Here is a 57,671-nt window from a genome sequence, read left to right as displayed (position 1 = left end):
GCTCCATTGCTTCTGGTTGTTGGCTAGCTAAAATTTCGCCAAAAGCTGTTAACCAACTTTGATCGGCAATTAATTTTTCCGTGTCACCCACCACAAAGACAATATCAAAATCTTGAAAATCATCTGCCGGCACATTTTTATTCGTCCGCGAACCATTAAGCCCCACCGCCAAAACTTCCGGCAAAGAATCAGCAACTTTTAAAATAAGATCGTACATTTCCCGTTCACTGCGGCGCGTAATCGTTTCATTTCCCAAAAAACCACATCCCTTTTACACTTGAATTAGAGGTTGGTCAACCGTTTTTTTAAGTTGCCTAACACAAAATATTTTTAAAATCGAGAGGAGATTTACTATGACTGAAAAAATTTCTGTTGCTACAGTGGTGAACACCGGCGGGCGCGAGGGCCATTCCCAATCTTTAACCGGTGAATTAGATGTTTTAACTTCGGCCACAAAAAAAGCAGGTTACACTAATCCCGAAGAACTTTTCGCCGCCGGATTTTCTGCCTGCTTTAACTCGGCAATGATTTACCCGCTACAAAAACGCGATCTCGAAGATTTACCCCGCGCCATCCGTTGCGAAGTAAGCTTGATGGGCGAACCGAAGTCGGGAAATTATGAGTTGGCCGTAAAATTAATTGGCAAAATCGACACCTTGAGCCAAGAAGACACGAAACAAATCATGGAAGAAACCATGGAAGTCTGCCCCTACTCCAAAGCCGTCCACGGTAATATAAAAGTAGAAATAGAAGCCGAGGAAAAATAAGGTTGTGTTTTGCCTGTTTTGGGTTGTAGAAAATTAGGAAAAGCCACAGTGAATGGAACATTCGCGAAGGATTTTATCTATTTTCCTAAACCCAAGGCAAAACACACCGTCAAATAAGGTTGTATTTTGAACGATTAATGGCGTAGAAAATTAGGACTATGGTGGATGACTGCAAAGCAGTCAGGAAGTATTGTTTCTATTTTCCTAGCCATTGTTCAAAACACACCGTCTATTACCACCAGCAAAAACCTCACAAAAATCCACTCCAAGCTTTTCGGAGTGGATTTATTTTTTTCTTGGCGCAGCCTTCTTTTCATTTCCCGGCGCAAGCCGTTTTTTTTTATCCCCTGGCGCAGCCAGTCCGCACTTTTCCCCGTTCCAACTTTCTAGTCAGTAAACCCAGCAGAGTCGGCGACTGTTTTAAACCAATGACCAGATTTTTTAATTGTCCGGCGTCCGTCGTGATCGAGTTCCACACTAATAAATCCGTAACGATTTTTATAAGCATTGGTCCACGACCAATTATCCATGCACGTCCACATATGATAGCCGCGACAATTGCTGCCCTCGCCAATGGCTTGATGAACGTATTTCAAATGCTCTTTAACAAATTCAATTCGATAATCATCTTGAATTTCGCCGTTTTCTCCGCGGAATTTTTCTTCCCCTTCGACACCCATTCCATTTTCAGAAATGTAACATTCGATATTGCCGTAATTTTCTTTGAGATTTTTTAAAATGTCATAAATTCCTTTTTCGTAAATTTCCCATCCCCGATAAGGATTCATTTTGCGCCCTGGCATTTCATAATTATCAAAATAATCATCGGGCATTACTGGACTGCCGGCAACTTTTTTTGAAACTTTAGCTTTTACTCGGCGTGGTTGATAATAATTTACCCCTAACAAATCTACGTGATTTTCCGCAATGATTTGCAAATCTCCTGGCAACATTTCCGGTACAATATTTAAATCTTGCACCACTTCGATTAATTTTTCTGGAAAATGCCCCAAGACTGCTGGATCAAGGAAGCTGCGGTTGAAAAACGCGTCTGCATATTCAGAAGCTGAGACGTCAGCTGGATTATTTTCATCCCGTGGATAACTTGGCGTCAAATTTAAAATAATGCCGATTTGGCCGTCGTATGTTGCATGGTATTTTTCAATGGCCATCGCGCTAGCTAAATTTTCATGAAAGCCAACTTGAACAGCTTCTTTAAAAGAAACGTGGAGCGGATAATGGAATTGATATAGGTAGCCGGCTTCTACAGGCACAATCGGCTCGTTATGAGTGAACCATTTTTTAACTCGGTCGCCAAATAAATCAAAACAAGTTTCAGCAAATTTTACATAAGCATCCACCGTTTCCCGATTAAGCCAGCCACCTTCTTCTTGCAATTTCGCCGGCATATCAAAGTGATAGAGATTCATAAATGGTTCAATTCCTGTTGCCAACAGTTCATCGATCACTTGATTATAAAATTCCACCGCCTGAGCGTTCACCGCGCCAGTGCCATCTGGAATCAATCGGCTCCATTGAATCGACGTCCGAAAAGTATTGTGGCCGGTTTGTTTCATCAGTTGAATATCTTCTTTAAAGTATTTCATAAACTGCGAGGTTTTGTCTGGCCCAACGCCATCAAAAAATTTATCGGGAGCTTCTTTAAACCACACATCCCAAATCGAATCGCCTTTCCCGTCGCCTGCCACGTGTCCTTCCGTTTGCGGGCCACTAGCAGCGCTCCCCCACCAAAAATCTTTTGGAAAATTATATTCTGTCATGGTCATCCTCCTTTTATTTCCTACTATTAATATATCTTTTTTGTTCCTCTTCTCATCATAAAGAAATCGTTTCAAAAAGACAAATGAAAATTTTCTTTTTGCCGCCTCATAAAACTTGTCTAGTCATTTATTTTTAGTTATACTGACTCCAGAGGTGAACAGATGTCCAAGTACATAGATATTGCGAATATTTTGCGCACGAGAATTAAAGACGGCACCTATGCCAAAGGGGCGCTGATGCCCAATCAAACGGATCTCGTCACTGAGTTTTCAGCTAGTCGAATGACCATCAAAAAGGCAATCAATATTTTAATTATGGAAGGTTTGCTGATTTCTAAGCGCGGCAGCGGCACTCGCGTGTTAGATCATCCCTTTTTAAATAAAGACACATCGCCGGTGAATGAATATTACGGATTGACTCGGCAAATGGACGCTCGCCATGCGCATCTCGAAAGCCAGATTATTGATTTTGAAATTATTATGCCCGACGAAACGATTCAACAAAAATTAATGATTGCTGAAAATGAGCCCGTCTACAAAATTATTCGCTTGCGTTTGTTAGAAGGAACGCCTTATATTTTGGAACATTCTTTTATGCCGGTAAAATTAGTGCCGGACTTAAAGGAAAATAATTTGCACCATTCCATTTATCACCATATTTTAGAAGATCTCGGCTTGAAATTTGCTGGGATTTATCGGATACTTTCTGCTGCGAAAAGTGATGCTTTTGATCAAAAGTATTTGGATTGCGCCGCAACGGATCCTGTCTTGGAAGTGGAGCAAGTGGTTTATTTAGAAAGTGGGGCGCCGATTGATTATTCTAGAAGTCGCAACCGTTACGATGTTCGGGGCTACGATATGTTAGACATTCGGCGAGGCGCTCTAGATTAATTTTGGCAAATTTTTTTAAATCATTTCAATCTTAAGAAAGCATCTCGGTGCTTTCTTTTTTTTGTCCAAAAAAAATTTGATGCCGACGCTCTTAATAAGCACCAACATCAAATATAAAAAAATGTTAGTTTCTCCTAATATTTCTCCTAACAATCGCCGCCACTGGAAAAATTAACCAACTAACCGCCCACGCATGAAAAAGAAAACCACTTACCATGAACAATAACCAAACAGCGGGCCAATACCAACCATCAAAACGCACATCCGCACTGGATCTTTCCGGAGCATCAATCATTTTGGGGGCGAATATTTTTTCTTGACTGAATTTTTTTAAAAACCACCGATTCCCAAATCCGTAAATGAAAAGAAAAGCTGTCAAGCCGTTAATCATCAGTAACAAGCCAAAGCCTACTAACATGGAAAATCTCGGATGAACCGCTAAAAAGATCACCGGTAAAAATCCCAACAAGAAAACGCCTATGCCTAGCACTAGACATAATTTAGCTGAGTTGGAAAAATTTTCTAACTGGTAGCGAGCCGCTCTTTTAGCCTCTTCGCTAATTGAAACACCGGCTAATTTTTGCCGTTGCAAAATTAAATTGACGCTCCCTAAACTCAATAAAATAATAGAAATAATTAGCGCCAGTCCCGCCCCTAAGAAAAATAAAGTTCGCGGGCCATATGATTGATTGGCTATAAATAATCCGCTCCCCATAAAGAAAATCATCACACCAAGGGCAATCAGTAAGATATTCCGACGAAAAACTTTTTGCTGCTCTTCAAAAAATTCTCCAGAAATTCCTTTTGTTTCGGCAGGAATTTCTTTTTCTCTGGCGGAAGTTTGTGTCCATTGATCGTAAGCCGAATGATTTCCCGACTGATTTTGATCTTGTTCTTCCCCGCCAAATTCTGCGGTTAATTCTTCGGCACTACCCATTTCAGCAATAATTTTACCAATGACACTGGCTTCATCAAGACCTTCTGCCGTTAATTCCTGATAGCGGTCCTCAGCATTAGCTAAAAGATCATCATAAAGTTGATGATTTTCAGGAGTTTTTGGTAGATTTTTAAATAAGCCATCCAGATAAATTTTTAACGTGTTCATTCCTTTTCCTCCTCAAAAAAAAGATTCATAATTGTTTGAATTTCATGCCATTCTTCCTTTTTTTTCTCCAAATATTTTTGTCCTTCTTGGCTTATTTTATAGTAAGTTCTTGGTTTGCCGTGAGTCATTTTCCCGGGGTAAGCAATAATCAGCTGATTTTTTTCTAAGCGGGCAAACGCCGAATACAACGTTGTTTCTTTAATTAAATATTTTTCGTGTACTTGTTGGAAAATTGCTTTAGAAATTGCATAGCCATAAGAATCTCCTTTTTGTAAAGTCGCTAAAATCAGCAAATCATTATAACCCCGCATGCTATCACTCGTTAACATTGCCCACCTCCTCAATTAATAATTACTTCATCTGCCGTTGTAATTAAAATAGCAGAATTACTCCGACAGGTCAAGTAAAAAATTATTTATTGTAAACATCTACCAGAAAGAATATAATAAAAACAAAATATAACATTACTCAGCAGATTATCTTTGATCGTTTTTACAGGAGGGAATCTTATGCCTAAAGAAACTGGTGCTTATGTACGCCGACTACGAAACAAAAAAAGATTAACGTTGAAAAATTTAAGTAAAGATCTGGTAAGTTACTCTGAGCTGGGCGCTTTTGAGCGTGGAAAAATTGAAATTAGTTTTAAAACTCTATTAGCAATTATTGACCGACTAAAATTAACCCCAAGTGAATTTTTTCAATTTTTATTCTTGAGTCAAAAAATTTTTTTAGGCTCTCAAACAATTTGTTCACAAGGGAAATCTTTGACCTATGATCAACAAGGTAAAATGATTTATTTTCCTGACGATGTCACTAGAACGGACAACCACCAGTATCTGGTTGCTCTTAAAAAAGATGATCTGGTTACTGTCCAACTGAAAATAACCTATTCAAATGGCACCTCTAAGGAAAAAGAACAAAAAATAACTTTAGCAAATGTTTTGACGAATTAGTCCATCTATTTTGATGCAACTACTTTCGACAAGAAATCAGAGAAATTTTGCCATTGGCATTGTCAACCTAGTCTTTTATGCTGCAAGCGAGTACCCATTCTATATTAGAATATAAGCTGTTAATATCTTATACTTCAAAAATTCCAAAACAAAAAAATTTCGAAATGAGGGCTAAAACATGAAAAAAATAGTCGTCCTCAAAGATGAATTAGTGATGAACTCGACTTTATATCCTGAAGTTTTAAAAACAATGACTGACTTAACGATTATTGAAGAAAATCTCTTTGACTATCTAAATGAACTTTCTACCAAAAATATTTTGTAACTAAAAAGGGGCTGGCCGCAGTGATTGCGGCCAGCCCCTTTGACATTTATTTTTTCTTGCGCATTTCTTTTTTTTGTAAGAATTGCAATTGCTTTTGCATTTTTAAATAATTTTTGAATAATTCATCCGATAATTCGCCATTGTTGATGGCTTCTTTCACCGCACAGCCAGGTTCCGTTTTATGTTGGCAATTGTTAAAGCGACACATTTTGGCAAGACCAGTAATTTGCTCAAAAGATTGCTCTAGCGCTGCGGCAGAAACAGTGTCTAAACCGACTTCTCTCATGCCCGGGGTATCAATAATCATCGCCCCATTTTCCAGCACAAATAATTCCCGACTCGTAGTCGTATGCCGTCCGTGAGCATCTTCATTTCGAATATCTTGAGTGACTTGTGCATTTTCTTGAATAAATTGATTCAATAACGTCGATTTTCCGACACCAGATGAACCGATAAAGGTAACGATTTTTTCCGGCGAAAGATAGGCGGAAAATTTTTCGGTGATTTCTTCATTTAGTCCAGTTGTAATTATTGGCAAACCGATAAAAAATTCGCTTAATTTTTCCACTTGTTGTGCGATAATTCCCGCTTGAGCTAAATCAGTTTTCGTTAAAACAATCACCGGCATCGCCCCAGAATCCCAAACAATCGTCACAAATCGCTCTAGCCGCGCCAAATTAAATTCATGATTGGCACTCGTAGTAATAAAAACCGTATCAATATTAGCAGCTATTCCTTGTTGATCTTGTCTCGAACCGGCAATTTTTCGTTGTAAAAAACTTTTGCGCTCTAAAATTTCGGTGATTAAAAATTGATCCGTATCATGCACTTCTCCTTGAACAAAATCTCCTACCACTGGCATGCCGCCTAACATGGCACTGCGTTCTTTTAAGAGATTGCCTTTCAAGCGACCGGTGACAATTTCTTTTGCATCCAATATTACTTTGTAAATTCCTTGTGCTTGAAAAATAATAATTCCTTTAGTCATTTGTTGACTGTTCCTCCTCAAATTAACGGAGGTTACACCTTGGCGCATACCTCCAAAATATTAAAAACTGTCGTTGCAATCATTCATCACAACCCCTTTCGGATTTTTTTCAGTACGCAGTAAGTTTAGCATAATTTTTTAAAAATAAAAACGCCCTCAACTAAAAATGTTTCACAAGAAACAATTTTTAGTTGAGGACGTTTTATCCTGTTAGTTTGGAAAGATTTTTAAAAGATTTCGATTAACCTGCTGTTTTGTCCAATGGCTAGGGAAAAAGATAAGAGGCCTTCAGAGTGTTAACACACTCTTACACCTTCTTCCTATTTTCCTACGCCATTATACGGACAAAACAGCACCTTCTTTTACTTTTTTAATCCGAATCTCAATCGCTGGAACTAGGAGAATAGATAAAATTTTTAAAAATCTAAAATCAGGATTTTTCAAAAATTTTCCTAATTCTCTACGTCCCAAACCGCGATTTCGATTACTTTTTAATCGTCATCGTCGTCGTCTTCTTCGTCTAGATCTTCTCGGACGGTTTTTCCTAGTAGACTTTGAACTTGGTAGATGGCGTCTTTATTGAAGGACAATAGTTGAATCAATAATTGTTGAAGACCAAATTTTTCTTCATTTTCGGCTAATTTAATTGCCCGCGTGATGAAAATATTTTGGAAGTCAAAGTCTTTGGCAAAGTTTTCTAACATGCTAGTAGCGTCCAAATATTTATTTTGACCGTGTTCGGCGATTTTTCCGTAGCGAGTAACTTCTTCTAAAGTTGTAGGAATCACTTCATTTTCAATTACTAATTCGTGGGCGATTTTTTCAAACCACAAAGTTTCGTTATTAGCTAACGTTTCAAAAACTTCTTTTAAACTAGCAGCGTTCAAACCTTTTACATAAAATTTTGCTTGGGTGAGTTTCATTTCTTGTAGTTTAAAGTTAGCTAAAATGTGACCGGTCATAGCGCCGGCAGTTGGTTTATGATGATCGACATCCGATTGTTTTACTTCTTGGGCAAATTTTTCTTCGATGCTTAATGTATTTTCACTCATGATTTACGCCTCTTTCACTTTAACAGATTTGACATCGTAACCTAATTTTTCCACGACTTCGGATAATTTTTCAGGAGTAACTTCGTCGGGGTTGAAATTAGCTTTGATCTTGCTAGCGTTAAACAACACTTTCGTATCGCTCACACCAGCTTGTTGAGAAACGGCACTTTCGATCTTTTGCATACAGCTTGGGCAAGATAAGGTATCTAATTGCATAATAATTTTTTTCATAATTGAATCTTCCTTTCATCTCTTTATGTCTTTATTATAGGTGCGATTGTTCAAATAAAAATTGACGACGGTCAAGTTTTTATTTTTTTTGAGAAATTATTGAGCAGAAACTTTTTTTACATCTTTATTGCCAAAATACAATAAGCGCATGGCGTTAAAGATGACCACTAAAATGCTGGCTTCGTGAACGAACATCCCAGATGCCATATAAATGAAGCCGGCGAACAAACCAATGAGTAAGAAGGCTACAACGCCAATAGCAATAACAACATTTTCCCGTGTGTTTAAGACTGTTTTTTTCGCCAAACGATAAGCGTGAACTAAAGCGTCAAAACTTGATTGCATTAAAACAACATCAGAAGTTTCAATGGCCACATCCGTTCCTGATCCCATGGCAATTCCGATATCTGCCGTGGCTAATGATGGGGAATCATTAATTCCATCGCCGACAAATGCGACGCGACGACCTTCATCTTGGAATTTTTTAACAAATTTTACTTTTTCATCAGGCATTAATTCGGCGTGCACTTCATCAATCCCTAATTTTTCAGCGACATATTGCGCGGTAATTTGATTATCACCAGTTAACATCACTAAATGTTTAGCGCCAGCTTGTTTCAAACGAGCCAATTGCGTAGCGACTTCTGGGCGAATTTCATCGGAAACTCCGATAATTTGTGTGACGACTTTATCAATAACGACAATTACAATGGAGCTGCCGGTTTTTTGTAGCGCTAAAAGATCTTTTTGTTGGGCGGCGCTAAGAGTTAATTTGTGGGTGGCTAATAATTTTGCATTCCCCGCACAAACTTCATGTCCGTCAATATCGGCCACAATACCTTGACCTTTAATCGTTTGATTATTTTTAATTTCTAGTTGTTGAAAATTTAAATTTTTTGTCGTGGCGTGATTAATAATCGCCCGGCCTAGTGGATGATCGGATAATGTTTCCAACCGTGCTACTAATTTCAAACTCAAATCAGCATCTTGACTGTAATTTTTAATTTCTGAAACGGCAGTCGTTCCTTTTGTTAACGTTCCGGTTTTATCAAAGACAAATGTATCGATTTTTGAAAAAGTATCCATCGCCTCGCCACCTTTAACTAAGATGCCGCGTTTGGCGCCATTACCGATACCAGCAACGTTAGAAACTGGAGCACCAATTACCAAAGCTCCAGGGCATCCGAGAACTAAAACGGTAATTGCTAAACGAAAATCACGACTTACTAAACCAACGACTAAAGCAATCAGTAAAACGGCTGGTGTATAATACTGAGCGAACCGATCGATAAATTTTTCGGCGTGAGATTTTGTATCTTGCGCTTCTTCAACGAGTTCAATAATTTTGGCAAATGTTGTATCGTCGCCGACTTTAGTTGCTTCAATTTGTAAAAATCCATCGGCTAAAATCGTTCCGGAAAATACTTCGGCCCCGACTTCTTTAACGACTTGTTTTGATTCACCAGTGACGGCCGCTTCATCGGCGTACCCTTTTCCTTCAACAACCGTACCATCAACGGGAATGGCGCCACCCGTTTTAACTAAGACCACGTCGCCTTCTTCAACGTCATCAATTTCAACTTCTTCAGTTGTGCCATCCGCTTGTAAAACGCTCGCTGTCGTTGGAGCCATTTCGGTTAAAGCTTTGATCGACTCGCGGGTTTTGGTTAACGTTTTTTGCTCTAAGAAACTCCCGAACAAAAATAAGAAAGTAACAATCGCCGACTCGTTGTACTCACCAATAATAAAAGCACCAACAACGGCAATCGTGACGAGTAAATCAATGGAAATTACTTTTACTTTCACTGCTTGATAGGCGTGAATCGCAATGGGGATAACGGCAATCACCGAAGCGACTGCTAAAGAAATATTGTATAAAGGCATTACTCCGATAAATTTTCCGATAAACCCTAACACAATTAATACTGCTGAAATCACGGTAATGTGATTACTGTGATCTTGAATCCATTTTTGAAATTTCATTTTTCTTCCTCTTTCTTTTTTCTGTTTTTTTATTTCTTTCTCTTGCTTACTTAGTTAGTATAGGTCCCATATTGCCAAAAAAAATTGACGGGTATCAAGTTTTGAAAAAAGTTGAAAAGAAATTGAAAGAAAGTAGCAAAAATTTTGCTATAATGAATCATCTGCAAAAAAAAGGAGGTCCAACAAATCAAAAAAGAAATACATTTTTTTAGTGCTTTTGCAATTATTATGGGGACGGTGATTGGCGCTGGCGTGTTTTTCAAAACCGCCACGGTGGTGAACTTTACGCATTCCGTTGGTCTTACTTTGCTGGCCTGGCTAGTTGGCGGCCTGCTCACTTTAACCGCCGGGCTAACGGTGGCGGAGCTGGCAACTATGATGCCTGAAACTGGTGGGGCGGTAAAATATTTGGAGAAAGCTTATGGCAAATTGGCCGGTTTTTTACTTGGCTGGGCTCAAAGTTTTCTTTATTATCCTGCCAACATCGCCGCTTTGGCCATGATTTTTTCCACCCAATTAATTAATTTATTTCAATTAAACGATAAATTGCTGATTCCCATTTCCTTAGTGACTTCCATCAGTATTACTGGTATTAATTTAGTAGGTACCAAATTTACGACCCGCGTTCAAAATGTAACCCTTTTGATCAAATTAATTCCGATTTTAATTATTGTGGGGGCTAGCTTTTTTGCTCCGACACCTAGTCATTTTTCTTTTTGGCCTGCGGATACTCATGCTACGGTGAATTTCTCTGGTGCTTTGTTAGCTACTTTATTTGCTTACGATGGTTGGCTAGGGTTAACGGCGATGGCAGGTGAAATGAAACGGCCGGAAAAAGATTTTCCTAAGGCGATTATTTTAGGCTTAAGTAGCGTTACAGTGATTTATCTTTTGATCAACTGGGGAATTTTAAAAGCATTGCCGCTAGAAATGATTGCCGGTAATGCCAATGCGACCTCACTTGCGGCGACAAAACTTTTAGGAAATATTGGCGGAAAAGTTGTCACGGTAGGTTTATTGATTTCCGTTTACGGCGCGTTAAATGGTTATACCTTAAGTGGCATCCGCGTGCCTTATGCTTTAGCGCTAGAAAATCAATGGCCGGCAAGTCATTTTTTCAAAAAATTAGCAAAGAAAACGCAAGTCCCTTATCGCGTCGCTTTGTTTCAACTGGCGTTAAGTTGTCTAATGCTTTTTCTAGGAAGTTTTGACTTACTGACTGATATGGCGATTTTTATTGTTTGGATTTTTTCGCTGCTTTTATTTTTTGCGGTCATTCGTTTACGAAAAAGCCAACCAGAAATCACGCGTCCTTATCGTGTGCCGTTTTATCCGTTAGTACCATTGGTGGCCATTGCCGGTGCTAGTTTTATTTTAATTATGACGATAATCACCCAGACGAACCTTGCTTTCATTGGTATTGGTGTGACTTTACTAGGCATTCCCGTTTTTTATCTCTTGCAACGAAAAAAATAAAAAAATCCGCGCCCTTCAACTTAATGGAGGGCGCGGATTTTTTTAATTGATTCGAATGCTACCACTGCTACTTTCTGCCTTCAAATGAAACTGCGGATTCTGACCGACTGTGCCGATTTTTACTTTTGGCTGGCCTGCTGGCGTTTCACCGATTGTGCCAATGGGTAAAGTCACGCTGCCATTTTTAGAAAACGTCTGAAGCGTATAACTTGCTTTAGTAGGCATAGTCAATTGCACCCAACCACTGCGAGCCTCGGCTGTAATATCACCTTGCACCTCTTGAAATTTTACATTTACACTGCCGGCGCGACTGGAAAATTGACCAGAATTTCTGACGACAGCATTTTCAACATTCACCCCGCCAGAACGGGAAGTAAACGTCACGTCTGATCCGGAAATATTTTCTGCTTTCACTGACCCAGACGCACTTTCAGCTAATAAAATGGGTGCTTGAACTGAAAATAATTTCACGCTACCACTTTTCGCGCTGACTTGTAGTTGTTTTTTGACTTTGATATCATCTAACTTCACCGAACCACTAGCTGATTGAAATACAGCCTCGCTGCCGATAAATCCATTCCCTTTCACTGAACCAGAGCGAGCAGAAAGAGCAATATGATGACTTTCTAATTGTTCGAATTTCACCGATCCGCTACTTGATTCACCGATAATTTGTTGTAATCCAGTAATATTTTTCAAAAAAAGACTCCCGGAACGATTTTCTAAAATCAATTTCCCAATAAAACTTTCCGGCAAATAAATTTCAGTCCGCATATTAAAAAATAAAATCAACGTATCACTACGACCTTGAAAAACGCTAATTCGTTGGTCTTTTTGTTCTAGCACTCCGTAAAGATCAGGTCGATCGACGTTCATGTATTCTAAAATTTTTAAGTTTTCTCCTTCAGTCGGAAAAATTTTTACACCAGCATTGCTATAACTGACGGCGATTTCTTCGATATTATTTAAAGAAACTTCAAGTGTGTTCACTAATTTAGTCTGGAAAAGATGAAAATTTCTTTTGCCATCCTGATTCATAACTAAAGGTTCGATCCGCTCGCTAGTTGAACTTTGGGTGATTGCTTGCAGTAATTCATCTAAGTCCCCTAAATTTTCAATTGTTTCTTGCAACGCTTGCTCCGGCGTTAATCCTTCGTCCATTTTTTCTTGCATGCTATCACTTAAATCGGATAATAAACTGTCAAACAATTCTTCTGTTTCTTGGTTTTTTTCGTAAGGCAAAAAATATTTTTCCAAAGTATTTTTTAAATTTGCTTCCATTAGAATTCTCCTTTTTCTGGGACTTGATCTTTTAGTTGACCGAAAATTAAATTCGTTAATACTTCCACTGTCTGGCCCCACTGACTTTGTTGGGCTAATAACGTATCGACACCAACTTCAGTGACCGAAAAATATTTCCGGCGAGCACCTTGAGTTTCGTCACCCCAGTAGCTTGTTAAATAACCATTTTTTTCTAGACGGCGCAGCGCTGAATACATAGTGGCCTCATTGAGAATATATTTCCCTTGGCTTAGCGCTTTAACACCTTTGCCGATTTGATAGCCGTAAGAATCTTTTTGCCACAAAACATTCAGCAATATCACATCAGTGGCGTTCCGCAATAATTCTTTTTCTAAATCCATTTGAAAACCTCCTTGATAAAAATATTGTACTCCACATTACTGTGTCCGTCAAAGTAATTTGTTTAACAATCTAAAAATGTTTTGCAGCTGAAAAAAAATCGCCAAAAAAAATCCCACTGAAAAAAATCAGTGGGATTTGATATTATTATTTTGCGTAATCTACTACGCGGGTTTCGCGAATAACGGTAACTTTAATGTGACCAGGATAATCCAGATCATTTTCAATTTTTTTGCGAATATCACGCGCCAAGACAACAGCATCGAGATCGGTGATTTCGTCAGGTTTCACCATAACCCGTACCTCGCGGCCGGCTTGAATAGCAAAACTTGATTGAACTCCTTTAAAGCCATTGGCAATATTTTCAAGATTTTGGAGTCGTTTGATATAATTTTCTAATGATTCGCTACGAGCACCAGGCCGGGCTGCCGACAAAGCGTCAGCTGCAGCGACTAAAACAGAAATAATTGATGTTGCTTCGGTGTCACCGTGATGAGATGCAATGGCGTTAATGACCACTGGATTTTCTTTGTACTTGGCAGCAAGTTCGGCGCCAATTTCCACGTGTGATCCTTCTACTTCATAATCTAGTGCTTTACCGATGTCATGCAATAATCCAGCTCGTTTCGCTAGTTGAATATCTTCGCCAATTTCTCCGGCTAAAGATCCAGCCAACTTGGCAACTTCAAGACTGTGATTTAAAACATTTTGACCATAACTTGTCCGGAAATGGAGACGACCTAAAATTTTAATTAAGTCAGGATGCAAAGTGTGGGCGCCAACTTCAAAAGCAGCTTGTTCCCCATACTCACGAATTCTTTCGTCCATTTCTTTGCGAGATTTCTCAACCATTTCTTCAATCCGCGCGGGATGAATTCGGCCATCAGAAATTAATTTTTCCAAAGTCATCCGAGCAATTTCTCGACGAATTGGATCAAATCCTGATAAAACTACGGCTTCTGGCGTATCATCGATAATCAAATCGATTCCCGTTAAGGTTTCTAACGTGCGAATATTGCGCCCTTCTCGTCCGATGATCCGGCCTTTCATTTCATCATTAGGTAACGTCACAACAGAGACCGTGGTTTCAGTCACTTGATCAGCACCCGTTCGTTGAATCGCTAACGATAATAAATTCTTAGCTTTGCGATCTGCTTCATCTTTGGCGCGATCTTCTGATTCTTTAACCATTACGGCTAATTCGTGATTTAATTCTTCTTGCGTTGTTGAAATGATAATTTCTTTGGCCTCGTCGCGGGATAATGCGGCGACGCGTTCCAATTCTTGTTGCTGTTTGTCAATGAGAGTTGCTACTTCTTTTTCTCGCTCGTCTAGTTCATGTTGTAAGTTTCCGAGTTTCCCTTCTTTTTCTTCCAGTGAGGATTCACGCTTATCAAGCGTTCCATCTTTTTTCTCAAGAGTCTGCTCTTTTTGCACTAAGCGATTCTCTTGATTTTTTATTTCGGCACGACGTTCTTTCAGCTCACTTTCAATTTCTGAACGATATACTTGGGTTTTTTCTTTTGCCGCAAAAAGCGTTTCTCTTTTCAACGTTTCTGCTTCTTTTTCAGCATTTTCTAAAATACCCTTGGCTGTATGCGTAGCTGCGTCGACTTCTTGTTGATTGCGCAACTTTTCTTGCTTTTTGCCATGGGAAATTCCGAAAACACCTCCGACAACTAATCCGACGATAGCGAGGATATATGGTAGAAATTCCATCATTGATCCACCTCCTACTATCTGTGATTATAAAAATGTAATGTTTGATAAAAATATCAACTTATCAAGTTTTTTAAAGTGCATACAAATGCACTACTCCATTTTAATGTTTAAAAAATACTGTGTCAACTGACAAAAGGAGTTTCGGGAAACATTTGTTATTTTTGAAAGGAGAATTTTTCTCAAAAGTCTTCTGGCGTGGTACAATTACGGCATACAACTCTTGGGAGGACTCTCATGATAAAATATTTTTCCATACAAAATAATCAACTCACTTTACTAAATGAAGATACAAAAAGCGCTGCTATTTGGCTTTGCTTAGAACAACCTAGCGACACAGAAATTAGTACGGTGGCCGAATCTTTTTCATTTCCTAGCGACTACATCACCGATGTCCTAGATGACACCGAAAACTCCCGCTTTGAAAAATTAGCCCAGGAAACCTTTGCCGATCCCGCGCTTCTTCTTGTCCAATACCCTTTTGCCAAATTATCTCCCGCCGGATATTTGCAAATTGAAACGTATCCTTTTTCAATTATTTTAACACCCGATGGAAAAATGATTACCGCCAGCAACTATGAGCCGGAATTTATTAAAAAAATTTTGCAAAAAAAATTCTCGGATTCTGCCAACTCCAACGCCATCTGGGAAATACTTTTCCAAATGTTTTGGGAGATGTCGGCTTCTTTCAATATCCTCTTAGCTTCCATGAAAACACATTCCGATACGTTAGAAAATCAAATCCAAGTCGCCACTGAAAATAAACAGCTCTCGCAAATTATGAATATCCAAAAAAGTTTAATTTATTTTGAGCAAGCAACGATGGACAACCAACACGTTTTTCAAAAATTTTTTGAGACCAATTTATTAGGGTGGGACGCCACCGGTCACGGTCAGATGCACGATATCTTAGTAGAAAATCGCCAAGCGCAAATTTCGGCCCGGCTGCAACTTAAGTTAGTAGAAAAAATGAACGAAACTTTTTCTTCGATCGTGTCCAATAATTTAAATAACGTCATGAAAATCCTGACGAGTCTGACCATCGTCTTAACCATCCCCACCATTATCGGCAGCATTTACGGCATGAATATCCAACTCCCTTTCGCCAACCGCGACGACGCATTTTGGTGGCTATTTCTAGGCACCTTCATCCTCTGCATCCTAGTAGTCTACTACCTAAGAAAAAATAGATTTTTGTAAGAGGATGTCGAGAGTGCGTCTAGCGGTGTAGAGAAATAGGAAAATCATTTAAAAATCCCGCTTTTGGATTTTAAATGATTTTATCTTTTCTCCTAACCGCTGCACTCGAGACACCGTAAAAAAGGTTGTCGAGAAGGTGAACAGCTGCGTAGAAAATTAGGAAAACTGAGGACGAATGGAACATTCGCCGGAAGTTTTATCTATTTTCCTAGCAGCTATCTTTGAGACACCGTCAAAAGAGGATGTGTTTCAAACGTTTAATGGCGTAGGAAAATAGGGAAATTTTTGAAAATCCCGTTTTTGGATTTTTGAATAATTTCATCTTTTTCCTAACTGCTGGTCAAAACACACCGTAAAACAAGGTTGTCGAAAGTGCGTCTAGCGGTGTAGAGAAATAGGAAAATTATTAAAAATCCCGCTTTTGGATTTTAAATGATTTTATCTTTTCTCCTAACCGCTGCACTCGAGACACCGTCAATAAAGACCGCCAAAAACACAAAACCCCGAAAAGTTAGTCTCTTCAGCTAACTTTTCGGGGTTTTTTGATTAAAATTCTATCCTAAAAACACATCCCGATAATCCTCGACATATTTTTCAAATGAAGTTGGTTTGCGCCCTAAAACATTTTCGACTGTTAAAGTTACTTTTTTGGCGTTACCAAGTTGAGTGATTAAATACAGCATCACCATCACATTGACGTAATCTTTTTTAATTCCTCTTTTCAACATTGTTTGGCGAAAACCTAATAGACTCGGCTTGGTGTAAATAATTTTTGTATCCAGAACTTTCGTCATAATCGTAGCAACTTCGGCGTAAGTCAAAGCCACTTCACCGGTTATTTCCAGTTCTTGATTGAGATATTTATCTGAGAGCAGACATTTAGCCGCAACCGCTCCGATATCTCGCGTATCGATGAAACTAGTTTTTGAATTTCCCGCCGGAACATATAAATCGTGACGATCAAAAATATCTGCAAGATGAGTCGTGTTCAGATTTTGCATAAAAAAACTTGGTCGAATAAAAGTGTGGGGAATTTCTAGTTCAATAATTTTTTTCTCGATTTTATGATGGGGCGTCACTGGATTTTTTTCAACACCGATTAAGGAAACAAAAACGAGTTGTTTCACTTTTTGTGCTTTCACCGCTTCTAAAAATGGAAACATGTCCACTTTGGGCTTAGCTAGTTGCGGCGGGCGAATGAAAAAGACGCGATCAACGGCAGATAATGCTTTATAAAAAGTTTCCGGATCCAAAAAATCAAATTTCACAACTTCCACATTAGCAAACTTAGCAAATAATGAAGCCTCTTTTTCTGGTTGATGAACGCCCGCTATCATTTGGACATTTTCATTGCTGGATAGCTCTTTTATTAATGGAAAGCCAATGTTCCCGGTTCCGCCAATAATTAATATTTTTTCCATTTCAATTAATCCTCACTGTCTAATTTTTGCAACACTTGATTCAGTTGATTCTGTTCTTCAGCGGAAAGTTTTGCGGTAAATTCCGTCAAAATCAAATCACTAATCGCTAGTGCTTTTTGACATTGTTCTAGTCCGCTCTGACTTAAAAATAAATCAAACGCTCGGCTGTCCTGACTATTTTTTATTTTGTAAAGCAATTTTTTATTTTCCAGCCGTTTTATAATCGCCGATATTGTCGGCTTATCCATATCAAGAATTTTGGCCAAATCATTAGCCGTTACCAAATGGCTTAGTTGTTGGAAATGATTCAACTGTTGCATCACCGCCCACTGTTGCGCGGTAATATCCAACTGGCTTAGTTCATGATTTAATTCATATCTTAATTTTTTGGAGACACTCATTAATAAATAACCCGTATTCTTCATAACATCACCTCTTAGTATGATTAGATGTAGTTAGTTTACTAACTATACCGATAAAAGTAAAGCTTTTTTGAAAAAAAAAAAATACTCCTAAAAAATTTTAGGAATATCTTTTCATTAAATTATTTAGCTGGTTCTTCTTTTACCGCGTCATCTAAAGGTAATAACTCTTCTTGACCATCTTCAACAACCTCGGCTTTTTTACTTTTCTTGGAAGCTTTTGGTTTTTCTTTTTCTGCTTTGCTCTTTTGTATATCTTCAGCACTTGCGCCGATCCCATAAGCTTGGCGCACCAACGTATTTAATTCTTCAATCATATCAGGATGTTCTTGCAAATAAATTTTTACATTTTCCCGACCTTGACCAATGCGTTCGCCTTTATAAGAATACCAAGCGCCAGATTTGTCGACAATATCTTTTTCTGCTGCCATGTCCAAAAGTTCACCGACGCGAGAAATCCCTTGGCCGTACATAATATCCACTTCAGCCACTTTAAATGGTGGCGCCACTTTATTTTTTACTACTTTAATTCTTGTGTGGTTTCCGACAATATCGGTGCCTTGTTTCAATTGTTCAGCGCGGCGCACTTCTAAACGAACCGTTGCGTAAAATTTCAACGCCCGGCCACCAGGAGTGATTTCCGGATTCCCAAACATCACGCCGACTTTTTCACGAATTTGGTTAATGAAGACGGCAATTGTTTTCGTTTTATTAATGGAACCAGATAATTTCCGCAAAGCTTGGCTCATTAAACGTGCTTGCAAACCAACGTGGCTGGCACCCATTTCGCCTTCGATTTCGGCCCGCGGGACAAGAGCTGCCACCGAGTCAATAACTACAATATCAATAGCACCAGAGGCAACAAGTGCATCGGCAATTTCCAAAGCTTGTTCACCAGTGTCTGGTTGGGACAAAAGTAATTCGTCAATGTCGACGCCTAATGCCTTGGCGTAAGTTGGATCTAACGCGTGTTCAGCATCAATAAAAGCTGCCGTGCCGCCTGCTTTTTGCACTTCAGCAATGGCGTGCAATGAAACGGTGGTTTTACCGGAACTTTCTGGTCCGTAAATTTCAATAATTCGTCCACGGGGATAACCGCCGACACCAAGAGCTACATCTAAAGCGAGTGAGCCAGAAGGGACGGTTGCAATTTCCATATCAACTTTTTGTCCTAATTTCATAATCGAGCCTTTACCGTAACTTTTCTCGATTTTTTTTAGTGCGTCGTCTAACGCTTTTTGCCGATCTTCAGCCAAAAAAATTCCTCCTTCAAGGTTCATAATTTATTTTTTTAATTTTTTTAAATGGATTATCTCTTGCAGTACTTTCCTATTTTAAAGGATTCCAGGGAAAATTGCAAGAAAAAGGCGAACAAATATTCCCCTAAGCGAAAATATTTTTTAAAATAAAAGATAAACCTTCCATCACTGCTTGCTGACGAATATAATTGCGGTCGCGATTTAAATGCAGCAAGAGACTCATTACACCATGGCGGGTAGCAAGGCCAATATAAACTGTTCCTGCCGGCCGATTTTCTAGCGGTTCTGGTCCAGCCACGCCGGTAAAACTAATGGCTAAATCCGTATCAAAAATTTCTCGCGTATTTTGAGCCATCGATTCGGCCACTTCACTAGAAACTACGCCATATTTTTCGATTAAAGTTGCCGGAACATGAGCGGTTTTTATTTTCGCTTCGGGAGAGTAAGTAATCAGTCCACCGGGGAAAACTTTTGAAACACCAGCAATCTCCCCTAGCGTAGCTTGAAATAAGCCGGCAGTTAAACTTTCGACAGCGGACAATGTCAGCTGGTTGGCTTTTAATTTTTCCACTACAACTTGAGCCAATGAATTTTCATCGCCAGAACCATAGTAAAATTCGCCGACTTGAGCTAAAATTTTTTCTTTTAACTGTTGGACTAACGCCCACCCTTTTTCAAGTGTTGTAGCTTGGGCGGTGATTCGCAAAGTCACTTCATGCAACTTAGCGTAAGGCGCGACGGTGGGATTGGTTTGTTGGGCGATTAAATCTTGAAGTTCAGTAGCCAGTTGCGCTTCGCCAATGCCGAAAAATCGTAAAACTTCAGAATATAAATGATCTTCTTGAGGTAATATTTTTTCTAAATGCAAGCGAGCGACTTGTAAAAACATCGGCATCAGTTCACTAGGCGGGCCAGGCAAAAGTAAATAATAAGTATTATCTTGGTTAATTAAAGTCCCCACGGCCAGTCCGGCGGGATTTTCCAAAACGATTCCACCGGCGATGGAGAGCGCTTGCAGCCGATTATTTTCCGTTACGACGCGATTGCGCCGTTGGAAAAACAAATTAATTTTTTCCATGGCCGTTTCATTGAAAAATAAATCCCGGCCTAAAAATTTCGCCACCGTTTGTTTCGTTAAATCATCGGTTGTCGGCCCTAAACCGCCAGACAAAACAACTAAATCAGAACGAGCTTGCGCTAATTGCAAATTTTCTAAAAGCCGCGCCGGATTGTCCCCCACCACGCTTTCGTGATACGTATTAAATCCTAGTGCATTGAGTTGTTGCGCCAAAAAAGCGGCGTTGGTGTTAACAATTTGACCCATCAAAATTTCGGTTCCGACAGCAATAATTTCTGCTTCCATATAAATCATCCCTTACTTTTAAAATACGCAGAAAAAAGTCAGGCAGAAAAATTTCCACCCGACTTTTTTTACTTTTACATCGATCCTTTGAAAATACTTTTGTTTTTGGCAAAATAATCGATGCCAGAATAAATTGTGAAAAATAAACAAGCATAAAGTAAAATTTGGTCAAAAGGAATGCTTAGGGCAGCAAATGGCAAATTATTTAATAAAAGAAAAATAATCGCAAACATTTGCGTGGCTGTTTTAATTTTTCCCGGCCAAGCGGCAGCCAAAACTTCGCCACTTTCTTCTACTAATAATAAACGCAGACCCGTAACCGCCAGTTCGCGACAAATAATAATTGCCACCACCCAGCCAGGTGCCTTGCCAAGGTCCACTAATAAAACAAAAGCGGTCATGACTAACATTTTATCGGCTAAAGGATCGGCAAATTTTCCAAAGTTAGTCACCAAATGATTGGCGCGGGCAATTTTTCCATCCAACCAATCGGTAATAGCGGCAAGCGCAAAAATAATTGCGGCTACCATTTGGCGGACAGGAAGGTCCACCGATAAAGCGTGAAGCGTTCCCCAATCTAGTGGAACTACTACTAATACGATAAAAATCGGGATCATAAAAATTCTCAGCACTGTTAATTTGTTCGGCAAATTCATTTTTCAATCGCTCCTTTGTCTTCTCTTCTCTATTTTACCCAAAGGAAGAGCCGATGTCACCTCTTGCGGTAATTTAAAAAAAATCACGCGGGCGCGTGATTTTTTTGACAACCTTATTGACGGTGTCTCAAGTTCAGCGGTTAGGAGAAAAGATAAAATTTTTAAAAATCTAAAACCATGATTTTCGAAAAATTTTCCTATTTCTCTACACCGCTAGACGAACTTTCGACAACCTTGTTTGACGGTGTCTCAAAGGTAGCTGCTAGGAAAATAGATAAAACTTCCGGCGAATGTTCCATTCGTCCTCAGTTTTCCTAATTTTCTACGCAGCTGATCACCTTTTCGACATCCTTTATTCATAACTTATCGTTAAGTCTAGGTTTCTTTTGACGCCGCCTAGGCCGGTGGGGTTAAAATCTAAAGCTTGGCCGTTAATTTTAATCGCGGCATTTCCGGCGGCTCCTAAGACGACGCGGGCGCTGGTTGCATTTTCTGGCAGCGCGCTAGTTACTACTTCGCCAGGTTGCAAAGTGTGTTGGTAAGTGTAATCGCCATTGACGATAATGCCCACCCAACATGCTCCGGTGGATAGTCCGGTAAATTCAATATTCGCTGGGCTTTTCACGTGGCTTAAAGTCATCGTTATTTCGGTGGTGGTGGTGCTATTTAAAACAAATTCAGGCACGACTTCAGCGGAACTTTCGGTAGTTGAAGTCACCGTTGAGCTTTCCGTTGTTTCAGCAACCGAACTTTCGATTGTTGTACTTTCAACAGTCGAACTTTCCGCCTCGGAATTGACAATAACTGCAGGTGGTCGGGCGATAATCGGATTTTCCGTTCGATCTCGAATGGTCATCGCCACCACGCCGCCGACAATTAAAATCGCAACAAATGCTAAAATAATTACCGGTAGTAAACTATTTTTTTTAGGAGATTGATCGCGCCGACTGGTTCTAGAAGGTGCTTTATTTGTTGTCGTTCGCTGAGGTTTGCGCACTTCATTTCCGCTGCGCAAGGCCATTAACAGAGGTTGCGGATCGATGTCGACTGCCACTGCGTATTGCTCGATAAAACTGCGCACATAAAAATCACCAGGTAATGCGGCGAAATTATTTTCTTCTATATTTACTAAATGTCGTTGTTGAATTTTTGTAATTTGTTGTAATTCCTCAAGAGAGTATCCTTTTTTTAAACGTGCGCGTCGTAAAGTATCGCCGATTTCCGCCACGAGTTCTCCTCCTTTTTCATCCGTTCCACGCGCCATCAACGCTCACGAGGCTACCGGTTAAGTAGCTGGCTTCTTTGTGTGCGATCATCTGCACAAAAAAAGCAATTTCTGCGGGCGCTGCTAGACGTAAGACGGGAATATTTTCTTTTAAATCTGTTATTTCTTCGGTGGTAAAATCTTTCAATAATGGTGTTTGGACGGCGCCAGGCGCCACGACATTGACGGTGATGCCTAGCGTGGCCACTTCTTTGGCGTAACTTTTGCAAAATCCCACTTGGGCGGCTTTCACACTGGCATAAACGGCTTCCATCGCCGAACCAGTTTGTCCATAAATCGAACCAATAAAAATCACCCGGGCAAATGGTGCTTGCGCTAATTTTTTTTCAAAAAGTTGCAAGATGCGAATTGGTGTTTCTAGATGCAAACGCCATAAATTAGTCATGATTTCGGCTGGCATCTCACTTGTTAGACCGTACCATGAGTTTCCTTGCGCAAAAACAATTGTATCCAGCGCAAAAATTTGTTGGCTGAATATTAATAAATCTTCTGGCAAAAGTGCGGTCATGTTTAAAGATACCACAAAAAATTCCTGTTGGGGATACTGAATTTGCAAAGATTTTTGTAAGATTATCGCGGCGTCTTTTTGATGGGCGTAGTGGATATATAAAGAAAAACCGTCCGCTGCTAATTTTTCGCAAATCGCCTGTCCGATTCCCCCGGTGGCGCCGAAAACTAAAGCGTGACGCATTTAGTCTTCCTCCGGCAATAAATAAAAGACGGTGGCATTTTTTTCGTCGATAAATTTTTCTCCAAACGCGTGTAAGTCTTTAATAGTAATCGCTGAAATAACATCAGGAATTTGGAAAATATTGCCTTTTTTATCGGTAGTTTGGAAAAATTGATTGGCAATATATTCTGGTGAATTAAGGGACTGTAAATATTTTCCTAGCGTTTGTTTTTTCAAACGGGTTAATTTTTCAGCTGTCACTTCGCGATAAAGTTGCTCGGTAAATAAAATTTCTTTTAATGCAACCACTAATTTTTCAGGCTCGGCCGAATCGCTAGTAAAGGCGGCAAAATGAAAGCCCCGCTCGACACTTAATTCAAAACTGAAACTATCATCAATTAATCCACCATCATATAAATCTAAATACGCTTGCGAACTGTCCCCTAAAGCTAGCTCTAACAAAAGTTCGGCGGACATTTTATATTGCATTTGCGCCAAAGAATCCTGCGGCACTTGATCAAATCCTTTAATCCCCAGACCAACTTTAGGCATAACAACATCCATGTGGAGCGTGTTTTCAGCAATAATTTCAGCCGGCGTTTCGGTTGGGAAAAAGCGTTGAATTTTTTGAGCTGGCAAGAAATTTTTTTGCCCTTGATTATTTTTAATATCCTTCATTAAAGTGATTGGATCAAGGTTACCCACCACCAGCAGCGTCATATTGCTAGGGTGATAAAAAGTTTCATAACACAAATACAAATCCTCGGCGGTGATTTCTTGAATGGAATCAACCGTGCCGGCAATATCAATATGCAGCGGATGTTTCAGATATAAATTTTGAATCAGGCCAAAAAATAAACGCCAGCCCGGTTCGTCTTGATACATTTGAATTTCTTGGGCGATAATTCCTTTTTCTTTATTGACAGACGCTTTAGTAAAGTACGGTTCTTGGACAAAATCCAGTAATGTATTTAAATTTTCAACTAAAAATTCGGTGGCGGCAAATAAATAACTAGTGCGGGTGAAACTGGTAAACGCATTAGCCGAAGCTCCTAGTTGAGAAAATTTTTGGAAAACATCGCCGTCTTCTTTTTCAAATAATTTATGCTCTAAAAAATGAGCAATCCCTTCTGGAACAGTCACTTTTTCTTGTTGACCTAGTGGCACAAACGTTTCGTCGATTGAACCATAATCAGTAGAAAACAAGCCGTAAGATTTTTGGAAGCCGGCTTTAGGCACCAGAACGACGGTTAAACCATTATCTAGCGTTTCAGTAAAAATTTCTTCATTTAGTTTTGGATATTTCATGGGCTACTCCTGTTCCTTTCCGGCCAAAAAATAAATGCTTTGCAGACGAATTTGGCGGGCAACTTGTTGGACATCGTCTTTAGATACAGCAGCCAGCTCCTCTAGCCATTGTTCGTTGGTCTTGGCACTTTTTGGGGCGATGATGTCTTTATAGAACATTTCCAATTGCCCTTGCATCGTGTCTTGTTGCATTAAAAATTGATTTTTCCAGTTGGCTTTAGTTTGGTTTAGCTCCAAATCTGAAATCTGACCTTGTTGAATCGCCACTAATTGTTGATTGATTAACGATAAAACGTGATCACGATTTTTAGTGTCGATACCGCTTTGAACGGTTAAATATTGGCGATAAACATCAAAACTTGAGGAAGCATAATACGCCAAACTTTCTTTTTCCCGGACATTGAGAAATAATTTTGAATGCGGAAAGCCGCCGAAAATTCCATTAAAAACTAACAACGGAAAATAATTTTTCCCATCGTAATCTGCTGGCACTTGATAAGCGACGTTCAGTTTAGCTTGCAAGATGTCTTGTTGCTCTTGTTTTTCTGCCACGACTGGACTTAACGCTTGTTGATATTGCAAATCTGGTAATTTTGTTTCACGTGGGACAAATGGCAAATTTTTAAATAATTTTTCGGCAGCTTTTTCAGTAATATCGCCGATAACTAAAATATCTACGCGATCATTTGCCATCATTTCCTGATAATAACGAGTCAGCTCTTGATTTGTTAGCGCCTGAAGTTCGGAAACATTTCCGTAGCTGGGCACTTGCTGCGCTTCATCTGTAAAATAAAGTTGCGACAGTTGCGCGGATGCATAAGTTTGCTTATCTTCATAAACGCTCTGCAAATAACGCACGAGATTTTCTTTTTCCCGATCAAAAGTTTCTTGATGGAATTTTTCGGCTACAAAATGCGGCGCGAATAAAATTTCTTTTAGAAATTCGACTGCATTTTCTAAAATTCCTTTTTCTTCAATGAATTTTTCATTCACCACATTCATGCTCACCGTCAGTATGTGCAAACGGCCTTTTTTCCCGACATTAATCGAAAAACTAGCGCCAAATAAATCAGCTAAAGCATCTGCTAATAAATTTTGGGTAGGATATTTTTGAGAATTGGTTTCTAGTAGAGAAGAAAGTAGCGTCCGCTTGGTGGCCACGCCGCTAGCAAGCTCGGTGGCAAATCTAATATTGATTCGTACTGTCTTATACTTTTCAGTGGTTAGAACGTGCAAATTGACGCCCGATTTAATTTCTGTCAAAAAAATCACTCCTTAGTAGTAATGATAGATGAATTTTCGTTTGCTGACAATCATTGGACCAGATATTCGAAAAAAAAATCGAGCGCGGACAAAAAAATTTGTTCCCGCTCGAATTTTCACTTAAAAAGCATACCGGAAAATACTTTCGACAGCCTTTTTTTCGGTGTCTCTAAGGTAGCTGCTTGGAAAATAGATAAAATTTCTAAAAATCTAAAACCGGGATTTTTGGAAAATTTTCCTAATTCTTTACACCATTACCCGCACTCTCGACAACCTATTTTTTTCATTCGCCTTTGTTTTCTTTGAAATAATTTTTGAAGTTGGCGTGGTAGTGGTAGAACATGTATTTTAGCAGGATCCAGCGTTTAACGGAAAAATCAGGGTGATAAAAAACGGTGGTGCCGACTTGGTGTTTTTTAATTAATTTTAGTGCTTTTTGTTTGGCTGGTGAATCTTTGACGTATTTTTTGAACAGACGATTGTCCACTCCTAGCCAAAGTGTTTCCCCAGTGCCAAAAACAGTCGCGCCGCCGGTATGGCCAAAAACTAAATCTTCCACAATATATTCCGCCAAATTATACCCATTGAGAGTCACAAAAAAACTTGAGCGCCCTTGCCGCGGGTTAATTTCAAATAATTTATACTGATTATCGCGGGTGTCAAACTTCATATCAAAATTAGCGAAACCGCGATAATTGATTTGCTCCAAAAAGTTTTTTATTTGGTCATAAACGACTTGATCGGCTTCGGGTAAGATGGCCATATAATTACCAATCGAACCTGGCGCAGGATCTTCCAGCAAGGCGTGGCCGAGAAACATCATTTGAACGTGACCGGTACTATCCACATAGGCGTTCAGCACGTGCATCAGCCCATCGTCTCCGGGAATAAATTCTTGGCAAATCATCTTTCCGGTATAGCCGGCATTTTTTATTTTTAAAAGCAGCGTGTCAAATTCAGCGCGATCTTTCACTCGAAAAGCTTTTTTTCGCCCGACAAATGAAATATCTAGCCACGCGACAGAATCGGCTGGTTTTAAAGCAATTGGAAATTCAAATGGCAATTTTATTTCTGACGGATCAAGCAAAGTTGGCGTGTCGATTACAATTGTTTGGGGATGGGACAGTTGGAACTGTTGGCACAATTCATAAAAATGAACTTTGTTGACTAATTGTTCCAATAAATCCTCTTCCAGCGCATGAAATTCATAATACGGCGCCAGTGTCGCTTTGCCCCGAGCCAGAGCGGCCGCATAGGCATCGCCACATGCAATTAATAAATGTTTTTTTTCAGGATTTAATTGGCCATGGGCTTTAATTAAAGTATTTGCAAAAACTTGATCGTCGTGAAAATCAGGCACCGTATGAACCGTCACGATTTTCGAATATTTTGTTGGCGCCAATTGAGTGGCCGCGTATGCTTGACTAACCATGCCGTATTTTTCGTGAAAGGCCCGCGCCATTCCGTACACATTAATGTCGCTTCCTAATAAAGTGACATCAAAATTATTTTTTTCCATTTTTTCAGTTCAACTCCGTAAAATTTTTTTCAAAATATTATTTAACTAGGTCAACTTTTTTACTGCGAAATTTATTAGTTAGCGCCGTAAGTTTTCCGCCTGTCGAATCGTTTCTAATACCGTTAAAGCTTGGGCATCAAAAATGTTTTGTCCGTGGGTTTGGCGCTTTTCTTCTAAAAGCGAGAGTTCCGTACAGCCAAGTACCACCGCCGCGTTGTTCGTTTGCTGTGCTACGTCTAGTAAAATCTCATCATACAAGGTAAAATCAAAAAAACTTTTGGCTTTAATTTGGTGATAAATTAAAAAATTTATTTTTTCTTGCAATGTCTTATCCGGTAGCCAATAAGTGAAGCCGGCTTTTTTGATTTCATTTTCGTAAACCCCGGCTAAAATACTGCCGGTGGTTCCTAAAAAAGCCACCGTTTCTCCGTGATATTTCTCTTTGACCTCTGTTACGGCAATTTTTGGCATATGCAAAATCGGCGCCGCACTTTTTTCTTGCAACGCCTCATAAAAATAATGAGCCGTATTACAAGTCAAAACGATAAATTTTGCCCCGATTTGATTTTGTAACGCAATATCTTGCAACAAATAAGGCAGCGGGTTTACTTGCGACTGGTCTTCAATATAGGCTGTGCGATCGGGGACTGTGGCATGATTGAACAAAACATAATTAAAATACGTTTGGTCACTGTCGGCCTTGGTCCACTGATTGAGCAAATGGACAAAACTTTCACTTGCCAACGTCCCCATGCCCCCCATAATACTGAAAAAATTTTCCAACTAACTCACCTTTTTTTCTGATTATTTTCTCTTGATCGACGTTTTAAAACGACTTATCCTCTGTAGCGATTTTCTGCTAGTTTATCATAATTTCCCAGCAAATTAAAGGCGCTTTATTTAATTAAAACGATTCTAAACATCTATTTAGCAAAACTTTTCTTTCTGTGGTAAAATCACTTCAACAAGGACTGAAAACAGGAGGAAGTAAAATGCCAACACGCCAAAAAAAATCAGTCAGAAACCGACTGCTGAATATACTAATTCTCCTATTGTTTTTAAGCGGAATTTATTTAGTAGCTCGCCCTTATGTTTTTGATTATTTAAATTCGCGAAAAGCTGATAGCACCTTGGAGCTAGTGGAAAATCAAGAAGACATCGCTGAAAAAAGGCGACGCTTGGCCCAAGAAGATCTTTATGGCGGCGCGGATGTCACTAATATTACAAAGGAAGCTTATCAAAATGCCGATGCGGAAAAAATCATTTTCACATACGGAATTGGTAAAATTGTTTTTCTCGAACAAGATATCGCCGTGCCAGTGGTGGAAGGTGTTACCAATGACGCGCTTTTGGTGGGCGCGGGCACTTTAAAGGCCAATCAAGAAGTCGGTCGTGGGAATTTTTCTTTAGCCGCTCACCGCTTAGCTACCCGCCATTCGATTTTATTTTCTAATTTAAAAAATACGGAAATCGGCGAACATGTTCGGCTGACGATTGGCGCTGATGTCGCCACTTATGAAATTACTGAAAAAAAAGTTATCGACCCTACGCAGGTGGAATACATTTCCGATGAACAAGGCGATGGCCTGATTACTTTAATCTGTTGTACGGATGATTCAGTCGATCGCTGGATGGTTCGCGGCAAACTGGTGGACGAAACGCCAACGACCGCTGCTGTTGACAAATAAATATACAATGAAAAAGGAAGCTCAGTGCAAAGCCGGCTTCCTTTTTGTTTTGTTTTCTTTTGTTTTCTGTTGAAAATTTTGGCTATCTATTGTACACTAAAGCTAATACTTAAAAAGAAAGGTTGATTTGATGATTAAAGAATTTAAAACATTTATTATGCGAGGAAGTGTGGTGGATCTAGCTGTTGGGGTGGTCATTGGGGCTGCTTTTACCGGCGTGGTCACCTCCGTGGTCCAAGGATTTATCACGCCATTAGTTAGCTTTGTGATTTCCCTGATTACCGGAAATTCCGATGGCACTTTTTCAGGCATGAAAATTCGCCTCGGCCAGACGGATTTATTTTTGGATTTTGATTTACTCGTCAACGCGCTACTGGCCTTTCTCATCACGGCTTTTGTTTTATTTTTCATCGTTAAAGGGATTAACCATTTGAAATCTCTAGGTAAAAAAGAAGAAGACGAGAAAGAGGCTGAAAAACCAAGCGCCGAGGAAACTTATTTAAAAGAAATCCGCGACTTACTAGCTAAGCAAGATAAAAAATAAAGAACAGAAAAATCCCTCACCAAAAAAATTCGGCGGGGGATTTTTTGTATAGTGTCGCTCTTTAACGCCGAAAACTTCACCTTATTTAACGGGAATTTTTCGGCAAGAGCTTGAGAAAAAGACAAAAATCGGTCACGACATAAACCGTCATGACCGATTTTTCCTATTTCTCTACAGTGTTTACCGAAGCGAACTTCACCTTATAATGGATGTTTGCTTTCGAATAGTGGGGATACTGGTTTGTTTTCGTGGATTCGTTTGATGGCATCGCCCATTAAATTACCCACGGAAATTTGATGGATTTTTTTGCTGATGGTTTCTTTTGGTAAAAGAATGGAGTCAGTAACTACTAATTTTAAAATTGCTGAGTCGTCAATTCTTTGCATCGCAGGACCGGACAAGACTGGGTGGGTACATGAAGCATAGACTTCTGTGGCGCCGGCTTGTTTTAAAGCATTGGCTGCTAAAGTAATTGTTCCGGCAGTATCGATCATATCGTCAATTAAAATACATTTTTTCCCGTTAACTTCACCAATAATATTCATCACCTCAGCCACATTGGCGCGGGGACGACGTTTATCGATAATTGCAATCGGTGTTTTCAAAAATTCCGCCAATTTTCTAGCGCGAGTTACACCGCCGTGGTCAGGAGAAACGACAACGACATCGTCACCAATTAAGCCGGCATTAATAAAATAATCGGCAATCAGTGGTGCGCCCATCAAATGGTCAACCGGAATATCGAAAAATCCTTGAATTTGAGAAGCATGCAAATCTAAAGTTAAAATCCGAGTAGCTCCGGCAGTTTCTAACATATTAGCTACAAGTTTAGCCGTAATTGGTTCGCGGGCGCGGGCTTTACGATCTTGTCTTGCATAACCGTAATAAGGCATCACGACATTAATCGTTTGAGCGCTGGCACGTTTTAAAGCATCAATCATTATCAACAATTCCATCAAATTATCATTCACAGGACTTGAAGTCGATTGAATCAAATAAACGTGAGCTCCACGAATACTTTCTTCAATGTTAATTTGAATTTCACCGTCGCTAAATTTTTTAACGGAAGTGCGACCTAGTTCAACGCCAACAGCAGCGGCGATTTTTTCGGCCAACGGTTTGTTAGAATTAAGTGCGAAAATTTTCAAGCGCGGATCAAAATAATGTTTAGACATGTTTCCCTCCACTGAATTGTTTTGCTTTCATTAGCATCTTAGTTGAATTTTCACCATAAATCAAGACTTTCTGGCACGATTATTGCTGATAAGGTAATTTTTTAGCGTAATCTAATTTATTTTCTTGTCTAGAGCGGGCAATGGCCATGGCGGCTGCCGGGACATCTTTTGTAATGGTGGAACCAGCGGCGATAAATGCATTTTCCCCAATGGAAAGTGGCGCCACGAGATTCGCATTACAGCCGATAAAAACATTGTCGCCTACGTTGGTATGGTGTTTATTTTTTCCATCGTAATTGACAAAAATCGTTCCACAACCAATATTAATATTTTTTCCTAACGTTGCATCGCCTACATAAGTTAAATGACCGATTTTTGTCCCGGTGTCGACAGTTGATTTTTTCACTTCGACAAAATTTCCAATATGAACATGTTCACCAATATCTGATTGCGGACGCAAATGAGCAAAAGGACCGACGTCAGCATTTTTACGGACGATACTGTCTTCAATCGCTGAACTTCTAACGACAACTCCGTCTTCAATCATCGCATTTTCTAGCGCCGAACCAGTTGTAATCAGGCAATCGGCACCGATTTTCGTTTGTCCTTTTAAAGTCACACCGCCTTCAATTACCGTATCACTACCAATTGTAACATCGATATCGATATAAGTATGTTGCGGATCAATCATCGTCACGCCATTTTTCATATGTTCGTTATTAATTCGCCGTTGCATCACACTTGTCGCTTCCGCTAAAGCGAGGCGATCGTTAACCCCCATAGATTCTGAAAAATCTTCCATCACCATGGCGCCGACTGCTTTATTTTGTTTTTTCAAAATTTCAATAATGTCGGTTAAATAATATTCACCTTGGGCATTTTCCGTATTGATTTCTTTTAAAGCTTCGAACAATAATTCATTGTCAAAACAATAAGTCCCGGTATTGACCTCGTGAATGGCGGCAATTTTTTCGTCAGCATCTTTTTGCTCAACGATTTTTTCCACCGCACCAGCCTCGTCTCGCACAATCCGACCATAACCAGTTGGATTTTCAGCCAAAGCCGTTAAAATCGTCGCGCCTCGTTGGTATTTTTGATGATCAGCAAATAAATTTTCAATCGTGCCTGCAGTTAAAAGTGGTGCGTCGCCAGAAAGAACCACCGTTGTACCGGTCTGTCCTTCTAAGAGACTTTTCGTTTGCAAAACGGCGTGCCCGGTTCCTAATTGTTGTTCTTGTAAAACATAAGTCACGCGGTCGCCTAATTCTGCTTGCACTTTCTCAGCGCCAAAGCCGACAATGGTAATAATTTTTTCCGGCTGCAACTCTTCTGCTGCGCTCACCACATGATTGACCATAGATTTCCCACAAACCGGATGCAAAACTTTGTATAATTTTGATTTCATCCGTGTTCCTTGACCCGCTGCTAAAATAATGACAAAACGATCCACTTTTTTTCCTCCTAAAAAACTTGCTAGTTTTTTTCGTATGTGGCTTAATTTTAGCCTAGTCGTTGATTGTTTTCAACCGAAATTGACTCATGTTGAAAAAAATAATTTAAAATTTTCTAAAAAGTCTATGCTTTATAAGAAAAATTTGCTATGCTTGAGCTACTTTTATTTACGAAAAATTTTTTACAAGGAGCCTTTTGATGCCTTATTTATATTTATTTTTGTCGGCATCAGAAACTTATGCCGCTAAAGCCATCCGCTTTACTACCGCCGAAACGTACACCCATGCCGCGTTGGCCTTCGACGCTGATTTGGCCATGATGTATAGTTTTGCCCGCAAGCAACCGGCCTTTCCACTCCCAGCTGGCTTTATTGGTGAAAATATTTCTGCCGGATTTTATAAAAATCATCCCGACACGCCTTGCGTTTTGTTGCGCCTAGCTGTCAGTTCCCGCACTTTACAATTAGCCCGCGCCCAAATTTTTTCCATGCTCAACGTCCGCAGCAAATATCATTACAATTTAATTGGACTCGTTTTATGTCGCTTCAATATCGAAAATAAACGGCCATGGCATTTTTTTTGCTCGCAATTTGTCAGTGAGGTCTTAGAAAATTCTGAAGCAATCACTTTGCCAAAACGCCCTAGCTTAATGCATCCCGCTGATTTTTTAGCCATTGACCAACTTGAAATTATTTACCAAGGCTCCGTTTTCGACTTGCAAAAAAAACTTCACAGCGAAAAAATTACCTTGCCGCTTCATAAAACTTTCGTCCCCGCACCACCAAGTCAAGCAATCTTCTAAAAAAAAGTGCCACTGAAAAAATTTTCAGTGACACTTTTTTTATTTGGCTTTTTTTCTAAAACGAGCTTTTACTCCCCTTTTGACCACTTGCCAAAAAGTTAAAGAGTGAACCATATGATCTGGTGCGACATATTTTTGAATCGCCCGCAAGACTTTTTTAGGCTCTTTACTGGCGAAGGTAAAAGTGCCGTTGCCTTTCGTTTGAATGGCGTAACGCGGAATCCATTTTCCTTTAAACATAACTGAGGCCAAGACGTAATCGACTTCCTCCCAAGGAATGCGAATAAATTTCCGTTGGTCGCGATCATTGTAAAATTCAAAGGCCCGATCACCGATCATAATTTTTCCGTATTCATTTAGACCGGAAAAAGACGTCGCCGTCATCGTCAAATCCACTGCCGTATTAAGTGATTGAACCATCTGGACCTCCTATTTTTCTTATGTATTGGTGCGCGTAAACGCGCACCGTTTTTTGAAACAACGAAAACACAACCTTTTATACGGTGTGTTTTCGTCTAGCTCTCGAGAAAAAGATAAAATGCTTTCTGTCTGCTGACGCATCCATGCACCATTTTCCTATTTTCCTTCGACCTATAACAACGAAAACACAACCTTTTATAAAATATTCAACAAATGGCCGACGATGCCGACGACGAATAATCCGATGATGATAATGATTGGTGAGATTTTTTTCTTCAACAACCACATGCAAAGGAAGGTTAATAGCAAGGCAGCTAATCCTGGAATTAAGCTGTCCAAGTTATCTTGCAAGGTGGTGACTTTGGTTGCCGTTTGTGATAATCCTTGGCCGACTTGTTGGAAGGCTTCTTGGATTCCTTGGCCACCAGCAGGTAATTCGTCCCAGTGAATGTAAGCGGCTGGATCGAGTTGTACTTCGGAAACGACTGGCGTAAATTTAACTGAAACCCAACGTTGCACTAAAGATCCTAAAACGAACATCCCTAGTATCGAAGCGCCTTTTGTAACTTTTTGTAAAAGTCCACCCGTTAAATCTTCAGTAATTTTTGAACCGGCGCGATAGCCGAATTCTTGCGTGTACCACATAAATGCCCAACGAATAATATTCCAAGCAACGAAGAAAATAATTGGTCCTAAAATATTTCCGCTAAGTGCTAAAGATGCACCAAGAGCACCTAACATTGGGCGAACAGTAAACCAGAAAACAGGATCGCCGACACCGGCAAGAGGGCCCATCATTCCGATTTTAACCCCTTGAATAGCTACGTCATCAACAGGTGCGCCATTAGCACGTTCTTCTTCTAGCGCTAAAGTAACACCGAGAATTGGCGAAGCAATATAAGGATGGGTATTGAAAAATTCCAAATGCCGTTTTAAAGCGGCTGTCCGGTCTTCTTTTGTTTTGTATAATTTTTTAATAGCGGGAATTAGTGAGTAACACCAGCCACCATTTTGCATCCGTTCATAGTTCCATGACCCTTGAATAAAAGTGGAGCGCCATGCAACGGCCAAACGATCTTTTTTACTTAATGAAATTTTTTCTGCCATGATTTTTCCTCCCCCTTTTAATAGTCATTTAAAATGTCGCCCAGAGGATCACCCGTATTAGAAGATCCGCCTTGGCCGCCATTATTTGAGCCAGATTCTTGGAGATTTAAATAAATTAAAGCAATCGCAATAGCAATCGCACCTAGAGCAATTAAAGTTAATTGTGAAACGGCTGCTAGTACAAAACCGATAATGAAAAATGGCCAAACTTCGCGAGTTGCCATCATATTGATAACCATGGCGTAACCTACAGCTACAACCATGCCCCCGCCAATGGTCATTCCTTCATTTAACCAAGCTGGCATCGAATTTAATAAACCGGCAACTCGTTCTGCTGGAATTAATAATAATAAGGCAGCAGGAACAGCAATCCGCACACCTTGCAGACCAACGGCAATCATGTGCCACAATTCAATTTTTCGATAATTTCCTTCATCAGCGGCGCGGTCCATAATGTGGACAATCGGCACAGCTACCGTTCTAACAATCATTGTTAAGAACAAACCAGCGACAGCCAATGGTACGGCTACGGCAATGGCAGCTGAAATCCCATTTTGATCAAAGTTTCCGCTGAGCACTAGAATAATTGCAGAAGCTACTGAAGCTAAGGCAGCATCAGGTGCTACGGCTGCTCCAATATTGGCCCAACCTAGGGCAATCATCTGTAAAGATCCTCCTAAAATAATACACGGAACTAAATGTCCGGTCACCAAACCAATTAACGTACAAGCGATTAATGGTTGGTGAAATTGAAATTCATCTAAAATTCCTTCCATCCCGGCTAAAAAAGCAATCAGGACAACTAATATTGCTGGAACAATCGACATAAAATTTCCCTCCTTTAAATTTTTTAATTTTTGGCTAACTCATTTTTTGCTTTTTTCAAAATTTCATCCATATTGGCTTTAGAATCACTTGGCACTTTGCGGACATCAAATTTAATGCCTTTTGCTTTTAATTTTTCAAAAGTATCCAAATCATCTTGGCCCATGGATAACACTTTGCTAACTACGACTTTACCAACGGAATGCGCCATGGAGCCAACGTTGATTTCCGCTATATCTAAGCCGCCGTCCACCACTCGCAAAACATCTTGGGGATTTTCAAAGAGCAACAAGGCTTTCGTATTGCCAAAACGTGGATCTTTAGCAACTTCAATCATCTTGTCAACTGGCACCACATTGGCTTTTACACCAGGAGGCGAAGCTTGCTCAATTAAATTTTTCCGCAATTCGTCTTTGGCCACTGCATCAGATACAACAATGATCCGACTAGGTGAAACAGATTTCGTCCAAGCAGTCGCTACTTGTCCATGGAGCAAACGTGAATCGACGCGGGCTAAGACAACTTTAATTTTGCCATCGCCTAAGACGGTCCCTTTTGGAATGCCTCCGCCAACAATTTTTTCACTTGGTACATCGGCAGACTCAGCAGTTCCGGCAGCTTCAACTGCTTTTGGTGCAATCTCTTCAGGTAAAACTCGCACGCCATCTTTAGCCGTTTGCAAAATATGGGCGGCAATGTCTTGGGCTTTGTCCATGGATAATCTTGAGCCGTAAGCTTCAATGACCATTGGCAAATTCATTCCGGCGACAATCGCCCATGTTTCTTTGTGGGCATCAAACAAACCGCTGGCTTGATTGAACGGTGTCCCGCCCCATAAATCCACCAAAATTAAAACCTCGTTTGGATCTGGAAAACTTGCCACTGCTTTTTCCATGGCGACTTTTACATCGTCTGGTCCTTGATTTGGCATCAAGGTGACCGCTGCAACGTGCTCTTGCTCGCCAAAAATCATGGCACCAGATTGCTTAATCCCTTCAGCAAACTCGCCATGACTCGCTAAAATAATTCCAACCATTTTTTGACCTCCATTCTATATTTTTTAAAAAAATGTTGAACAAATAAGACCATTGGGAAAAAGTGCACTTAACACTTTCTTAATAACCCTTCTCCTATTGTAGCAAAAAATAAAAAAAATCTCCCGCAATTTTGTTCACGGGGGATTTCGGGTCAAAATAGGGTTAAAACAAAATTAAAATAGAGGCAAAACAAAATCAAAACAGGGCCAAAGCTAAATCAAAACAGAGGCAAATATTTTTCATACGGCGTGCCGGCTAATTCTTCTTTCGGAATAAATCGGAGAGCTGAAGAATTAATACAGTAACGCAAGCCACCTTTTTCTTTTGGTCCGTCAGAAAAAACGTGACCGAGATGACTGTCGGCTTCTTTACTACGAACCTCAACGCGATGCATCTGGTGTGACCAATCGGCTTTTTCTTTTAAAAGTCGTTTTTCGATGGGTTGAGTAAAACTTGGCCAACCACAACCGGCGTCGTATTTGTCCAATGAAGAAAAAAGAGCTTCGCCAGAGACGATATCCACATAAATGCCCTCTTTAAAAAAATCATCATAGACACCAGTAAACGGCGCATCGGTACCTTTTTGTTGCGTCGAGGCAAAACTTTGCGGATCCAATTGTTTTTTTTCTTCGTCAAAATTTTTCATAGTCATGGTAACCTCCTGAATTTTTTTTTGGGGGAAAATTAGGTGATTTGGAAAACATTTGAAAATTTATTGAAATTTTTTTTAAAGCCATATTTTAGAAATTGGCTAATTCTTTATTGAGCTGACCCACTGGCAAGCCAACTATAGCGTAATAGTCTCCGGCAATTTTTTCAACCAATAAGCTGCCGTGATCTTGAATGCCGTACGCCCCAGCTTTGTCGGCGTACTCGTTAAAGTCAAGATAATGATTAATTTCTTGGGCGGAAAGATTGAAGAACGTTACATCACAAGTGGCCAGAAAAACTTTTTCTTTTTGACCTTGCCGCAGACAAACACCAGTCAGTGCTTGATGAGTTTTGCCGGAAAATTGTTGCAGCATATCAAACGCTTCTTGTCGTGAATGGGGTTTGCCGAAAATTTTTCCATCAAGGGCCACAACCGTATCGCTAGCGACAATCATTTCAGTTGGGTGCTCTTGGGCGATGGCGGCAGCTTTTTGAGCGGATAGTCGTTGTACGTAGTCACTGGCAATTTCGCCAGCGTGCTGGCTTTCGTCAATATCAGCCGGAATGACGGAAAAGTTTTCCACAATTTTTTTCAGTAACATTTGGCGCCGCGGTGACTGGGAAGCTAGAATCATCAAATCACTTCTTTCTTGTTGGGTAATTTTTGACGGTGTGTTTTGGGCAATAGCTGGGGAAAAAGATGAAATTATTTAAAAATCCAAAAGCGGGATTTTCAAAAATTTCCCTATTTTCCTGCGCTATTTAACGCCCAAAACACAACCTTAGTGTGGATCTTGGATTCTTTTGAACATTTTTTCTAGGTCGGTGTTGGAAAATTGGATGAGGACGGGTCGGCCGTGGGGGCAGTTGAAGGGATTTTCGCAAAGCGCTAGATCATTCAACAGTTGGCGGGCTTGAGGCTCGTTTAAATAATGATTGGCTTTAATTGATCGCTTGCAACTCATCATAATGGCTGTGGCCGCGCGATATTTTGCAATGGAGACTGAGCCTTCCAAAAGGAGCATCTCGATTAATTCCCGCACCGTTTTTTCTTCGTCGCCTTTAGCAATCCAGGTTGGATGCGTCCGCAGCAAAAAACTTCCTTGGCCAAATTCTTCCAAAAAAATGCCAATTTCATTCAGCAAAGACATTTTTTCTTGAATCGCCAAATAATCGTTCACTGGATATTCCAAAACAATCGGCAATAATAATTCTTGCAAGTCACCACTGACTTTGCCGATTTCTTCCCGGTAATATTCGTACTTAATCCGTTCTTGAGCGGCGTGTTGATCGACAATGTATAATCCTGTTTCGTTTTGGGCAAATAAAAATGTACCGTGCATTTGACCAAAATAATCGAGCTGAGGAAATCTTTTTTCGTGGGCTAAGGCATCTTGTTCCACAATTTTTTGCGCCTGTTGAAAACTTTTGAAATCTTGCGGGTTTTTTAGATCAAATGCTGGGTGTTCACGGTCGTTTGCTGAGTTATCCCCAAAATCTGTGGATAAGTTGTGCATAACTTTGGTCTCATTCTCGTAGTTATCCACTGACTTGTCCACATTGTCCACAGAATTATCCACATTTTTGTTATTTAACGACTCGCTAACGAAAAAGTCGCCGGTCTTTTCGTCAAAATGCAAAGTTTCTTTGTTGTGTGGAAAAGTTTTTACAGTATGTGGATAAGTGGAAAAGTTTTCCACTTTTTTATTCGAGTTGTCCACATTTTCCGTATGAAAATTCAAAGGTAAATCTTGCGTTTGAATCGGCTCGGTATTTTTTCGTTTAAAAGAAAGTTGGTTCAGTGCCTCGGGAATTAATTGTTCTTTTTGTAAACTGGTAAAAATCGCTTCTTCGATCAAACCCATGAGTTCTTTTTCTTTACTGAGGCGAACTTCCTGTTTCGTTGGGTGAACATTGACGTCCACTAAGAGCGGATCGGTTTCAATGGTAATGACGGCAATCGGAAAACGGCCCACCATTAATTTGGACCGATAGCCATTAATAATCGCTTTGTTCAAAAGGAAATTTCGAATGTAGCGGCCATTAATAATAATCGAAAGATAATTTCGGCTAGCCCGAGTCACTTCTGGCAGACTCACAAAGCCGGCAATTTTAAAATCCAAGTCACTTGCTTCAATCGCCACCATTTTTTTAGCCGTCGCCATCCCATAAATTCCAGCAATTGCTTGTTTCAAATCACCATTGCCGACAGTTTTAGTCATAGGATTGCCGTCATGAGTCAGACGCATGGCAATATTCGGATGGCTTAACGCCAGACGATTAACAATATCACCAATATTAGCCAGTTCAGTTTGCAAACTTTTGACATATTTCAAACGGGCAGGCGTGTTGAAAAATAAATTTTCCACCGTAATCGTTGTGCCGACTTTAACTGGTGCTGCAGATTTTTCCGTAATTTTTCCGCCAACAATTTTTAGCGTCGTCCCCATAACAGCTTCTTGCGTGGCGCTTTCCATAGTGACTTGGGCCACAGAAGCAATCGAAGGCAAGGCCTCGCCGCGAAAACCTAACGTGCGAATTCGAAATAAATCTTCTTTGCCGTGAATTTTACTAGTGGCATGACGCTTAAACGCATTTTCCACATCATCGGCGGCAATTCCCGCCCCATTATCACGGACGACAATTTTTTTTAAGCCGGCTTCTTCGATTTCAACGTCGATTTGTGTGCTGCCAGCGTCAATGGCATTTTCCAATAACTCCTTGACGACAGAAGCGGGGCGCTCCACCACTTCTCCGGCGGCGATTTGGTTGGCTAATGTTTCGGAGAGTTCTAAAATTTTGGCCATAACAATTCCTTTCTAGGCGGAAAATTTTCAGCCTTAGATTCGTTTTTGCCATTCATATAATTTATTCAAAGCATCCATCGGGGTCATTTCTAACAAATTCACTTTTTTTAGTTCCTCAACCACCGTTTGTTCTTCAGGTGTCTGGATTGAAAAGAGACTCAGTTGGTCGCTAGTTTCGGCAACTTTTTCTGATGATTTTTCATTTTTTTCAGTAAGCGTTGTTTCTTGATTTTCCAAATGCGTTAAAATGCTCGCCGCCCGTTCCAATAAATCTTCCGGTAAGCCGGCAATTTTGGCCACATGAATCCCGTAACTTTTATCAGCGGGTCCTGGTAAAATTTTGTGCAAGAAGACCACTTCGCCATCTTGTTCGACGGCACCCACATGAACATTTTTTAAATGGGCTAAAGAATTTTCTAAAACTGTCAGCTCATGATAATGGGTGGAAAATAAAGTTTTGGCGCGAATTTTTTCGTGAACATACTCGATAATTCCTTGAGCTAACGCCATGCCATCGTATGTTGCTGTGCCTCGGCCCAATTCGTCAAATAAAATCAGACTCTGGTCCGTGGCGTGTTGCAAGGCGAGATTGGCTTCCATCATTTCCACCATAAAGGTCGATTGACCGGCAATTAAATCGTCGCTGGCACCGATTCGAGTGAAAATTTGATCAAAAATTGGCAACTCGGCAGACTTCGCCGGAACAAAACTGCCCATTTGCGCCATAATAACGGTCAAGGCGACTTGGCGCATATACGTACTTTTCCCAGACATATTCGGTCCGGTAATTAATAAAATTTCCGTTTCTGGCGTCATAGTTAAAGAATTCGGCACATATTGTTGGTGGCCCAAAACTTTTTCCACAACAGGGTGACGTCCGTCAATTAATTTTAAATTTTTACCGCCGACCGTCATAATAGGTTTTACATAATCATATTCTTCAGCGATTTCGGCAAAACTAAGTAAGCAGTCCAGTTGGGCAACGGCGTGGGCTAATTGTTGCAGCGGACCGATATTTTTTTTAACATTTTCCCGGACTTCGATAAATAAATCATATTCTAAAGCGACTGATTTTTCTTCCGCCGAGAGAATTTTTTCTTCCACCACTTTTAATTCTGGTGTAATAAATCGTTCCGCGTTGGCTAACGTTTGCTTGCGGGTATAGCGTTCCGGCGGTAAAGTGCCGAGATTGGCTTTCGTAATTTCAATATAATAGCCAAAGACGCGATTAAAACCGACTTTTAAATTTTTGATTCCAGTAGCGACACGTTCGTCAGCTTCCGTTTGGGCAATCCATTGTTTGCCGTGTTTCATGGCGTCGCGATACTCATCAAGTTGACCGTTGAATCCATCTTTAATGACCCGACCTTCCGTAATTAAAATCGACGCCTCTTCAGAAATCGCTCGATCAATATAGTTCACCAAATCAGGCAAAGGATCCATTAAGTTTAAGAGTGGCGCAAATTCACCCGCATCGATGCCATTGATTAACTGGATGATTTGTGGAATTTGTTGCAGGGAATTTTTTAATTGTAATAAATCGCGACCGTTGACGTTACCATAAGCGACGCGGCCGGCTAAGCGTTCTAAGTCGTAAACATTTTTTAAAGCTTCCGCCAATTCTTTCCGTTCAAAAAAGCTCGCCAATAATTTTTCGACAATTTCTTGGCGCGCGCTAATTTCAGTCGCTTGAATTAAAGGGCGATCCAACCATTGTTTTAATAAACGACCACCCATGGCCGTTTTCGTTTCATCTAAAAGCCATAACAGCGTGCCTTTTTTGTGTCCCGTACGAATTGATTGAGCTAATTCTAAATTATATTTTGAAAAATAATCTAATTTTAAAAAGTGATCTGGTTCGTAACCTTCCGCCATTTGCAAATGACTTAAGCTGCGTTTTTGCGTTTTTTCTAAATAGCTTAATAAACGCGCCAGCACATTTTTTTCAGTGGGATTTTTGATATGTTGCAATAAATAATTTTGCTCGCTGGAATCAATCGTTTCTTCTTGCTTTGAAAAAACGAGATTAAAGCGGGCTTTTAAATTTTTTTGAATATCGTCAGGTAGCGGGGTAGTGAGCACGAGTTCTTTAGTTTGCAAAGCGCCGATTTCGTTGATGATGCCTTGCTCGTCGGCTAATAAACAAGCCTTCAATTCGCCAGTCGATAAATCCACATAGGCAAAACCAAATCCTTGTGAACTTTGGCCTAGCGCTGATAAATAATTATTTTCTTTAGCCGACAGACTTTTGCCTTCCATCCGCGTGCCTGGTGTGACTAGTTGAACGACTTCCCGTTTCACCATGCCCACCGCTTTTTTCGGGTCTTCCATTTGCTCACAAATCGCCACTTTAAATCCTTGGTCAACTAGTGTGTCGATGTAGCCGGCCACCGCGTGATGAGGCACGCCGCACATGGGAATCGGATCGTCGGCGGATTTATTACGACTTGTTAAGGTGAGTTCTAGCAGTTGCGATACTTGGATGGCGTCATCGTAAAATAACTCGTAAAAATCCCCTAGCCGATAAAATAAAAACGCATCTTGATACTGTTCTTTAATAGCAAAATATTGTTCCATCATGGGCGTGTTTTTGGTTTTTTGCGGCACGGGCTTCACTTCCTTTATTCATTGGTATTTTTTATTTTTTGTGAAATGTTTTCTTGCATTTTTTCTTGGATAATGGTCGTTATGCCCTGTAATAAGTCATTGGCGTCACTTAAACGAACGCGATATTCTTGCACTTGTGGCAAATTATTTAGCGTGCGGGTGTATTCGTCCGCTTGTTTTTTGGCACGAGCGGCGGCTTCTGGTTTTTCATAATGATCAAAATTAACAATTTCTTGCTGCGCTGTTTTTATATTTTCTTCCAGCTGGGCAATTTCCGGCTGATTTTCAACAGTGGCCGCAATTTCTTGGAAATTTTCCACAAGTTCGTGCTCTTTTAATTTGGCCAAAAGTTCAGCTAGAATTTCGGCAACTGGTGGATCGATTTTTTCATTTTGACTTTTTTCCAACATCACTTCACCTCGGCTAATTTTTTAATATAAAGAAATATAAAGAATGGTGGCGAGTAAAAATTTAATCCATGAAAGGATGATCTGGAGAAACTTGGAAGGCTTGAATTTTTTTACATTGGCCATCAAGCGTTAAATCAAGCACGGCACCACATAATAAACCATCGCCTTCTTCTACTACTTCAAAACGGTGAGGCAAGCTAGTAATAAATTTATCAATGACCGCTTCTTTTTTCATGCCCAAAATACCATTAAACGGCCCAGTCATACCGACATCGGTTAAATAACCCGTTCCTTTAGGCAAAATCCGCGCGTCATTTGTTTGAACGTGGGTATGGGTGCCACAAACGGCCGACACGCGGCCGTCAAGATACCAACCCATCGCTTGTTTTTCGCTAGTCGTTTCCGCGTGAAAATCGACAAAAATATTTGACGTTTCTTTTTGCGCTTGGGCTACTAATTCGTCCGCTTTAGTAAATGGATCGTCCAAGGGATTCATTAAAGCTCGCCCTTGTAAATTAATCACTGCCAATTTTTCCGCATTCACTTGCACAATTCTAAGACCAACGCCGGGAGTTCCCGCTGGAAAATTCGCCGGACGAACCATTTTATTCGCTGAATCGATGAAAGTAAAAATTTCCCGATTGTCCCAAGTATGATTGCCCATAGTAATTAAATCGGCGCCATCTTGTAATAATTTTTTATAAATTTTTTCAGTGATGCCCCGACCACTGGCGGCATTTTCACCATTAACGATGGTCATTTGTGGCCGATATTTCTGTTTTAACTTTGGCAAATAATTACTAATCATCGTTCGGCCTAATGAACCCATGACATCGCCAACAAAAAGGATACGCATTTTTTAACCTCTTTCTAGGAACAATTTGTTTCTTAACATGCCTTATTATAAAGGCTTTACCTTAAAATGAAAAGGGCAGCCGACTTGTCGTAGGCTGCCCTTTTGTGTTTGTTATGTTTATTTAATTTTTTTTGCTGTTAACCGGATAAAACACATCCTTATTGACGGTGTGTTTTAGGTAGCACTTAGAGAAAAAGATAAAATGCCTTCTGATTGCAAGCAATCATGCACCATTTTTCTATTTTCTTACAGTGCTGAACACCTAAAACACATCCTTATGTCAACGTGACGTCGCGTTTTTGGAAGATTTTTTGGCCGATGAAATATAAGATGGCACTGGTGATGACGAGTCCTACTGCCATTTGCCAAGTGCTGACGTATAAATTCACCGAGTCGCCGGCCATATTTATCGTACCAATCAAGCCATCCTTATAGCTGACGTAGATTGTTTGTTTAATATTTAAAAAGTTCAGCGGATTCCATTTTAAAAATGAATATTTGTAAATGATGAGTTGATTAATCGTATTCAAAACGCTTGAACCGAAAACGAAAGACACGCCAAAACCGACAGCCAGTGCTTGCGAGCGAGTGAGCGCTTGGAGCAAGAAGGCGATGGCCACATAAAAAAGAATTAAAAATAAATTCAATCCTAAATTCATTAAAGCCGCCGTAAGTGCCGAGGTCCCGTAAAGATCGATGAAAGTCATGGGTGAGCCGGGTATTAAAATTAAATTGGTCAAAACCAATGTAGTTAATAGAAGAAAAATGCTAAATAAAACTGCGTAGATCATCGTTACAATAAATTTAGCTAAGAAAATTTTGGCACGAGTGTAGGGGCGAATCAACAAAAATTTGACGGTCCCTTTTGAAAACTCCGAAGAAATAATTCCTGAAGCAATTACCACAATTCCCAAATTCATTAAGGGTGGTAGGCCCATCATATCCATCAAATAATCGGTCGCTTGTGGAATTTCAGCTGAGAATTTCCGAATAACAATTAAGAATAACGCTGATAAAACGAAAATAATTACTGGAATCATCCAAGAAATTTTCTTTTTAGCTAACTTAAAACTTTCTATACGAATTAAATTCATCATTTCAACTCGCCTCCTTTAGTCCAGTTTAAGAAGTTGTCTTCTAAAGTTGGTCGATCAAAGACAAAAGTTAAAATGGCGATTTGTTGCGCCATTAACAAACGAGAAATTTTTTCCCGCTCATCTGTTTCCACATGAATAAAAATTTCATTTTCTTTTTGTTCCACGTGAAACCCAGCTTGCGACAAAAGTGCTATTGCTTGAAGATTATCCGTCGTTTCTAAACGCAATCGACCAAGACTAGTCACGGTTTTTTCTTTTTGTAAATTTTCCGTACGAGTCACCACGCCATTTTGCAAAATAATTAGCGTGTCACACATCAATTCGATTTCGGCTAATTGATGTGATGAAATTAAAATTGCTACACCACTTTGAGCTAGCTCAAATAATAATTCGCGGAATTCTCGCATGCCGGCGGGATCTAGCCCGTTCATCGGTTCGTCAAAAACCAAAACTTTCGGGCTGTGGACCATCGCTTGGGCCACTCCTAATCGTTGGCGCATTCCTAATGAATAGGTGCGGACTTTTTGATCTTTTTGTTGCGTTAAATGCACGGCACTTAAGGCTTGTTGAATTTTTTCTTCAGAAATTGTTGCATCAGACATTTTTGCTAAGAGTCGTAAATTCTCGGTCCCGGTTAAATAATTATAAAATTCCGGTGTTTCAATAATTGCACCTACTTGGCGTAAAGCATTTGAAAAATTTTCTTGCAAATTGTATCCCACAATTTCGATTGTCCCGTTCGTTGGTGACATTAATCCTACCAGTAAACGAATAATGGTCGTTTTTCCGGCGCCATTTGGTCCTAGAAGACCGGTGATTTTCCCTGGTGTTAACGAAAAACTCACATCAGAGACAATTGTTTTTTTGCCGACTTTTTTGGTCAGCTGTGAAACGGTTAAAGCTTGTGTTGTTTCCATCTTTTTCCCTCCTTCAATTTCTTTATCATACCACAAAAAAATTCCAGAAAACCCCGACTAAAGACGGATTATCTAAAACTTAAGACTGATTGTTCGTAAAAAAAGTTGACCGGAAACGGCCAACTTTAGGGAGTATATTTTGTTTTTGAGAAGTTGATAGACGGTGTAAAAAAAGATGCCTCTAGGGAAAAAGACAAAATGCCTTCTGATTGCGTTGCAATCATTCACCATTTTACTATTTTCCTACAAGGCAACTCGCTTTTTTTGACAACCTTGTTTTACGGTGTCTCAAAGGTAGCTGCTAGGAAAATAGATAAAACTTCCGGCGAATGTTCCATTCGTCCTCAGTTTTCCTAATTTTCTACGCAGCTGATCACCTTTTCGACATCCTTATTTGACGGTGTCTTTTGAACAATGGCTAGGGAAAAAGATAAAATAATTGAAAATCCAAAACCGGGATTTTCAAAAATTTCCCTATTTTCCTACACCATTAATCATTCAAAAGACATCCTTATTCTGCGCCTAGTTCTTTCATTCTTTTTTGAACATCTGGATTTCCTCTAAATTCGTCGTAGGTTGTTTCGGCGCGGTCCACGATGCCGTCGGTGCTTAAGTAAATAATCCGATTGGCAGTGGTTTGGATAAATTGATGGTCATGGCTGGCAAATAAAATCGCGCCTTTGAAATCAATCAAACCATCATTTAAGGCAGTAATGCTTTCCAAATCCAAATGGTTCGTTGGATCGTCCAACAATAAAACATTGGCTTTTAACAACATTAATTTGCTGAGCATGACCCGGACTTTTTCCCCACCGGATAAAACATTGACTGGTTTTAAAACATCATCGCCAGAAAATAACATCCGACCTAAAAAGCCCCGCAAGAAAGTATTATCGTCTTCTTCTTTTTCGGCAAATTGGCGCAACCAATCAAGAATCGTCGTTTCCCCACTAAATAAACTCGTGGAATCTTTTGGTAAATAAGCTTGGGTCGTTGTCACGCCCCAGCGAATTGATCCAGAATCTGGTTCAAGTTCGCCGGCCAAAACTTTAAATAAAGTTGTGGTTACAACGTCATTTTTCCCAAGAAAAGCTACTTTATCATCTTTATTTAAAGTAAAGCTAACTTTATCAAGCACTTTTTCGCCACCGACACTTACCGACAAATTATCCACTTGTAATAAATCATTTCCAATTTCCCGATTGGCGTTAAATTTAATAAATGGATAACGACGTGAACTTGGTTGCAAGTCATCTAAAGTGATTTTTTCCAACATTTTTTTCCGGGAAGTTGCTTGTTTAGATTTTGAAGCATTGGCCGAGAAACGGGCGATAAATTCTTGTAACTCTTTGACTTTTTCTTCTTTTTTGGCATTAGAATCTTGTTGCAATCTTTGGGCCAATTGTGAAGACTCCAACCAGAAATCGTAGTTACCGACATATAATTTGATTTGATTAAAATCAAGATCGGCCATGTGGGTGCAGACTTTATTTAAAAAGTGACGGTCATGACTCACGACGATAACAGTATTTTCAAAATTAATTAAAAATTCTTCCAACCAATCAATCGATGCAACATCTAATCCGTTGGTAGGTTCATCCAATAGCAGAACGTCCGGTTTGCCAAACAAAGCTTGAGCTAACAAGACTTTAATTTTTTCGCCGGCAGTTAACTCAGACATTTTTTGTTGGTGGAATTTTTCTGGAATGTTCAAACCTTGTAACATTTGGCTCGCTTCCACTTCAGCTTCCCAACCGCCTAATTCGGCAAACTCACCTTCAAGTTCAGCCGCTTTAATGCCGTCTGCTTCGGAAAAATCTTCCTTCATATAAATAGCATCTTTTTCTTTCATGATGGCATACAAACGTTCGTGACCCATAATCACGGTTTCCATCACGGTTAAATCTTCATAGTCAAAATGATTTTGTCGCAAAGTAGCTAAGCGTTCATCTGGTCCTAAAATCACATTCCCCGTCGATGGGGCAATATCGCCAGCCAAAATTTTCAAAAATGTCGATTTGCCAGCACCATTTGCGCCAATCAAACCATAACAATTGCCGGGTGTAAATTTGATATTCACATCTTTAAATAACTTTTGGTCTGAAAAATTCAAACTCACATCACTTACTGTAATCAAATGTATCTTCCTCCTAAATATCTAAAATATCACAATGAGTGAATTATAACTGAATTCCACCAATAAAGGAACACGAAAATGCGCTTCTTTCTTATTAGTTATTAGAAATAATTCTCTCAGTCATCTTGTTGTTGTAAAATCCAAGATTAGTTACTCAACTTCATCTTTATAAATCAGTCGCCAACAGAGCTTTCGTTCGTATTTTGAATTGTCTGCATTGTTTCCACGTTTGCTTTATTTATTGAAAACGGAATCGCTTGATTTGCCACCGACTGTTTAAGAAAAATGGTGATTGCTGTGGTCATATTTAATCCTAAATCATTAAAAAGTTGCTCAGCGCTATCTTTTAAGTTTGCCTCCACACTGATATGAATCGGCTTTTTGTTCGTTGTTCCCATTCTTGCACCTCACATTTCCTGAAATACTATAACATATCAGGTTCACGATAACAACATGTTGGGAACATAAATTAAGACGAATTAATTTTTTTATTGAAATTTTTCGCAAAAAAAAAGAAAGCCAGTCGCGACCTCCTTTTTGCTAAATAGCTAAAAATTTAATTTTTTCTACCAAGTCTTTCCTCTGTCTCTAGATAAACTTCGGCCTCACTTCTTTTTTTGAAAATGTGGTGAATTTTACTTCAAAGCTCATTCCCATTCATCCTCAACTTCAACTAAATTTTCACGCGAACCTTGTCCCATCACGGTTTCGGTGGAATAATATTCTTCACGGATTCATTCAATCGGACTGGCTAAATCCTTGTTGTCCTCGCAGCAATATAATACGTAGAAAAGTCTATTTGCTTTTTAAAGCTGTGTTTCTAAAATGAATTGGTCTTCCCAAAATTAGGAAAATAACTATAATCATTCCAGTATTAAAGGCTTTTTTAGACGAATTACAACAAGAGTACGCCAATACTCACGATATTTTTTATCTATTTCTCATTGTTCAGGCGAAAGCTGTCCTTGTTCGACTTCCAAATTATACTGGCGAAAAAGTAAGCCCAGAGGAAATGAATAAAGTCTTAGAATATCTCGCCCAGGTAGAAGATTGGGGTTATTTTGAATTGGCGATGTACACAAATTGTCTTGGATTATTTGGATCTGAATTTCGGAATTTTAATTATCATGATGTCGTTGCTCAATTTAGAAAGTTCAAATCATCGTCTAAGCATACTCTTGCTTTCATAAAATTTTTAATCAACTCGATTTTGCTCTCTTTTGAAGAAAAAAATTACGATGAAGTTGTCGATCTTCTTGCCTATTTATACGATGCTACATCTGACTCAGATTATATAAAAGGGCGCCTCTATTGGCGTTTTTTCTCAAGACTATACCAGTCAATCACCGGGAATTTTGAATTTGATGGCTCGATAACGATCGAAACATTTAAATTATTAGGATATATTGATGAAGTTGAAAACTTACTTGAAATAGAACATGCCCTTTTAGGTGAAGATAAGACCGGGCTGTAAAATAAATCGTTAAAAAAGCCACGCCGAATTATTTTCGGCGTGGCTTTTGTTTTTCTATTACTATTACTGTGCTAAAAGCTCCCGCAATGTTGGTAAGTTTTCCACTTCATAGCGTTCTTTAAAAGCGGCAATTTCTTCTGAAGAATATTTTTCTGGATCAAGGATCAGATTTTCCACTGGAATTGGTCGTAAGTTGGCGATTTTCAAATCAATTACCACCGGTTGCGTACTTTTTTTAGCCATATCGAAAACTTCTGGTAAATCTTTGGCATCCGTCACCGTGAAGCCGACTGCACCCAATCCTTCAGCGACTTTGGCAAAATCAGCGCCTAAAATTTTCACGCCGTATTTTGTTTGTTTCGTATCTTCTTGTTCGGCTTCAATAAAGCCAAATGAATCATTGGAGAAGACAAGATTAATGACTGGCAAATTGTATTTCACTTGGGTCAAAATATCTTGAACTACCATGGCAAACGCGCCATCGCCATTTAAAGTGAAGACTTGACGATCAGGGTAACTTAACTGTGCGGCAATTCCGCCGGGCACGCCGTAACCCATCGTAGCAAACCAACCAGAAGTGGTGAACAGTTGTTGACCGTTCATCATTAAATGTCGAATCGCATAAATCGTCGAGTTCCCAACATCGGTGACAAAAATCGCATCTTTTTCTGCAATTCGGTTCACTTCTTTAAAAATCTCTTCGGCCCGCAAAACATCGTCATTGCGGTTGGCAAAATTATCGAGCCATTGGTACCAATTCACCATATTTTTTTGGTTAGCGTTAAGCCAAGCATCAGCAGAACGAGCGGCACCAAGTTCACGAATTTGCGCAAGCGCCGTTTTCCCGTCTCCTAAAATCGCTACATCCGTGTGATGGCGGCGCCCAAATTTACTAGTGTCAGTATCAATTTGAATAAATTTTGCATCGGGATTGAAAAAGTTGCGACCAAAAGGAAAATCACTCCCCGCAAAGACAATTAAGTCTGCCACAGCCAAAGCTTCGTTAGCAGGTTTTGTAGCGACACGTGCTGCTTGGCCTAAATAATTTTCAAATTTATCCGGGACAATCCCTTTGGCTAAAACTGAAGCTGCCACGGGCATGGAAAAATGATTGGAAAATTTTTCGATTTCTGAAAATCCACCGCGCAACCCTTGACCAATATATAAAATCGGCTGTTTCGCTTGAGCAATTAAGTCGGCGGCATTTTTAATATCTTCTTGGTTGTTCGGTAGTAAAACATTTTGGCGGAAATTTTTTGCCGTCGAAAATTCTAGATCATCAATTTCATTTACGCCATAATTTACCGGAATCGTCACCACGGCAACACCGGAATATTTGTAGGCGTGGCGAATCGCTTCATCCACCACATGAGGCAAGCTTTCCGGATTCATCACCGTCCGATTGTAGACAGAAACATCGGCGAACATCGGGTTTTCATTTAGCTCCTGGAAAGAAGTATAATTCATGGATGTGCTGGGCACTTGGCCGATTAAAGCCAAAACCGGCACGTGATCCATTTGCGCATCGTACAAGCCGTTAAATAAATGAGTCGCCGGGAATCCCATAAAGATGGTCCACGCCCCAACTTTCTAAAACTTTGACCATCGCTTGTGCTGCGGGAATTTTTTTTGTCATGATAATACTCCTTTGAAAATTTATTTAAAACCTTTTCATTTAGTATACGAATTTTCGAGAAATTCCCCAACTAAAATGTCTCGCATTAAAAAAATTTTCTCTCGGCAAAAAAATAAATTGCTTTTTTAACAATTTTAGGCTAACCTAAAATTAAGGCAAAACATTATAACTAAAAATGAAAAGAGGTTTTTCGATGGTTGATTTTTTCTTAGAGCTGGCCCCTTGGCAACAAGCACTCGTGGGTACCGGTTTTACTTATTTTATGACGGCGTTAGGCGCGGCGTTGGTTTTCTTTTTCAAAACAATTAAAAAAGATGTTTTGAATTTAATGTTAGGATTCGCGTCTGGGGTCATGATCGCCGCCAGCTTCTGGTCACTATTAGATCCAGCGATTGCCCAAGCTAAAGAAAATGGCGACATCGCCTGGCTAGTAGCCGCGATTGGTTTTGGTGCCGGCGGAATATTTTTATATATTGCCGACAAAACAATTCCTCATATGCACTTTGGTCCCAAACACGAAACAGAAGGTATGCCTTCACATTTAAAACGGACGGTTCTCTTGGTTTTCTCGATTACTTTGCACAATATTCCAGAAGGTTTAGCCGTCGGAGTTGCCTTTGGAGCGGCCAATGAAATGATTTCCCCCACTGCTGGTATTTTAGCGGCGATTTCAGTTGCACTCGGTATCGGAATTCAAAACTTTCCAGAAGGCGCGGCGGTTTCCATTCCATTGCGCCAAGAAGGATTAAGCCGCACCAAATCATTTTTATACGGTCAAGCATCCGGGATTGTTGAACCTATCGCCGGCGTGTTGGGAGCAATTTTAGTCACCCGCGTCCAATCACTTTTACCATACGCTCTAGCTTTTGCCGCTGGCGCCATGATTTACGTAGTGGTGGAAGAATTAATTCCCGAAGCCCAACAAACCTCCAGCTCAAAAAACCACTACGCCGTCTTCGGCGTGATGGTAGGATTCACAATCATGATGATCCTAGACGTAGCTTTAGGATAAGGTTGTCGAAGGCGCGTCAAGCGGTGTAGAAAATTAGGAAAACCGAGAACGAATGGGTACATTCGCCGGAAGTTTTATCTATTTTCCTAACCGCTGCGCCTGAGACACCGTCAAATAAGGTTGTATTTTGGGCGTTCAATGGTGTAGGAAAATAGGAATTCTGAAGATGAATGGTACATTCTCTGAAAGAATTATCTTTTTCCCTAGCCATTGCCCAAAAGACACCGTCAAATAAGGTTGTCGAAGGCGCGTCAATCGGTGTAGAAAATTAGGAAAACCGAGGACGAATGGTACATTCACTGAAAGAATTATCTTTTTCCCTAGCCATTGCCCAAAAGACACCGTCAAATAAGGTTGTCAAAGGCGCGTCATGCGGTGTAGAAAAAAATAAAAATACAGTTAGCGCGGTCATGTGCTAACTGTATTTTTATTTTTTTAATTTATTTCATAATTTAAAGTGACCGCTCGTGACGTCTCTCCTGACCTGGTTACAACCAAACGCATCTGGTGTTTCCCTTTTTTAAAAGCCCCTATTTCTCTTATGTGAGCGACTCCGCCGGCATTATCCAGTGGTTTTTCTTTTGTAAAATTTTCCTCGAATTCTTTTTTATCGTCCATATATACAATGAACAATCCTTGCGGCAAGGAGAAAGCTCGCCCCAAATCATTTATGGAAAATCCGATATTTGTTGCATCGGCGGGCACTATCTTACTAAAGGGTTGAAGCTGGCCATCTGTGGACTTTGCCACGAAAGAAAATGAAAAATCATTTTCAGTCTGCCATTTTTCAATTTCTTGCTGTGTCTTCATTTCAATTGGCTTTTTTGCTTGGCAGGCAAACAAGCAAATAGTTAAAGAAAAAAAATTCGCACTAAGATGTCCTTAGCGCGAATGTTTATCCGTATTTATTTTTTTCTAGCGGCGGCGCGTACTTACAAAATCGCTGATAATTTTAGCGGCGATAATAATTAAAGCCAGTGGCAAAATAAATTTCATGGCAAACCACAAAATCCCACCAATTATATGAAAGACAAAACCTAAGACGACAAAAGCTCCAATAACTATTAAAATTTTCATTCCGATATCACGCATTTTTATTTCCTCCACACTTGTTTTTTTCTACTCTTACAGTTTACGAGAATTTCATAGTCTTGTCCTCTAACTCGCGCCCGATATTTTCTCAGACTTTAGCCCCGGAAGAAATAACTTGCGTTTGATAAAAATTTCCGTTACATTTCTTTTAGAAAGAAGGGCTTTTATGCCGAAGAGTCGGGTGGAAGCTTTTACTGATGCGGTGATTGCCATTATTATGACGCTGCTAGTTTTGGAAATTCATCAGCCAGCTGGAGCCGAGTTTAAAGATTTGTTGGCGGTGAGTCACAAGTTTGTGATTTATGTGGTGAGTTTTGTTTTTCTAGCTATTTATTGGAATAGTCATCATCACCTGTTTCACTTGGTCACCAAGGTCAACGGGCGCGTGCTGTGGGCCAACAATTTTTTCATTTTTTCTTTGAGTCTTTTTCCTTTTGCTACGGCTTGGGTGAGTGATCATTTTTTGAATTTGGTGCCGCAAGTCACTTATGGCGCTGTTTTCTTCCTGGCAAATGTCGCCTACTACACGCTGTATAAAGCCTTAAGTTCCGCTCATCAAAATGAAGAAAGTTTTCAAAATTATAAAAAAGATTTGCAAAAAATGTATTTGTCGATTTTCGGGATGCTCTTTGGAATTTTGCTAGGATTTTTGATTAATCCGTTGCTAATTTTTGTCGTCATTGTTTTGATTTTACTTCTTTGGCTAATTCCTGATCGCCACACGGAAAATTTATTTTAAAAAAAAGCTTCGCCACTTTCAGTCTAAACTGAGTGGCGAAGCTTTTTATTTTTTAAAATTGTTGCAAAACAACGGTTAGAACTAGTGCCAATACGTACGCCCCGTTAAATAAAATGAAATTTTCCATCGAGCGTTTAAAACTAATTGGTGCCGGCACTTCTTTCCGATGTTTTTTCAACGTGCTCCAGACTTTTGGCAAGGTCAAAAAGACTAGTAAAATCGGCCATTGATACACGCCAAAGAAAAACCCGATAAGTAAAACGGCAAAACAAGCTAGTTGCATCATTTCAAATAAAGTCGTGCCATTTTTGCGCCCGATATAAAAGACTAAAGTAAACCGATGATTGACAATATCCGTATCCAAATCCCGCAAATTATTAGCCAGCATAATATTGGCAATGGTGAAAACTAGTGGTAAAGAGGCCCAGACAATCGCCACCGCCCCGCTGATGGTTCCCGTTAAAGCGAACTGATTGTTTGATAAATCTAAGAAAAAAATTTTATCTTGAAAAGTATTCAGATAAATCACCATCGCCGGAATCCCCACGCCCATCGTCACGCCGGAGAACACTTCCCCTAGCGGCATCCGCGACAAAGGAATCGGGCCGGATGTGTAAAAAATACCGATAAAACAACACGCCGCGCCCATGAAAAGCAACAGCCATCCCGTTTGCCAAACAAGAAAAAGACCAATTAAAAAGGCGGCAGCCGTCATACCGAGAATAATTTTTCTCACGAGACTCGGTTGAATTTGCGCTGTTCCTAAAATATTTTCTTCATATTTATAATGCTCATCTTTGGCTTTCATAAAATCTTGATAATTATTTATCGTGGTGGTGGCCATATCAAAAAGCAGCATCGCCGCAAAAAACAGCGCCATGTAACCCCAGTTCACCGTTTCAAAATAACTCCAAGAAAAAAACAGCGCCATAAAAAATGGAAATACACTAGCCATTTTCGTTTGAATTTCAACTAATTTCAAAAAACTTTTTACCGTCATTCCACCACTCCTCCACTTTCACTTCGCCCATTTGTTTACGGAAAATTTACTGAAGATCGCCGGTCTCCCCCATTGTGTACCCGGATTCTTCAGATAAAGTAAATGTTTCTTCAATCCCGCTAGTGACAAAAACTTTTCCTTCCGTCGTCACAAAAATCGCATCGACATCGTCCAACGTTTCCACATAAGCTAAGCCATTTTTCACACCCATGGAAAATACTGCAGTGGACAAGCCGTCGCCGTCAACAGATTTTTCCGTCACAATCGTCACTCCGGCAATATCATTATCAAATGGATAACCTGTTTTTGGATCGAACAAGTGGTGATACGTTTTGCCATCGACTTTTAAATACCGTTCATAAATTCCAGAAGTCACCAAACTTTTATTCGATTCAGGCAATTGTCCTAAAATCACATTGCGGGCTTGATTGGGATCTTGAATACCAACTGTCCAGTCGATTTTTTCTTCGGCCGTTGAGCGAGAAGAATTTCCCAAGACGTAAACATTGCCTCCCAAATCGACAATCGCACAAGTGACACCGGAATTTTTCAAGACTTCTACCACTTCATCGGTAATAAAACCTTTAGCAATCGCCCCGAAATCCAGCGCCATTCCTTTTTCCGTCAAATAAATTGTTTGTGCCTCGTCGTCAAATTGAACCTTCGTGTAATCTACCAGTGTGAGGGCGGCATCGATTTCTTCTTGACTAGGTTTTCTAGCGTCATCAAAACCAATGTGCCACATGGCAGTGATCGGTCCAATGGCCATATCAAAACCGCCGTTAGAGTCCTCGGAATATTTCAGCGCTTCTTTAGCCAAACGATAAACATCGTCGCTCACTTTCACTGGCGCAACGCCGGCGTTAGCATTCACCGCGTCTACTTCACTACCTTCTTGATTCACGGTAATTTTATCGCCCAATTCTTTAACGCGGGCAAAAGCATCTTCTAAAACGGACTCTTTCCCATTATCAAAAATACGAATGTCGACATAGGTTCCTAATAAAAATTGTTGATCCTCATAAGCTTTAGTATTTATTTTTTGGCTTGTTGTGGTGCTTTCATTTGTCTGGTCCGTGCCGGATTGCGAAGTGCATGAAGCAAGCAACAAAACACTAAGACTTAGTAAAGCAGCTCCTGCCAATATTTTTTTGGAAATTTTCACGCGTTCCCTCTTTTCAAAATGATATGTAAAATTTTTCACTCTCTTACTTTAGCATGTTTTGGGCAAAAGACAACTGAAAAAAGTTTTTCTAATTATTTTTTTCCAAAAAAGATTACCTATTAAAAAAAATAAAGCTCGCTGACAAAAGCCAGCAAGCTTTGATTCTTTTTAGACTTTTGGTAATTTGATGAGCGGTGTCTTAAAGCCTGCACTTAGGAAATTAGATAAAATGCCTTCAGTCAGCAAGCTGACTTACTCCATTTTTCTAAATTTCTAAAGTGCAAACCGGCTTTTCGACATCCTTATTTGGCCATGATGATGTTGTCTACTTCGATCGCTGTTGTGTCGCCTTTTTCAGCGGCGTTGATCAATTGTTGTGCGTAAATGATGAAGCTGTGGGAGCTGTGAGTAGCGCCGGTAACAACTTCGGTATTGGCAACAGATGGTTCTTCGCCAGACATTGCTGCTAATAAGTTTTCATTTAATTGAGGAATAAATTCAGCAGGTCCAACGCCAGATTTTGCTGTCATGTTTGCTTCGTATTCTGTGTCGTCTTGTTTTGATTTGCCGTCAGCTGAAAAATTATCATATTTAGATTCAGTTACTTTGCCGCCAGCTACAACGATTGAAAAGTCAACGTGGTAACCATTGGAATCATTTTTTTCAACTAATGAATAAGTGCCGTCTTTTAATTCAGCGCCATTGTCGATTTCAATTGTTTCCGTGTTGCCAGCTTGAGCTGCTTGAATTAATTGTTGTGCATAGTTTTGGAAAGATTCAGAAGTATGAGTCGCTCCGGAAACAACTTCCACGCCAGAAGCGCTTTGTGCTGCAACTAAAGATTCGTTCAATTCTGGGATAAATTCAGCAGGGCCGACGCCAGATTTTGCTTTCATGTTTGTTTCGTATTCAGTATCTTCAGCTTTTGATTTGCCGTCAGCATTGACTGCATCAAAATTAGATTCGGAAATTGCGCCGTCTTTTACAGTAATAGAAAATACTGTGCGATAGCCATTGCTTTCATTTTTTTCTTCTAAAGTATAAGTACCATCTTGTAAATCAGCGCCAGCTGTTTTTTCAGCAACGGCTGCTTCGGACTCTTTTGTGGAACTTTGTGCAGAACTTACTTCCGTTGTGGACGCTTCCGTTGAAGCAGATGATGCGGAATCTCCATCGTTGTTGTCAGCGCCACAAGCTCCTAAAACTAGAGCTGAAAACGTTAAGATGGATAAACTTGCTATTAATTTTTTTGCTTTCATTTTTAAATCCCCTTTTCTTTTTTTGTTGAAGTTTTCACAAACCCTCACTACTAATTTAAGTTAAATTGAATATAATGTCAACACTTTTTTTAATATAGTGCGCATTTTTTCAAAAAATTTTGGTCTAGAGCAACTCTGTGAAAAAAATTCCTGAAAATGTGCAAAAATATTAGACAAAATGACGTTTCTTCATTATAATATAGAAGATTGTGTACTTATTATCATACTTAATATACTGAGGAGCGAGATAAAGACTATGGCTAAGCAAAAAATTGTCGTAGTAGGAGCTGGTTATGCTGGTGTTTCTGCCACTAAACTTCTTTCAAAAAAATTGAAAAAAGAAGACGTAGAAATCACTTTAATTGATCGTCATTCCTACCATACTATGATGACCGAGCTACATGAAGTAGCTGGCGGACGAGTAGAACCCACTGCGATTCAATATGATTTACAACGTTTATTCTGTCGCCGTAAAAATGTCAAAT

The 57,671-nt window shown here is 39.8% G+C and carries 57 protein-coding genes and 1 pseudogene (2 of these 58 cut by a window edge); 14 read left to right on the top strand and 44 right to left on the bottom strand.

Annotation, left to right across the window (positions count from 1 at the left end; genetic code table 11):
• A protein-coding gene (locus BQ5341_RS02380; RefSeq protein WP_083378564.1) for an aminoglycoside 6-adenylyltransferase crosses the window boundary here: on the bottom strand, nucleotides 1-256 show its 5' end (the start). The gene continues 623 nt to the left of window position 1, outside the view; only the first 256 of its 879 coding nucleotides appear in the window; the start codon lies at nucleotides 254-256; the stop codon falls past the left edge of the window.
• Between the two features lie 97 nt (nucleotides 257-353).
• Between BQ5341_RS02380 and BQ5341_RS02375 the strand changes: the two genes are divergently transcribed.
• Nucleotides 354-767, top strand: a complete 414-nt coding sequence (locus BQ5341_RS02375; protein ID WP_071130477.1) for an Ohr family peroxiredoxin — start codon at nucleotides 354-356, stop codon at nucleotides 765-767.
• A gap of 165 nt (nucleotides 768-932) precedes the next feature.
• A complete protein-coding gene (locus BQ5341_RS10470) occupies nucleotides 933-1,157 on the top strand; it encodes a hypothetical protein (RefSeq protein ID WP_158661728.1) in 225 nt (74 codons plus the stop codon).
• On the opposite strand, the gene gmuD is transcribed toward BQ5341_RS10470, so the two are convergent.
• The gene (gmuD, locus tag BQ5341_RS02370; RefSeq protein ID WP_071130476.1) at nucleotides 1,154-2,548 is read right to left on the bottom strand and encodes a 6-phospho-beta-glucosidase GmuD; all 1,395 of its coding nucleotides are present in this window, start codon (nucleotides 2,546-2,548) and stop codon (nucleotides 1,154-1,156) included. The genes BQ5341_RS10470 and gmuD overlap by 4 nt on opposite strands.
• A 162-nt stretch (nucleotides 2,549-2,710) precedes the next feature.
• On the opposite strand from gmuD, the gene BQ5341_RS02365 reads away from it, so the two are divergent.
• On the top strand, nucleotides 2,711-3,439 hold the full coding sequence (locus BQ5341_RS02365) for a GntR family transcriptional regulator (protein ID WP_071130475.1): 729 nt from the start codon (nucleotides 2,711-2,713) through the stop codon (nucleotides 3,437-3,439).
• A 124-nt stretch (nucleotides 3,440-3,563) separates the two neighbouring features.
• On the opposite strand, the gene BQ5341_RS02360 is transcribed toward BQ5341_RS02365, so the two are convergent.
• The gene (locus tag BQ5341_RS02360; protein WP_071130474.1) at nucleotides 3,564-4,544 is read right to left on the bottom strand and encodes a hypothetical protein; all 981 of its coding nucleotides are present in this window, start codon (nucleotides 4,542-4,544) and stop codon (nucleotides 3,564-3,566) included.
• Entirely contained in the window at nucleotides 4,541-4,873 is a 333-nt protein-coding gene (locus BQ5341_RS02355; RefSeq protein WP_071130473.1) for a PadR family transcriptional regulator, read from the bottom strand. Before BQ5341_RS02355 ends, BQ5341_RS02360 begins: the two co-directional genes overlap by 4 nt.
• Before the next feature lie 180 nt (nucleotides 4,874-5,053).
• Between BQ5341_RS02355 and BQ5341_RS02350 the strand changes: the two genes are divergently transcribed.
• Entirely contained in the window at nucleotides 5,054-5,497 is a 444-nt protein-coding gene (locus BQ5341_RS02350; RefSeq protein WP_071130472.1) for a helix-turn-helix domain-containing protein, read from the top strand.
• Nucleotides 5,498-5,675: 178 nt separating this feature from the next.
• The gene (locus BQ5341_RS10465) at nucleotides 5,676-5,822 is read left to right on the top strand and encodes a hypothetical protein (RefSeq protein WP_158661727.1); all 147 of its coding nucleotides are present in this window, start codon (nucleotides 5,676-5,678) and stop codon (nucleotides 5,820-5,822) included.
• A gap of 46 nt (nucleotides 5,823-5,868) precedes the next feature.
• Here the strand turns inward: BQ5341_RS10465 and rsgA are convergent, their stop codons facing one another.
• From rsgA to BQ5341_RS02330, 4 genes are all read right to left on the bottom strand, one after another.
• Nucleotides 5,869-6,810: a ribosome small subunit-dependent GTPase A gene (gene rsgA / locus BQ5341_RS02345; RefSeq protein ID WP_071130471.1), complete on the bottom strand. Its 942-nt coding sequence runs from the start codon at nucleotides 6,808-6,810 to the stop codon at nucleotides 5,869-5,871.
• Between the two features lie 491 nt (nucleotides 6,811-7,301).
• Entirely contained in the window at nucleotides 7,302-7,862 is a 561-nt protein-coding gene (locus BQ5341_RS02340) for a ferritin-like domain-containing protein (RefSeq protein WP_071130470.1), read from the bottom strand.
• A 3-nt stretch (nucleotides 7,863-7,865) separates the two neighbouring features.
• Nucleotides 7,866-8,093, bottom strand: a complete 228-nt coding sequence (locus tag BQ5341_RS02335) for a heavy-metal-associated domain-containing protein (RefSeq protein ID WP_071130469.1) — start codon at nucleotides 8,091-8,093, stop codon at nucleotides 7,866-7,868.
• A 96-nt stretch (nucleotides 8,094-8,189) separates the two neighbouring features.
• Entirely contained in the window at nucleotides 8,190-10,076 is a 1,887-nt protein-coding gene (locus tag BQ5341_RS02330; RefSeq protein ID WP_071130468.1) for a heavy metal translocating P-type ATPase, read from the bottom strand.
• Nucleotides 10,077-10,304: 228 nt separating this feature from the next.
• On the opposite strand from BQ5341_RS02330, the gene BQ5341_RS02325 reads away from it, so the two are divergent.
• Nucleotides 10,305-11,552 carry an APC family permease gene (locus tag BQ5341_RS02325; protein WP_071130467.1) on the top strand — a complete coding sequence of 416 codons (1,248 nt, stop codon included), beginning with the start codon at nucleotides 10,305-10,307 and terminating at the stop codon, nucleotides 11,550-11,552.
• A gap of 42 nt (nucleotides 11,553-11,594) precedes the next feature.
• Here BQ5341_RS02325 and BQ5341_RS02320 read toward each other — a convergent pair whose 3' ends face one another.
• From BQ5341_RS02320 to rny, 3 genes are all read right to left on the bottom strand, one after another.
• Nucleotides 11,595-12,833 carry a DUF4097 family beta strand repeat-containing protein gene (locus tag BQ5341_RS02320; RefSeq protein ID WP_071130466.1) on the bottom strand — a complete coding sequence of 413 codons (1,239 nt, stop codon included), beginning with the start codon at nucleotides 12,831-12,833 and terminating at the stop codon, nucleotides 11,595-11,597.
• Nucleotides 12,833-13,195 (bottom strand): PadR family transcriptional regulator, encoded by a 363-nt coding sequence (locus BQ5341_RS02315; RefSeq protein WP_071130465.1) that lies wholly within the window; start codon nucleotides 13,193-13,195, stop codon nucleotides 12,833-12,835. The genes BQ5341_RS02320 and BQ5341_RS02315 overlap by 1 nt, the downstream gene beginning before the upstream one ends.
• A gap of 145 nt (nucleotides 13,196-13,340) precedes the next feature.
• Entirely contained in the window at nucleotides 13,341-14,912 is a 1,572-nt protein-coding gene (gene rny, locus BQ5341_RS02310) for a ribonuclease Y (protein ID WP_071130840.1), read from the bottom strand.
• Between the two features lie 237 nt (nucleotides 14,913-15,149).
• On the opposite strand from rny, the gene BQ5341_RS02305 reads away from it, so the two are divergent.
• Nucleotides 15,150-16,112: a magnesium transporter CorA family protein gene (locus tag BQ5341_RS02305; protein ID WP_071130464.1), complete on the top strand. Its 963-nt coding sequence runs from the start codon at nucleotides 15,150-15,152 to the stop codon at nucleotides 16,110-16,112.
• A 554-nt stretch (nucleotides 16,113-16,666) separates the two neighbouring features.
• On the opposite strand, the gene BQ5341_RS02300 is transcribed toward BQ5341_RS02305, so the two are convergent.
• The 11 genes from BQ5341_RS02300 to BQ5341_RS02250 all read right to left on the bottom strand — a co-directional run bounded on the left by BQ5341_RS02300 (nucleotide 16,667) and on the right by BQ5341_RS02250 (nucleotide 28,061).
• A complete protein-coding gene (locus BQ5341_RS02300) occupies nucleotides 16,667-17,533 on the bottom strand; it encodes an SDR family oxidoreductase (protein ID WP_071130463.1) in 867 nt (288 codons plus the stop codon).
• Nucleotides 17,534-17,538: 5 nt separating this feature from the next.
• A complete protein-coding gene (locus BQ5341_RS02295) occupies nucleotides 17,539-17,958 on the bottom strand; it encodes a MarR family winged helix-turn-helix transcriptional regulator (protein ID WP_071130462.1) in 420 nt (139 codons plus the stop codon).
• Between the two features lie 119 nt (nucleotides 17,959-18,077).
• Nucleotides 18,078-19,211 carry a recombinase RecA gene (gene recA / locus BQ5341_RS02290; protein ID WP_071130461.1) on the bottom strand — a complete coding sequence of 378 codons (1,134 nt, stop codon included), beginning with the start codon at nucleotides 19,209-19,211 and terminating at the stop codon, nucleotides 18,078-18,080.
• A gap of 127 nt (nucleotides 19,212-19,338) precedes the next feature.
• Nucleotides 19,339-20,577 carry a competence/damage-inducible protein A gene (locus BQ5341_RS02285; protein ID WP_071130460.1) on the bottom strand — a complete coding sequence of 413 codons (1,239 nt, stop codon included), beginning with the start codon at nucleotides 20,575-20,577 and terminating at the stop codon, nucleotides 19,339-19,341.
• A gap of 74 nt (nucleotides 20,578-20,651) precedes the next feature.
• Nucleotides 20,652-21,233, bottom strand: a complete 582-nt coding sequence (gene pgsA / locus BQ5341_RS02280; protein WP_071130459.1) for a CDP-diacylglycerol--glycerol-3-phosphate 3-phosphatidyltransferase — start codon at nucleotides 21,231-21,233, stop codon at nucleotides 20,652-20,654.
• Between the two features lie 352 nt (nucleotides 21,234-21,585).
• Nucleotides 21,586-22,461: a helix-turn-helix domain-containing protein gene (locus BQ5341_RS02275; protein ID WP_158661726.1), complete on the bottom strand. Its 876-nt coding sequence runs from the start codon at nucleotides 22,459-22,461 to the stop codon at nucleotides 21,586-21,588.
• A 16-nt stretch (nucleotides 22,462-22,477) separates the two neighbouring features.
• The gene (gene ymfI / locus BQ5341_RS02270) at nucleotides 22,478-23,209 is read right to left on the bottom strand and encodes an elongation factor P 5-aminopentanone reductase (protein WP_071130457.1); all 732 of its coding nucleotides are present in this window, start codon (nucleotides 23,207-23,209) and stop codon (nucleotides 22,478-22,480) included.
• Entirely contained in the window at nucleotides 23,210-24,496 is a 1,287-nt protein-coding gene (yfmH, locus tag BQ5341_RS02265) for an EF-P 5-aminopentanol modification-associated protein YfmH (RefSeq protein WP_071130456.1), read from the bottom strand.
• A 3-nt stretch (nucleotides 24,497-24,499) separates the two neighbouring features.
• Nucleotides 24,500-25,759: an EF-P 5-aminopentanol modification-associated protein YfmF gene (gene yfmF, locus BQ5341_RS02260; RefSeq protein ID WP_071130455.1), complete on the bottom strand. Its 1,260-nt coding sequence runs from the start codon at nucleotides 25,757-25,759 to the stop codon at nucleotides 24,500-24,502.
• Nucleotides 25,760-26,042: 283 nt separating this feature from the next.
• Nucleotides 26,043-27,278 (bottom strand): carboxylate--amine ligase, encoded by a 1,236-nt coding sequence (locus BQ5341_RS02255; RefSeq protein WP_071130454.1) that lies wholly within the window; start codon nucleotides 27,276-27,278, stop codon nucleotides 26,043-26,045.
• Nucleotides 27,279-27,356: 78 nt separating this feature from the next.
• Nucleotides 27,357-28,061: an amino acid racemase gene (locus tag BQ5341_RS02250; protein WP_071130453.1), complete on the bottom strand. Its 705-nt coding sequence runs from the start codon at nucleotides 28,059-28,061 to the stop codon at nucleotides 27,357-27,359.
• Nucleotides 28,062-28,270: 209 nt separating this feature from the next.
• Between BQ5341_RS02250 and BQ5341_RS02245 the strand changes: the two genes are divergently transcribed.
• Both BQ5341_RS02245 and mscL read left to right on the top strand, forming a co-directional pair.
• Entirely contained in the window at nucleotides 28,271-28,966 is a 696-nt protein-coding gene (locus BQ5341_RS02245) for a class A sortase (protein WP_071130452.1), read from the top strand.
• Between the two features lie 130 nt (nucleotides 28,967-29,096).
• A complete protein-coding gene (gene mscL, locus BQ5341_RS02240; RefSeq protein WP_071130451.1) occupies nucleotides 29,097-29,510 on the top strand; it encodes a large conductance mechanosensitive channel protein MscL in 414 nt (137 codons plus the stop codon).
• 200 nt (nucleotides 29,511-29,710) lie between these two features.
• On the opposite strand, the gene BQ5341_RS02235 is transcribed toward mscL, so the two are convergent.
• A complete protein-coding gene (locus BQ5341_RS02235; RefSeq protein ID WP_071130450.1) occupies nucleotides 29,711-30,685 on the bottom strand; it encodes a ribose-phosphate diphosphokinase in 975 nt (324 codons plus the stop codon).
• A gap of 79 nt (nucleotides 30,686-30,764) precedes the next feature.
• On the bottom strand, nucleotides 30,765-32,135 hold the full coding sequence (glmU, locus tag BQ5341_RS02230) for a bifunctional UDP-N-acetylglucosamine diphosphorylase/glucosamine-1-phosphate N-acetyltransferase GlmU (RefSeq protein ID WP_083378563.1): 1,371 nt from the start codon (nucleotides 32,133-32,135) through the stop codon (nucleotides 30,765-30,767).
• Between the two features lie 200 nt (nucleotides 32,136-32,335).
• Between glmU and BQ5341_RS02225 the strand changes: the two genes are divergently transcribed.
• Nucleotides 32,336-32,938, top strand: coding sequence for a hypothetical protein (locus tag BQ5341_RS02225; protein WP_071130449.1), 603 nt, complete (start codon nucleotides 32,336-32,338; stop codon nucleotides 32,936-32,938).
• Nucleotides 32,939-32,977: 39 nt separating this feature from the next.
• On the opposite strand, the gene BQ5341_RS02220 is transcribed toward BQ5341_RS02225, so the two are convergent.
• From BQ5341_RS02220 to BQ5341_RS02155, 14 genes are all read right to left on the bottom strand, one after another.
• Nucleotides 32,978-33,358: a DUF956 family protein gene (locus BQ5341_RS02220; protein ID WP_071130448.1), complete on the bottom strand. Its 381-nt coding sequence runs from the start codon at nucleotides 33,356-33,358 to the stop codon at nucleotides 32,978-32,980.
• Nucleotides 33,359-33,553: 195 nt separating this feature from the next.
• On the bottom strand, nucleotides 33,554-34,465 hold the full coding sequence (locus tag BQ5341_RS02215; protein WP_071130447.1) for a PTS system mannose/fructose/sorbose family transporter subunit IID: 912 nt from the start codon (nucleotides 34,463-34,465) through the stop codon (nucleotides 33,554-33,556).
• A 17-nt stretch (nucleotides 34,466-34,482) separates the two neighbouring features.
• Complete coding sequence (locus BQ5341_RS02210; protein ID WP_071130446.1) at nucleotides 34,483-35,292, bottom strand: PTS mannose/fructose/sorbose transporter subunit IIC; 810 nt, start codon at nucleotides 35,290-35,292, stop codon at nucleotides 34,483-34,485.
• A gap of 23 nt (nucleotides 35,293-35,315) precedes the next feature.
• On the bottom strand, nucleotides 35,316-36,326 hold the full coding sequence (locus tag BQ5341_RS02205; RefSeq protein WP_071130445.1) for a PTS sugar transporter subunit IIB: 1,011 nt from the start codon (nucleotides 36,324-36,326) through the stop codon (nucleotides 35,316-35,318).
• Between the two features lie 218 nt (nucleotides 36,327-36,544).
• Nucleotides 36,545-36,979 (bottom strand): peptide-methionine (R)-S-oxide reductase MsrB, encoded by a 435-nt coding sequence (gene msrB / locus BQ5341_RS02200; RefSeq protein ID WP_071130444.1) that lies wholly within the window; start codon nucleotides 36,977-36,979, stop codon nucleotides 36,545-36,547.
• Between the two features lie 88 nt (nucleotides 36,980-37,067).
• Nucleotides 37,068-37,613, bottom strand: a complete 546-nt coding sequence (locus BQ5341_RS02195; protein WP_071130443.1) for a Maf family protein — start codon at nucleotides 37,611-37,613, stop codon at nucleotides 37,068-37,070.
• Nucleotides 37,614-37,760: 147 nt separating this feature from the next.
• Nucleotides 37,761-39,785, bottom strand: coding sequence for a DNA mismatch repair endonuclease MutL (gene mutL / locus BQ5341_RS02190; protein ID WP_071130442.1), 2,025 nt, complete (start codon nucleotides 39,783-39,785; stop codon nucleotides 37,761-37,763).
• 33 nt (nucleotides 39,786-39,818) lie between these two features.
• Nucleotides 39,819-42,392 (bottom strand): DNA mismatch repair protein MutS, encoded by a 2,574-nt coding sequence (gene mutS, locus BQ5341_RS02185; RefSeq protein WP_071130441.1) that lies wholly within the window; start codon nucleotides 42,390-42,392, stop codon nucleotides 39,819-39,821.
• Between the two features lie 14 nt (nucleotides 42,393-42,406).
• Nucleotides 42,407-42,802: a YlbF family regulator gene (locus BQ5341_RS02180; protein WP_071130440.1), complete on the bottom strand. Its 396-nt coding sequence runs from the start codon at nucleotides 42,800-42,802 to the stop codon at nucleotides 42,407-42,409.
• A gap of 61 nt (nucleotides 42,803-42,863) precedes the next feature.
• Entirely contained in the window at nucleotides 42,864-43,658 is a 795-nt protein-coding gene (locus BQ5341_RS02175) for a TIGR00282 family metallophosphoesterase (RefSeq protein WP_071130439.1), read from the bottom strand.
• A gap of 275 nt (nucleotides 43,659-43,933) precedes the next feature.
• Nucleotides 43,934-44,755, bottom strand: coding sequence for an ABC transporter permease (locus BQ5341_RS02170; protein WP_071130438.1), 822 nt, complete (start codon nucleotides 44,753-44,755; stop codon nucleotides 43,934-43,936).
• On the bottom strand, nucleotides 44,752-45,672 hold the full coding sequence (locus tag BQ5341_RS02165; RefSeq protein WP_071130437.1) for an ABC transporter ATP-binding protein: 921 nt from the start codon (nucleotides 45,670-45,672) through the stop codon (nucleotides 44,752-44,754). The genes BQ5341_RS02170 and BQ5341_RS02165 overlap by 4 nt, the downstream gene beginning before the upstream one ends.
• Nucleotides 45,673-46,183: 511 nt before the next feature.
• Nucleotides 46,184-47,809, bottom strand: coding sequence for an ABC-F family ATP-binding cassette domain-containing protein (locus BQ5341_RS02160; RefSeq protein ID WP_071130436.1), 1,626 nt, complete (start codon nucleotides 47,807-47,809; stop codon nucleotides 46,184-46,186).
• 173 nt (nucleotides 47,810-47,982) lie between these two features.
• Nucleotides 47,983-48,207 (bottom strand): type II toxin-antitoxin system RelB/DinJ family antitoxin, encoded by a 225-nt coding sequence (locus BQ5341_RS02155; RefSeq protein ID WP_071130435.1) that lies wholly within the window; start codon nucleotides 48,205-48,207, stop codon nucleotides 47,983-47,985.
• Between the two features lie 431 nt (nucleotides 48,208-48,638).
• Here BQ5341_RS02155 and BQ5341_RS02150 point away from each other — a divergent pair, with 431 nt between their 5' ends.
• Nucleotides 48,639-49,283, top strand: a complete 645-nt coding sequence (locus BQ5341_RS02150; protein ID WP_328585386.1) for an Rgg family transcriptional regulator — start codon at nucleotides 48,639-48,641, stop codon at nucleotides 49,281-49,283.
• A 63-nt stretch (nucleotides 49,284-49,346) separates the two neighbouring features.
• Here the strand turns inward: BQ5341_RS02150 and spxB are convergent.
• Nucleotides 49,347-50,919: pseudogene (gene spxB / locus BQ5341_RS02145) on the bottom strand (pyruvate oxidase).
• 193 nt (nucleotides 50,920-51,112) lie between these two features.
• On the opposite strand from spxB, the gene BQ5341_RS02140 reads away from it, so the two are divergent.
• Entirely contained in the window at nucleotides 51,113-51,931 is an 819-nt protein-coding gene (locus BQ5341_RS02140; protein WP_071130433.1) for a ZIP family metal transporter, read from the top strand.
• A 435-nt stretch (nucleotides 51,932-52,366) separates the two neighbouring features.
• Here BQ5341_RS02140 and BQ5341_RS02135 read toward each other — a convergent pair whose 3' ends face one another.
• Together BQ5341_RS02135 and BQ5341_RS10460 are read right to left on the bottom strand one after the other, a co-directional pair.
• Nucleotides 52,367-52,741, bottom strand: coding sequence for a hypothetical protein (locus BQ5341_RS02135; RefSeq protein WP_158661725.1), 375 nt, complete (start codon nucleotides 52,739-52,741; stop codon nucleotides 52,367-52,369).
• Nucleotides 52,742-52,846: 105 nt separating this feature from the next.
• Nucleotides 52,847-53,023 (bottom strand): hypothetical protein, encoded by a 177-nt coding sequence (locus BQ5341_RS10460; protein WP_158661724.1) that lies wholly within the window; start codon nucleotides 53,021-53,023, stop codon nucleotides 52,847-52,849.
• Between the two features lie 166 nt (nucleotides 53,024-53,189).
• Between BQ5341_RS10460 and BQ5341_RS02130 the strand changes: the two genes are divergently transcribed.
• Nucleotides 53,190-53,762, top strand: coding sequence for a TMEM175 family protein (locus BQ5341_RS02130; RefSeq protein ID WP_071130431.1), 573 nt, complete (start codon nucleotides 53,190-53,192; stop codon nucleotides 53,760-53,762).
• Between the two features lie 52 nt (nucleotides 53,763-53,814).
• Here the strand turns inward: BQ5341_RS02130 and menA are convergent, their stop codons facing one another.
• The 3 genes from menA to pplA form a co-directional block, all read right to left on the bottom strand.
• On the bottom strand, nucleotides 53,815-54,762 hold the full coding sequence (gene menA / locus BQ5341_RS02125; RefSeq protein ID WP_071130430.1) for a 1,4-dihydroxy-2-naphthoate polyprenyltransferase: 948 nt from the start codon (nucleotides 54,760-54,762) through the stop codon (nucleotides 53,815-53,817).
• Nucleotides 54,763-54,808: 46 nt separating this feature from the next.
• Nucleotides 54,809-55,921 carry an FAD:protein FMN transferase gene (locus BQ5341_RS02120; protein WP_083378596.1) on the bottom strand — a complete coding sequence of 371 codons (1,113 nt, stop codon included), beginning with the start codon at nucleotides 55,919-55,921 and terminating at the stop codon, nucleotides 54,809-54,811.
• A 308-nt stretch (nucleotides 55,922-56,229) separates the two neighbouring features.
• Complete coding sequence (gene pplA / locus BQ5341_RS02115) at nucleotides 56,230-57,186, bottom strand: extracellular electron transfer flavoprotein PplA (RefSeq protein ID WP_071130428.1); 957 nt, start codon at nucleotides 57,184-57,186, stop codon at nucleotides 56,230-56,232.
• Between the two features lie 256 nt (nucleotides 57,187-57,442).
• Here pplA and BQ5341_RS02110 point away from each other — a divergent pair, with 256 nt between their 5' ends.
• A protein-coding gene (locus BQ5341_RS02110) for an NAD(P)/FAD-dependent oxidoreductase (RefSeq protein WP_071130427.1) crosses the window boundary here: on the top strand, nucleotides 57,443-57,671 show its beginning. 1,763 nt of this gene lie beyond the right edge of the window; the window shows 229 of its 1,992 coding nt (coding positions 1-229); it begins with the start codon at nucleotides 57,443-57,445; its stop codon lies off the right edge, out of view.

The sequence above is a fragment of the Enterococcus timonensis genome, assembly GCF_900104595.1.
GTDB lineage: Bacteria > Bacillota > Bacilli > Lactobacillales > Enterococcaceae > Enterococcus_J > Enterococcus_J timonensis.
Note: the sequence above shows the minus strand (reverse complement) of the source record. Positions and strands in the feature narration are given on the sequence as shown.

Coding starts and splice junctions, on each gene's coding strand:
- BQ5341_RS02220 (WP_071130448.1), bottom strand. CDS start 33,358: ATGGTTCAATCACTTAATACGGCAGTGGATTTGACGATGACGGCGACG.
- BQ5341_RS02165 (WP_071130437.1), bottom strand. CDS start 45,672: ATGGAAACAACACAAGCTTTAACCGTTTCACAGCTGACCAAAAAAGTC.
- BQ5341_RS02315 (WP_071130465.1), bottom strand. CDS start 13,195: ATGGATTTAGAAAAAGAATTATTGCGGAACGCCACTGATGTGATATTG.
- BQ5341_RS02180 (WP_071130440.1), bottom strand. CDS start 42,802: ATGTTGGAAAAAAGTCAAAATGAAAAAATCGATCCACCAGTTGCCGAA.
- BQ5341_RS02225 (WP_071130449.1), top strand. CDS start 32,336: ATGCCTTATTTATATTTATTTTTGTCGGCATCAGAAACTTATGCCGCT.
- BQ5341_RS02255 (WP_071130454.1), bottom strand. CDS start 27,278: ATGGAAAAAAATAATTTTGATGTCACTTTATTAGGAAGCGACATTAAT.
- msrB (WP_071130444.1), bottom strand. CDS start 36,979: ATGACTATGAAAAATTTTGACGAAGAAAAAAAACAATTGGATCCGCAA.
- menA (WP_071130430.1), bottom strand. CDS start 54,762: ATGACGGTAAAAAGTTTTTTGAAATTAGTTGAAATTCAAACGAAAATG.
- pgsA (WP_071130459.1), bottom strand. CDS start 21,233: ATGAATTTGCCGAACAAATTAACAGTGCTGAGAATTTTTATGATCCCG.
- BQ5341_RS10460 (WP_158661724.1), bottom strand. CDS start 53,023: ATGCGTGATATCGGAATGAAAATTTTAATAGTTATTGGAGCTTTTGTC.
- gmuD (WP_071130476.1), bottom strand. CDS start 2,548: ATGACAGAATATAATTTTCCAAAAGATTTTTGGTGGGGGAGCGCTGCT.
- rsgA (WP_071130471.1), bottom strand. CDS start 6,810: ATGACTAAAGGAATTATTATTTTTCAAGCACAAGGAATTTACAAAGTA.
- BQ5341_RS02140 (WP_071130433.1), top strand. CDS start 51,113: ATGGTTGATTTTTTCTTAGAGCTGGCCCCTTGGCAACAAGCACTCGTG.
- BQ5341_RS02210 (WP_071130446.1), bottom strand. CDS start 35,292: ATGTCGATTGTTCCAGCAATATTAGTTGTCCTGATTGCTTTTTTAGCC.
- BQ5341_RS10465 (WP_158661727.1), top strand. CDS start 5,676: ATGAAAAAAATAGTCGTCCTCAAAGATGAATTAGTGATGAACTCGACT.
- BQ5341_RS02375 (WP_071130477.1), top strand. CDS start 354: ATGACTGAAAAAATTTCTGTTGCTACAGTGGTGAACACCGGCGGGCGC.
- BQ5341_RS02235 (WP_071130450.1), bottom strand. CDS start 30,685: ATGTCTAAACATTATTTTGATCCGCGCTTGAAAATTTTCGCACTTAAT.
- BQ5341_RS02195 (WP_071130443.1), bottom strand. CDS start 37,613: ATGATTCTAGCTTCCCAGTCACCGCGGCGCCAAATGTTACTGAAAAAA.
- BQ5341_RS02300 (WP_071130463.1), bottom strand. CDS start 17,533: ATGGAAAAAATATTAATTATTGGCGGAACCGGGAACATTGGCTTTCCA.
- BQ5341_RS02355 (WP_071130473.1), bottom strand. CDS start 4,873: ATGTTAACGAGTGATAGCATGCGGGGTTATAATGATTTGCTGATTTTA.
- mscL (WP_071130451.1), top strand. CDS start 29,097: ATGATTAAAGAATTTAAAACATTTATTATGCGAGGAAGTGTGGTGGAT.
- BQ5341_RS02330 (WP_071130468.1), bottom strand. CDS start 10,076: ATGAAATTTCAAAAATGGATTCAAGATCACAGTAATCACATTACCGTG.
- pplA (WP_071130428.1), bottom strand. CDS start 57,186: ATGAAAGCAAAAAAATTAATAGCAAGTTTATCCATCTTAACGTTTTCA.
- ymfI (WP_071130457.1), bottom strand. CDS start 23,209: ATGCGTCACGCTTTAGTTTTCGGCGCCACCGGGGGAATCGGACAGGCG.
- BQ5341_RS02135 (WP_158661725.1), bottom strand. CDS start 52,741: ATGAAGACACAGCAAGAAATTGAAAAATGGCAGACTGAAAATGATTTT.
- yfmH (WP_071130456.1), bottom strand. CDS start 24,496: ATGAAATATCCAAAACTAAATGAAGAAATTTTTACTGAAACGCTAGAT.
- BQ5341_RS02155 (WP_071130435.1), bottom strand. CDS start 48,207: ATGGGAACAACGAACAAAAAGCCGATTCATATCAGTGTGGAGGCAAAC.
- BQ5341_RS02305 (WP_071130464.1), top strand. CDS start 15,150: ATGATAAAATATTTTTCCATACAAAATAATCAACTCACTTTACTAAAT.
- BQ5341_RS02350 (WP_071130472.1), top strand. CDS start 5,054: ATGCCTAAAGAAACTGGTGCTTATGTACGCCGACTACGAAACAAAAAA.
- BQ5341_RS10470 (WP_158661728.1), top strand. CDS start 933: ATGACTGCAAAGCAGTCAGGAAGTATTGTTTCTATTTTCCTAGCCATT.
- rny (WP_071130840.1), bottom strand. CDS start 14,912: ATGGAATTTCTACCATATATCCTCGCTATCGTCGGATTAGTTGTCGGA.
- BQ5341_RS02360 (WP_071130474.1), bottom strand. CDS start 4,544: ATGAACACGTTAAAAATTTATCTGGATGGCTTATTTAAAAATCTACCA.
- BQ5341_RS02175 (WP_071130439.1), bottom strand. CDS start 43,658: ATGCGTATCCTTTTTGTTGGCGATGTCATGGGTTCATTAGGCCGAACG.
- BQ5341_RS02285 (WP_071130460.1), bottom strand. CDS start 20,577: ATGGAAGCAGAAATTATTGCTGTCGGAACCGAAATTTTGATGGGTCAA.
- BQ5341_RS02335 (WP_071130469.1), bottom strand. CDS start 8,093: ATGAAAAAAATTATTATGCAATTAGATACCTTATCTTGCCCAAGCTGT.
- BQ5341_RS02340 (WP_071130470.1), bottom strand. CDS start 7,862: ATGAGTGAAAATACATTAAGCATCGAAGAAAAATTTGCCCAAGAAGTA.
- BQ5341_RS02170 (WP_071130438.1), bottom strand. CDS start 44,755: ATGATGAATTTAATTCGTATAGAAAGTTTTAAGTTAGCTAAAAAGAAA.
- BQ5341_RS02325 (WP_071130467.1), top strand. CDS start 10,305: ATGGGGACGGTGATTGGCGCTGGCGTGTTTTTCAAAACCGCCACGGTG.
- BQ5341_RS02295 (WP_071130462.1), bottom strand. CDS start 17,958: ATGAAGAATACGGGTTATTTATTAATGAGTGTCTCCAAAAAATTAAGA.
- BQ5341_RS02130 (WP_071130431.1), top strand. CDS start 53,190: ATGCCGAAGAGTCGGGTGGAAGCTTTTACTGATGCGGTGATTGCCATT.
- BQ5341_RS02215 (WP_071130447.1), bottom strand. CDS start 34,465: ATGGCAGAAAAAATTTCATTAAGTAAAAAAGATCGTTTGGCCGTTGCA.
- BQ5341_RS02245 (WP_071130452.1), top strand. CDS start 28,271: ATGCCAACACGCCAAAAAAAATCAGTCAGAAACCGACTGCTGAATATA.
- BQ5341_RS02205 (WP_071130445.1), bottom strand. CDS start 36,326: ATGGTTGGAATTATTTTAGCGAGTCATGGCGAGTTTGCTGAAGGGATT.
- BQ5341_RS02320 (WP_071130466.1), bottom strand. CDS start 12,833: ATGGAAGCAAATTTAAAAAATACTTTGGAAAAATATTTTTTGCCTTAC.
- BQ5341_RS02365 (WP_071130475.1), top strand. CDS start 2,711: ATGTCCAAGTACATAGATATTGCGAATATTTTGCGCACGAGAATTAAA.
- mutL (WP_071130442.1), bottom strand. CDS start 39,785: ATGGCCAAAATTTTAGAACTCTCCGAAACATTAGCCAACCAAATCGCC.